39 protein-coding genes, 2 tRNA genes and 1 rRNA gene (1 of these 42 running past the window's edge) are annotated in these 45,726 nt (G+C 65.4%); 18 read left to right on the forward strand and 24 right to left on the reverse strand.

Annotated elements, in window-relative coordinates; all coding sequences use genetic code 11:
• Positions 1–226: the 3' portion of an ABC transporter substrate-binding protein gene (locus CH268_RS14240; RefSeq protein WP_094664715.1), read on the forward strand. Its footprint begins 794 nt before the window's first position; 226 of the gene's 1,020 nt are visible here — the last part of the coding sequence; its start codon lies off the left edge, out of view; the stop codon is at positions 224–226.
• 70 nt (positions 227–296) lie between these two features.
• Here the strand turns inward: CH268_RS14240 and CH268_RS14245 are convergent, their stop codons facing one another.
• The gene (locus CH268_RS14245; RefSeq protein ID WP_032370176.1) at positions 297–767 is read right to left on the reverse strand and encodes a hypothetical protein; all 471 of its coding nucleotides are present in this window, start codon (positions 765–767) and stop codon (positions 297–299) included.
• A gap of 159 nt (positions 768–926) precedes the next feature.
• Complete coding sequence (locus tag CH268_RS14250; protein WP_141215149.1) at positions 927–1,271, reverse strand: SRPBCC family protein; 345 nt, start codon at positions 1,269–1,271, stop codon at positions 927–929.
• A gap of 206 nt (positions 1,272–1,477) precedes the next feature.
• On the opposite strand from CH268_RS14250, the gene CH268_RS14255 reads away from it, so the two are divergent.
• Both CH268_RS14255 and CH268_RS27920 read left to right on the forward strand, forming a co-directional pair.
• Complete coding sequence (locus CH268_RS14255; protein ID WP_094664719.1) at positions 1,478–1,897, forward strand: DUF6461 domain-containing protein; 420 nt, start codon at positions 1,478–1,480, stop codon at positions 1,895–1,897.
• The gene (locus CH268_RS27920; protein WP_176457946.1) at positions 1,890–2,054 is read left to right on the forward strand and encodes a hypothetical protein; all 165 of its coding nucleotides are present in this window, start codon (positions 1,890–1,892) and stop codon (positions 2,052–2,054) included. Before CH268_RS14255 ends, CH268_RS27920 begins: the two co-directional genes overlap by 8 nt.
• A 215-nt stretch (positions 2,055–2,269) precedes the next feature.
• Here CH268_RS27920 and CH268_RS14260 read toward each other — a convergent pair.
• Together CH268_RS14260 and CH268_RS14265 are read right to left on the reverse strand one after the other, a co-directional pair.
• Positions 2,270–2,343, reverse strand: a tRNA-Lys gene (locus CH268_RS14260).
• A 92-nt stretch (positions 2,344–2,435) separates the two neighbouring features.
• Complete coding sequence (locus CH268_RS14265; RefSeq protein WP_027497653.1) at positions 2,436–2,657, reverse strand: DUF3618 domain-containing protein; 222 nt, start codon at positions 2,655–2,657, stop codon at positions 2,436–2,438.
• Positions 2,658–2,735: 78 nt separating this feature from the next.
• Here CH268_RS14265 and bcp point away from each other — a divergent pair, with 78 nt between their 5' ends.
• Entirely contained in the window at positions 2,736–3,209 is a 474-nt protein-coding gene (gene bcp / locus CH268_RS14270; protein WP_094664721.1) for a thioredoxin-dependent thiol peroxidase, read from the forward strand.
• 4 nt (positions 3,210–3,213) lie between these two features.
• On the opposite strand, the gene CH268_RS14275 is transcribed toward bcp, so the two are convergent.
• Both CH268_RS14275 and CH268_RS14280 read right to left on the reverse strand, forming a co-directional pair.
• Positions 3,214–4,578 carry a dipeptidase gene (locus CH268_RS14275; RefSeq protein WP_094664723.1) on the reverse strand — a complete coding sequence of 455 codons (1,365 nt, stop codon included), beginning with the start codon at positions 4,576–4,578 and terminating at the stop codon, positions 3,214–3,216.
• A 74-nt stretch (positions 4,579–4,652) separates the two neighbouring features.
• A complete protein-coding gene (locus tag CH268_RS14280; protein WP_094664725.1) occupies positions 4,653–5,933 on the reverse strand; it encodes a hypothetical protein in 1,281 nt (426 codons plus the stop codon).
• 358 nt (positions 5,934–6,291) lie between these two features.
• Between CH268_RS14280 and CH268_RS14285 the strand changes: the two genes are divergently transcribed.
• Entirely contained in the window at positions 6,292–6,930 is a 639-nt protein-coding gene (locus tag CH268_RS14285; protein WP_080729227.1) for a TetR/AcrR family transcriptional regulator, read from the forward strand.
• A gap of 77 nt (positions 6,931–7,007) precedes the next feature.
• Here CH268_RS14285 and acpS read toward each other — a convergent pair whose 3' ends face one another.
• Positions 7,008–7,400 carry a holo-ACP synthase AcpS gene (gene acpS, locus CH268_RS14290; RefSeq protein WP_008715184.1) on the reverse strand — a complete coding sequence of 131 codons (393 nt, stop codon included), beginning with the start codon at positions 7,398–7,400 and terminating at the stop codon, positions 7,008–7,010.
• On the reverse strand, positions 7,400–16,699 hold the full coding sequence (locus CH268_RS14295) for a type I polyketide synthase (RefSeq protein WP_094664727.1): 9,300 nt from the start codon (positions 16,697–16,699) through the stop codon (positions 7,400–7,402). Before CH268_RS14295 ends, acpS begins: the two co-directional genes overlap by 1 nt.
• Before the next feature lie 433 nt (positions 16,700–17,132).
• Here CH268_RS14295 and CH268_RS14300 point away from each other — a divergent pair, with 433 nt between their 5' ends.
• A complete protein-coding gene (locus CH268_RS14300) occupies positions 17,133–17,864 on the forward strand; it encodes a hypothetical protein (protein WP_141215150.1) in 732 nt (243 codons plus the stop codon).
• A 10-nt stretch (positions 17,865–17,874) separates the two neighbouring features.
• Here CH268_RS14300 and CH268_RS14305 read toward each other — a convergent pair whose 3' ends face one another.
• Positions 17,875–18,636 carry a TetR/AcrR family transcriptional regulator gene (locus tag CH268_RS14305; protein ID WP_094664731.1) on the reverse strand — a complete coding sequence of 254 codons (762 nt, stop codon included), beginning with the start codon at positions 18,634–18,636 and terminating at the stop codon, positions 17,875–17,877.
• 83 nt (positions 18,637–18,719) lie between these two features.
• Here CH268_RS14305 and CH268_RS14310 point away from each other — a divergent pair.
• The 4 genes from CH268_RS14310 (at position 18,720) to CH268_RS14325 (ending at position 20,373) form a co-directional block, all read left to right on the forward strand.
• A tRNA-Leu gene (locus tag CH268_RS14310) sits at positions 18,720–18,801 on the forward strand.
• A gap of 71 nt (positions 18,802–18,872) precedes the next feature.
• A complete protein-coding gene (locus CH268_RS14315) occupies positions 18,873–19,532 on the forward strand; it encodes a maleylpyruvate isomerase family mycothiol-dependent enzyme (RefSeq protein ID WP_094644405.1) in 660 nt (219 codons plus the stop codon).
• A gap of 89 nt (positions 19,533–19,621) precedes the next feature.
• Positions 19,622–20,023, forward strand: coding sequence for a transcriptional regulator (locus CH268_RS14320; RefSeq protein WP_094664789.1), 402 nt, complete (start codon positions 19,622–19,624; stop codon positions 20,021–20,023).
• On the forward strand, positions 20,020–20,373 hold the full coding sequence (locus tag CH268_RS14325; protein WP_094664733.1) for a DUF3817 domain-containing protein: 354 nt from the start codon (positions 20,020–20,022) through the stop codon (positions 20,371–20,373). The genes CH268_RS14320 and CH268_RS14325 overlap by 4 nt, the downstream gene beginning before the upstream one ends.
• A gap of 2 nt (positions 20,374–20,375) precedes the next feature.
• On the opposite strand, the gene CH268_RS14330 is transcribed toward CH268_RS14325, so the two are convergent.
• From CH268_RS14330 to clpS, 8 genes are all read right to left on the reverse strand, one after another.
• Positions 20,376–21,170: an esterase/lipase family protein gene (locus tag CH268_RS14330; protein WP_094664791.1), complete on the reverse strand. Its 795-nt coding sequence runs from the start codon at positions 21,168–21,170 to the stop codon at positions 20,376–20,378.
• Positions 21,171–21,187: 17 nt separating this feature from the next.
• On the reverse strand, positions 21,188–21,802 hold the full coding sequence (gene rdgB, locus CH268_RS14335) for an RdgB/HAM1 family non-canonical purine NTP pyrophosphatase (protein WP_048318533.1): 615 nt from the start codon (positions 21,800–21,802) through the stop codon (positions 21,188–21,190).
• Positions 21,795–22,580: a ribonuclease PH gene (gene rph, locus CH268_RS14340; RefSeq protein WP_027497665.1), complete on the reverse strand. Its 786-nt coding sequence runs from the start codon at positions 22,578–22,580 to the stop codon at positions 21,795–21,797. Before rph ends, rdgB begins: the two co-directional genes overlap by 8 nt.
• 21 nt (positions 22,581–22,601) lie before the next feature.
• On the reverse strand, positions 22,602–23,360 hold the full coding sequence (locus tag CH268_RS14345; protein ID WP_027497666.1) for a cyclic nucleotide-degrading phosphodiesterase: 759 nt from the start codon (positions 23,358–23,360) through the stop codon (positions 22,602–22,604).
• A 112-nt stretch (positions 23,361–23,472) separates the two neighbouring features.
• The gene (locus CH268_RS14350; RefSeq protein WP_288124427.1) at positions 23,473–24,054 is read right to left on the reverse strand and encodes a rhomboid family intramembrane serine protease; all 582 of its coding nucleotides are present in this window, start codon (positions 24,052–24,054) and stop codon (positions 23,473–23,475) included.
• 100 nt (positions 24,055–24,154) lie between these two features.
• A complete protein-coding gene (locus CH268_RS14355) occupies positions 24,155–25,240 on the reverse strand; it encodes a P1 family peptidase (RefSeq protein ID WP_048318531.1) in 1,086 nt (361 codons plus the stop codon).
• 9 nt (positions 25,241–25,249) lie between these two features.
• Positions 25,250–25,819 carry an oxidative stress transcriptional regulator AosR gene (gene aosR, locus CH268_RS14360; RefSeq protein ID WP_094664735.1) on the reverse strand — a complete coding sequence of 190 codons (570 nt, stop codon included), beginning with the start codon at positions 25,817–25,819 and terminating at the stop codon, positions 25,250–25,252.
• Positions 25,820–25,863: 44 nt separating this feature from the next.
• A complete protein-coding gene (clpS, locus tag CH268_RS14365; RefSeq protein ID WP_228139244.1) occupies positions 25,864–26,223 on the reverse strand; it encodes an ATP-dependent Clp protease adapter ClpS in 360 nt (119 codons plus the stop codon).
• 150 nt (positions 26,224–26,373) lie between these two features.
• On the opposite strand from clpS, the gene CH268_RS14370 reads away from it, so the two are divergent.
• Positions 26,374–27,630: a nicotinate phosphoribosyltransferase gene (locus tag CH268_RS14370; RefSeq protein WP_255182400.1), complete on the forward strand. Its 1,257-nt coding sequence runs from the start codon at positions 26,374–26,376 to the stop codon at positions 27,628–27,630.
• Between the two features lie 49 nt (positions 27,631–27,679).
• Positions 27,680–29,728, forward strand: coding sequence for an ATP-dependent DNA helicase (locus tag CH268_RS14375; protein WP_048318529.1), 2,049 nt, complete (start codon positions 27,680–27,682; stop codon positions 29,726–29,728).
• 7 nt (positions 29,729–29,735) lie between these two features.
• Here the strand turns inward: CH268_RS14375 and glgP are convergent, their stop codons facing one another.
• Positions 29,736–32,273, reverse strand: coding sequence for an alpha-glucan family phosphorylase (gene glgP / locus CH268_RS14380; RefSeq protein ID WP_094664739.1), 2,538 nt, complete (start codon positions 32,271–32,273; stop codon positions 29,736–29,738).
• A gap of 204 nt (positions 32,274–32,477) precedes the next feature.
• Here glgP and CH268_RS14385 point away from each other — a divergent pair, with 204 nt between their 5' ends.
• Genes CH268_RS14385 through CH268_RS14395 form a run of 3 tightly spaced genes read left to right on the forward strand, consistent with a single transcriptional unit; the run spans position 32,478 to position 38,146 of the window.
• Positions 32,478–34,484, forward strand: coding sequence for a maltotransferase domain-containing protein (locus CH268_RS14385; protein WP_094664741.1), 2,007 nt, complete (start codon positions 32,478–32,480; stop codon positions 34,482–34,484).
• Positions 34,485–34,495: 11 nt separating this feature from the next.
• Positions 34,496–36,697, forward strand: coding sequence for a 1,4-alpha-glucan branching protein GlgB (gene glgB / locus CH268_RS14390; RefSeq protein WP_032368540.1), 2,202 nt, complete (start codon positions 34,496–34,498; stop codon positions 36,695–36,697).
• Positions 36,698–38,146, forward strand: coding sequence for a metallopeptidase (locus CH268_RS14395; RefSeq protein ID WP_094664743.1), 1,449 nt, complete (start codon positions 36,698–36,700; stop codon positions 38,144–38,146).
• A 5-nt stretch (positions 38,147–38,151) separates the two neighbouring features.
• Here CH268_RS14395 and CH268_RS14400 read toward each other — a convergent pair whose 3' ends face one another.
• From CH268_RS14400 to CH268_RS14410, 3 genes are all read right to left on the reverse strand, one after another.
• Positions 38,152–39,099: a tetratricopeptide repeat protein gene (locus CH268_RS14400; protein ID WP_255182397.1), complete on the reverse strand. Its 948-nt coding sequence runs from the start codon at positions 39,097–39,099 to the stop codon at positions 38,152–38,154.
• Positions 39,100–39,146: 47 nt separating this feature from the next.
• Positions 39,147–39,518: a DUF3817 domain-containing protein gene (locus CH268_RS14405; protein WP_176457953.1), complete on the reverse strand. Its 372-nt coding sequence runs from the start codon at positions 39,516–39,518 to the stop codon at positions 39,147–39,149.
• Between the two features lie 65 nt (positions 39,519–39,583).
• Entirely contained in the window at positions 39,584–40,774 is a 1,191-nt protein-coding gene (locus tag CH268_RS14410) for an acetyl-CoA C-acetyltransferase (protein WP_094664747.1), read from the reverse strand.
• 112 nt (positions 40,775–40,886) lie between these two features.
• Between CH268_RS14410 and mce the strand changes: the two genes are divergently transcribed.
• Both mce and CH268_RS14420 read left to right on the forward strand, forming a co-directional pair.
• Entirely contained in the window at positions 40,887–41,363 is a 477-nt protein-coding gene (gene mce / locus CH268_RS14415) for a methylmalonyl-CoA epimerase (RefSeq protein ID WP_027497680.1), read from the forward strand.
• Between the two features lie 59 nt (positions 41,364–41,422).
• A complete protein-coding gene (locus tag CH268_RS14420) occupies positions 41,423–42,385 on the forward strand; it encodes a hypothetical protein (RefSeq protein ID WP_094664749.1) in 963 nt (320 codons plus the stop codon).
• 28 nt (positions 42,386–42,413) lie between these two features.
• Here CH268_RS14420 and CH268_RS14425 read toward each other — a convergent pair whose 3' ends face one another.
• On the reverse strand, positions 42,414–42,731 hold the full coding sequence (locus CH268_RS14425) for an ATP/GTP-binding protein (protein WP_072692233.1): 318 nt from the start codon (positions 42,729–42,731) through the stop codon (positions 42,414–42,416).
• Positions 42,732–42,772: 41 nt separating this feature from the next.
• On the reverse strand, positions 42,773–43,444 hold the full coding sequence (nucS, locus tag CH268_RS14430) for an endonuclease NucS (RefSeq protein WP_027497682.1): 672 nt from the start codon (positions 43,442–43,444) through the stop codon (positions 42,773–42,775).
• A 42-nt stretch (positions 43,445–43,486) separates the two neighbouring features.
• Here nucS and CH268_RS14435 point away from each other — a divergent pair, with 42 nt between their 5' ends.
• Positions 43,487–45,076 carry an adenylate/guanylate cyclase domain-containing protein gene (locus CH268_RS14435; RefSeq protein WP_094664795.1) on the forward strand — a complete coding sequence of 530 codons (1,590 nt, stop codon included), beginning with the start codon at positions 43,487–43,489 and terminating at the stop codon, positions 45,074–45,076.
• Positions 45,077–45,424: 348 nt separating this feature from the next.
• Here CH268_RS14435 and rrf read toward each other — a convergent pair.
• Positions 45,425–45,541 (reverse strand): 5S ribosomal RNA (gene rrf, locus CH268_RS14440).
• Between the last annotated feature and the right edge of the window lie 185 nt (positions 45,542–45,726).

Below are 45,726 nucleotides of genomic sequence, written 5' to 3' on the forward strand. Positions count from 1 at the left end.
CCAACGCGACCCCGAGTTCATCGTCATCGTCGATTACGGTGCCGGACCGTCGAATTCGGTGGACGCCAAGATCGCGCAACTCCGCGCACAACCCCTGATGTCCGGCACCACCGCTGTACGCGAGAACAACATCATTGCCCTCCCCTACGCAGCGCTCGTCGAAGGACCACGCAACCCCGCCGCCGTCACCACGGTGGCGGACTTCCTCCGATCCAAGGGCCGCTGACCGTCCGCAAGAACGGGGCAGCGACACCTCGGTGGTTGCGGCTTCCGAGGCTCGAATCCAGTGCAGGCGCTCAGTCTTCGATCGTCACGATCGGAGAAGCCTGCTGCACCGTATAAGAGTTCCACGGCAGGGTCGCGAGGACGTCGGGCAGCCCGGGGTAATCGGAGACCCACGCTGTTGTCGGATCGACGCCTTCGGTTACGCACGATGCGAGCGCGACATAGGTGCCGGCCGGGATATCGGTGACGTGTTGGGTGCTGATTCCGATCTGGCCCCCGTCGTCGGTCGAATACAGCGACTGGCCGTTACCGACGACCTCCCACACCGGCGGCAGCACTCCGCCCGGTGCGGGAGCCAACGATGTGCCGCAGGCCAAGTCGCTACCGGAGTTGTTGGTGATCGTGTTGGTCACCGTCGATCCGTCGACCTCGAACGCATACGTCACGTCTGTCGATTGCGCCGCTGATGCCGTCGCTGGAAACGCCGCTAGTGCTGGCGCACAAAGTAGCGCTCCGATCAGAATCCGACTGGTCGATCGCATGGCAATCCTCCTGGTTCGCGTGAACTATGTCAGAGTTGCCAGTCTGCATCAAAAAATACCGATCAGCATCTTTCGAACCGAATGCAGCCGAACGGGGCGAGAAACAGGGTCGAGAACCGTTGTGTCGGTGTAATTTTGCAGATCCCTACCGGCCGTCGCTCAACGCTTCGCTTCGGCGCGCTTCTTGATGTATGCGTTCCGAACGCACAGGACGCGCCGGAGATACAGCTTGCCTGGAATATCCAGGATCGCAGCGCCGAGTCGTCCGCCACGGAATTCGACCGACATGATGTCGACCATCTGCGTCTGACCCCGGCGTGCGAGAAAGATATGCTCGTGGCGCATCGAGGCAAAGGGTCCGGTGACCTGCTCGTCCACGAAATATCTCGCGGGCTCGTACTCGGTGATGCGGCTGGTCAAGGTGAACCACACACCGAGATGCCTGGAGCGAATATGGATTTCATCGCCCAAACGAAGAGCACTCCGCTTCGAATCGACTCGCACGCTCTCTCCGTACGCTCCCTGAGACTCGGCGTGAACGATTGCATCCGACTCCAGATCGAACACGTCAGCGGGGTTCGCCGCGATCGAAGTCGTGAGCCTGATGGTGAACGCCATGAGCACAGCTTTGCAGGAAATCCGTTTCGTCACGTCGGAAGGACCGTCTACGAAGGCTCAAATCGCTGGGTCGACCGTGTGAGGATTGGGCCATGTCTGCAACCTGGGAAGAATTCACGTGGATCCCCGAAGAGTACGAATGGGTCCATACCGGTGTGTCTTTCACCGTCGTCCGTCACGACGATGCGGAAGCGGTACTCGATGCGCTGACCACGTCGAGGACCGGCACCGTGACCGGCCTGGAAGGTGTCAACGCCGATGTCGAGGTCTTCGGCGTTGCACAGGTGGGCGATTGGGTTCTGGCGGTCGCACCGTCGGTGGCGGGGTTGGCCGATGAGCTGATGGCACCGCTGTCGATCGGTGGCGAGGCCCTCACGTTCGCCACTCAGGTCGGCCACAGCAATGTCGCCCAGTGGGTCGACGGTGCTCGAACAGCAATGTTCGATGCGCTCCTGATGGACGGGCCGGGTTTCGATGAACCTGACAGCCCCTGGCGGAGATCGCATGCGTGAAGCTGGCGATGACCCCGACGGCGAGGGTCCGATGCCCGACGGCCTGTTTCACACGCTGGAGGTCTATATAGCGATGATCGTCAAACACACTGGGATCGAACTTACTCAGGAACTGTTGCGCGACGGACAGTTCAAGGTCGGCGACTCCCTCGAATAGTGGAGGGCTCAGCCGAGTACCGCCGGCTGTTGCGAGATGCCGAGCGATGAGCGACTCGAAGGGGTGTGGTGGCCGGCCGAGTTGCTGACTGTTTCTCCCTGCCGCTCGACTGAATCCGAGCACTCAGCGGCGGACACGGTCGAGATGGGTTGACGACGCGGGCTACCGAACAAAAATGCCCGTTCACCAACTTCTGGTGAACGGGCATTTCGATGTGCGCCATCAGGGATTCGAACCCCGGACCCGCTGATTAAGAGTCAGCTGCTCTAACCAACTGAGCTAATGGCGCCGATCCGCACCGCGTGTTCTCTGCGGTGCGGGAGAAACATTAACAGCAGATGCCGCCAGATGTGAAATCGGCTGGTCGGAGCACCTGTTGCGTCAGTTGAAGATCCTGCGAACCACGAGAACTGCTACCACTGCGCCGACTCCGAGCAGAGTGAACTTCACGGCCGGCTCGTTGAGCTTGGCCACCACCGTCTGCTTGGTGTTGGCGACGATGTTCTTGGGGCTGGCACGGACGCTCAGCTCGTCCAGCGTGCTGGCCAGCTGATTGCGAGCGGCCTCGATCTCGCGCTCGATTCGGTCGGTGTCCTTGGCCACGTGTCCTCCAACTTGTCTGCAAATAGTCTTGGTCGTACTCGAGCCTAGAGCACGGCGGTATTTCGATACTCTCGTGCGGTGACCGAATACAGCAAGCTCGAGCCGGGCGACACCGCTCCGGCGTTCACCCTGCCCGATGCCGACGGCAACGACGTCTCCCTCGCCGACTACGCCGGCAAGAAGGTGATCGTGTACTTCTACCCCGCCGCGAGCACCCCGGGCTGCACCAAGCAGGCCTGCGACTTCCGCGACAGCCTCGCCGAGCTCAACGGCGAAGGCCTCGAGGTCATCGGCATCTCCCCCGACAAGCCGGCCAAGCTCGCCAAATTCCGCGACAAGGAGGAGCTGACATTCCCCCTGCTCTCCGACGAGGAGAAGACGACGTTGCAGGCCTGGGGTGCGTTCGGTGAGAAGAAGAACTACGGCAAGGTCTACGAGGGCGTCATTCGTTCGACGTTCCTGGTCGACGAGGAAGGCAAGATCGAGGTGGCGCAGTACAACGTCCGCGCCACCGGCCACGTCGCCAAATTGCGCCGCGACCTATCCGTGTGAGCGACTAGCTGTGCGACCTGGCCAGTCGCTGCAGGAACAATGCCTCGGCGACGGCCATCTTCTCGATTTCCGTCGGGTCCACGCTCTCGTTCGGGGCGTGGATCCGGCATCGGGGCTCTTCGACGCCCATCAGCACGATCTCGGCGTCCGGCAATGCCTCCGCCAACGCGTTGCACAACGGAATGGACCCGCCCTGCCCCGCCGTCCCCATGGGACGTCCGAATGCCTCTTCCAAGGCACCTGACAACGCCGCGTAGCCCGGGCCGTCCGTTCTGGCCCGGAACGGCGAACCGATCGCCTCACGCTCGACGGTGACACGCGCATTCCACGGCGTACGTGCCTCCAGATGCGCCACCAACGCATCCTGCGCCTGCTGCGGATCCATCCCTGGCGGAACTCGCAAATTCAGCCGTGCCGAGGCTCGAGGGGAGATTGCGGCGGCCGAGCCCACGACGGGCGGGCAGTCGATTCCGAGAACGGTCAGAGCCGGCCGTGCCCATACCGCGTCGGCCACGGTGCCCGAACCTGCCAGAGCGACGCCGTCGAGGACTCCGGCATCGGACCTGAACTGCTCGGCGTCGTACGGCACCCCATCCCAGGTCCGCGTGCCATCGAGACCGTCGACGGTAGTGTCCCCGTGCTCGTTACGCAGTGTGGCCAGCACCTGGATCAGCGCGCCGAGCGCATCGGGTGCCGGTCCCCCATACATACCCGAATGCACTTCTCCGGCAAGCGTTTCCACGTGTACGACGACGTTGGCTATCCCACGCAGGGTAGTGGTGACCGTCGGCAGACCCACTGCAGTGTTGCCGGTGTCCCCGATCACCACGACATCGGCAGCGAACAACTCGGGCCGCTCGTCGACGAGTGCTTCGAGCCCGCCCGTGCCCATCTCCTCCGAACCCTCGCAGACGATGCGCACGCCGACGTCGAGCGACTCCCCCACCGCGCGCAGCGCCAGCAGATGCATCAAGACGTTGCCTTTGCAGTCGGCCGCGCCTCGGCCGTACCACCGACCGTCACGCTCGGTCAGCTCGAAAGGCTCACTGTCCCAGTAGCTTCGGTCGCCGGGAGGCTGGACGTCGTAGTGCGAATACAACAGAACAGTCGGAGCCCCCGCCGGTGCCGGCCGAGAACCGACGACAGCCAGTGAGCCGTCGTTGGTCTCGATCAACTGCACGTCGGGAATTCCGGCGTCGACGAACGCCCGCTGCACCCATTGCGCTGCACCGACGCATTCCTCCACCGGGAACTGCCGAGGATCGTGCACAGATCGGAACCGGACCAGTTCTGCCAGCTCCGATTTCGCGCGAGGCATCGACTCCGCGATCGCGGATCGAATGTCGGCGGGGCGTGCATCGGTCGGCATGGTTCCTCCAGACGAGAAATGACAGACGGGCTCTCGCCAGTCTGTCATTTGCTCGCACCTACCGAAGCGACACGTCAGCCTCCGGCCAATTCCTGCGCGATCCACTCACCTGTGTGCTGCCAGTGCCGATCCCAGGCTTCCTGCTCGAGTTGCTCCTGGGATTTGCCCGGCTCGGGAACGACGGTGGGCACAGTCAAGTGCGGCGGATCCACAGTCGCCGCAGCGGGCTTCGGGGTACCTGCAGGCGCAGCGCCCGGCGGCACCCAGGACGGCGGAGTCCCTTGCTGTGGAGTCCACTGCTGCGTCGTCCCGGTCGTCGGTGTGGTCGTCGGCTCGACGGCCGAATCCGCCGTTGGCGGGAGCGTCTTCGGCAGGGCGTCGACCGGCAGCCCAGGCACGAGCGGCGAAACGGTCGTCGGATCGACGTACCGCGTTGCGCCGGCCAAATCGGCACCGCTGTCGCGTCGGTCGACGCTCTGCCCGGCGGTCGCATCCCCATTACTCGGCAGCGTGGCTGCAACGGCGACACCGGCCGAGGCCACCCCGGCGAGCAGCACCGCAGCGAAGATCAGTTTGCGGCCGCCGGTCGCTGAACTCGACCTGCCCGTTGCTGCCACCGGGGACGTGAGCACCACCGAAGGGACCGTCTCCGGCACTGCGGCTTCTTCCGCGTCGTCGGCCCTCTCCGTTTCCACGAGAGCGGCCTGATCCTCGACCGAAACCGACGCGAGCCAGGCCGCCCCGCAGGCGGCGACCCGATCAGCGGCACCCACTCGCACGACGGGCACACCGAGACCGAGGGAGAGAATGTCGATCAAGTCCCGGTTGCTCGATCTGTCTCCGAACAGCGCCACCGCCTGTGGTTTCTTGCCGGATTCGTCGACCACTTCCCAGGCCAGCGGAATCGTGCTGCCGATTCGTTCGGGGGACATCGAGTCCAGGGCAGCATTCTTGGCGGGCGTGAGTGTGGCATCGGCTGCGTCGGCGAGAGAGATGGATACGCCGTGTTCGCCCATGTAATAGAGCAGCACCGTGCTCGCGTCGGCGAGATCCTTCGCACGGGCCAACCAGGACAAGAACGACTGGGATGCAGAGACGAACACCGTCGACTCGTCGGTCACTGCCGTGGCGAGTTCGGCGCGCTCGGACTCGGACCGATGCACGACGGCGACGGCGTCGACCGACACGTTCAGTGTTGCTGCCTCGGCACGCATATCCGAGATCGCGCGCGGTAGAACGGCGGTCACGTCGGGGTCGAGCGAGGTGGTGGAGTGCGCGAGCACCTCCCCCGAGGTCGGCTCGAGCAGGACCGTCTGCATCGAGCCGGATTCGATCGCTGTACCGATTGTTGCCACTGCAGTCTCCCTGTGCTCGGGGTGAGGCTCCCGACCATGAACGTCGTCCCACGGACACGAACGACGACCACCCTGCACGGAAATTGATTCGCTATCCATAACCATACCGGCTGCCCGTTTGGCTGGCTGATATCGGACTTGGGGATTGTCACAGTAAGACGGCCCGACAGCTGTCGACGCACACAGCGGTCCCCCACAAGAACGACCGAATCCGGAGTGGACGATGCGACCCGCACGACAGAAGTGGATACCGTGCACCCGCGACGGATAGCCTGACCGGGTGGAACCCTCTGCTCGTGCCCAGTCCTCGCGCCGTCTCGACGCCGCGCTCGAGTCGACGGCGCAGACTCAGGAGCTGATGCCGAGGCGCCGTCCCACGCAGGAACGCAGCCAACGCAAATTCGACGCGTTGCTCCAGGCGTCGCGTGAACTGCTCAGCGACGTGGGCTTCGAGTCGTTCACCTGTGAAGAAGTCGCGTCACGGGCAGAGCTGCCGATCGGCACGCTGTACCAGTTCTTCGCCAACAAGTACGTCATCGTCTGCGAACTCAATCGTCAGGACCTCGTGGGAGTCCAACAGGAATTGGCAGAGTTCGACGGCGAGGTCCCGTCCCTGGACTGGGTGCGGTTCCTGAACAATTTCGTCGACCACATGGCCGGCATGTGGATGACGGACCCGTCGCGCCGCGAAGTATGGCTCGCGATGCAGTCGACACCGTCCACCCGCGCCACCGGGGTCATTCATGAGCGCGAGTTCGCCGATCAGGTCTCACGCATGCTCGGACCGTTGACGCCGCGCACACCGCGGCATCGTCGCAATCTGATGGCCCAGGTGTTGGTGCACATCGTCTACTCGATGCTGAACTTCTCGGTGCAGGACGGCCAGAGCCACGAAGATGCCGTGGCCGAACTCAAGCGAATCATGATGGCGTATCTGCTCGTCGCAGAAAAAGAGAGCAGGCGCTCGGGTGGGTCGGTCAACACCGACGACGCCTGACCCGCCCGCTTCAGCCACACGAAAGGCCCGCCCGATCTCGTGGATCGGACGGGCCTTTGTCGTCGTTCAGCGCGGAGTTACTCCTCCAGGATCGCCACCGCGGCGGCGATATCGCCGTCGTGCGTCAGCGACAGGTGAATCTTGACCGTCGGCAGAAACTCCTGTGCCATGCCGTGCAGCTTGATGGACGGTCGGCCCCACGCATCGTTGACGACCTCGATCAACGGGTACGGATTGTCGCCGATCTGCGGCGGCCGTGCGAAACGTGATGTCGCCCAAGCTTTCAGAACTGCTTCCTTGGCGGCCCACCGTGCTGCGTAGTGCCGCGTCGGGTCGGAGCTCTTGGTCGCCGCGTGCCGACGTTCACCCGCGGTGAAGCTGTCGCGAATCATCGTCGTGCCGACCTTTTCCATCTGCTCGGCGAAGTCGGACACCGTCACCAGGTCGAAACCCACTCCCAGGATTGCCATCAGATGGCACCCGGCAGACCGGAGGAGTAGACGTCGTCCTCGCCGAGGCGAGCGGACTCGTTGAGCAACACGTTGGCCTCCAGTTCGCGTGACGCCTTGGCCGGCGTCCCGTCATGTCCCAGTCGTCGATCGTCGGGCCGCTCGTAGAGGGAGTCGCCACCCACCATCGCGGAGATCAGCCTGCGCTGACCGGCGATACGACGCTCGTTCGCCTTCGCGATGTACTCCGCACGCCGCTCGGCCGGAACGGCCTCGAGGAATGCCTGCGGGTGCACCAGCGCGATGAGTCCGGACACGTGCCCGAAGCCGAGCGAGGTGAGCAGACCCGCCTTCAGCGGAACCGAGTCACCGAAGCGCAGCGGCTCACGAGCCCACACCAAGTGCTCGAAACCGGTCATCTTGTCGTCGACGCAGTCGAGGCTGCGGTTCGGCGGGATGACGCCGTTGGCCAACACCTGGCACAGGCCGATCAGCTGCCAGGCAGCCGCTCCGCCCTTCGAGTGCCCGGTGAGGGACTTCTGCGAGACAACGAACAGCGGAGCGCCGTCCGAACGACCGATGGCCTTGGCCAGGCGGGTGTGCAACTCGGCCTCGTTGGGGTCGTTGGCTGCAGTCGAGGTGTCGTGCTTGGAGATCACGGCCACGTCGTCTGCGCTGACGCCGAGTGCGTTGAGCGAGAGCGCCAGTGCCGAATCCCTGCCGCCGCGACCGGCGCTGAGTGCGCCGAGTCCCGGAGCCGGGATCGACGTGTGCACTCCGTCGCCGTACGACTGTGCGTAGGCCACCACTCCGAGGACGGGCAGGCCCATCTCGAGTGCCAGATCGCCGCGAGCGAGCAGAATCGTTCCGCCGCCGTGCGATTCGACGAATCCTCCGCGCCTGCGGTCGTTTGCCCGGGAGAAGCGTCGATCGCTGATTCCCTTGGCGGACATCGCTGCCGAGTCCGCGGTGGCCGACATGTCGCCGAAGCCGATGATGCCTTCGGTGCTCAGGTCGTCGAATCCGCCGGCGACTACGAGCTGCGCCTTGCCCAGCTTGATCTTGTCGACGCCCTCCTCGACCGAGACGGCCGCGGTGGCGCAGGCGGCGACGGGGTGAACCATCGCGCCGTAGCTACCGATGTACGACTGAACCACGTGTGCAGCAACGACGTTCGGCAGAGCCTCCTGCAGGATGTCGTTCGCACGAGCATCGCCGAGCAGGGTGTCGATGTACAGCGAGCGCATGGACTCCATGCCGCCCATGCCGGTGCCCTGAGTGTTGGCGACCAGCGTCGGATGCACCCAGCGCATCAGTTCCGACGGGTTGAAGCCCGAGGAGATGAAGGCGTCGACCGTAGTGACGATGTTCCACAGGGCAACACGATCCACCGAACTCGCCATGTCGGGCGAGATGCCCCACTTGGTGGGATCGAATCCGGTCGGAATCTGACCACCCACGGTACGGGTGAGCTTCATCTTGCGCGGAACGCGAATCTCGGTGCCCGCCTTGCGAGTGACCTGCCAGTCGCTCGAATCGGGAACCGGTGTGATCAGCGTGTGCTCGGGATCGGCAGCCGCGAACGACCGTGCGTCGATCTCGGTTCCGACGACGAACGTGAGGTCGTTGTCGAGGAAGATCGAGGTCATCAGCGGAGCGGTGTTACCGACCATTGCGCCGTCGTCGCCGTACGTGCGGATACCGCACTTCTCGACCACGATGTCGTGGTACTTGTCGGCGATGTCCTCCTCGGGAACGAGGTCACCGGACTCGATGTCGTACCAGCCCGGCTTGGGATCGTTCTCCCAGGCAATCAGGCCGGTGTTCCACGCGAGTTCGAGAACGCCTGCGGCAGAGAGCTGCTCGTCGACCTCCATCTCGAAGCGAGTACGCGCCGAACCGTAGGGCCCGAGCTCACCCGCACCGACGATGACGATCAGGTCCTTCGGATCGACATCGAGGGTCGGCCACGCCGGAGCGGTCGTCGGGGCTAGCCGCGGAGGTGCAGGCAGCGCGGCGATGACCGAACTGTCCACGGCCTCTTCGGTTTTCTCGGCCGCAGCAGCGGCAGCGTCGCGAGCAAGCTCGACGAGGTTGAGCTTGGTGTTGGCCAAGCCGCCCGTCAGATCGGCGACGATGGGCTCCTGCGCGGCCCGACGACGTGCGTCGAAGGTGCACAGCCGCAGCAGCTCGGTCGCCATCTCCTCGGTCGACCAGGTACGGACACCTTCGGCTTCGACGGCCTCGACGATGGGATCGTTGCCGCCCATCAGGCCGGTTCCGCGAACCCACCCGATGTGAGCGTGTGCGATGGAGACCCGCTCGGCCCAGTTCTTCTCCGAGCCCCACTTCGCGACGACTGCATCGAGTGCGGCCTTCGACTCGCCGTAGGCACCGTCGCCACCGAACATTCCGCGGTTCGGCGATCCGGGAAGCACCACGTGCAGATGAGTGTCGATGTCGTTGTCGTAGCCGACCTTCGACAGTCCGGTGATCAGACGCTCGACCGACCAGAGCAAAACGCGCATCTCCATTTCGGCGCGAGCTCCGGCGTCGGACATCTCGCCCATGACCCGAGGTGCGGCGAACGGGAACAACATCGTCGGCGTGGTTGCGGCCTTGACCAATGTCTTTGCGCCACCGGCAGTGTCGATGTAGTCGCTGCCGATCCACTCGATGAGTGCATCGACGTCGGTGTACGACGCGATGTTGGCCGGAACCACCCACAGCGACGCTCCGTTGCGTGCGTTGTCGCGGTAGAGCGAGCGGTAGAAGCCCAGGCGCTCGTCGTCGAGCCTGGAGGTGGTGACGAAGACAGTCGCTCCTCCGGCCAACAGCTGAGCGGTCACGGCCGCGGCGATGGATCCCTTGCTGCCACCGGTGACGACTGCGACGTCGTCGGCCCACTGCCCCTTGTCCTCGGATGCGACCGCGATGTCTGCGATGCGTCCGAAGGTCTCGGCGAGCACGGTCTTGTTCTCGTAGTCGGCCTTGGCCTTCCACCACTGTGCTTGAGCTGCAACGGCATTGCCTGCACCGGCGAAGGACTCGACGGCCACGTCACCTGCGGTACCGAGCCACAACCGAGCCAGATCCTCACGGGCGGTGGCCCACCGGTCGTCGATCAGCACTGCGCGCTTGGCGTCGAACGCGGGAGCGACGAGGCGAGGCCAGTCGGAGCCGAGCTCGGCCGAAACCAGCTCCACCAGAGCAGCATCGGGGTTCTCGGCCAGCAGCGCGTTGGGTGCGTCCGCCAGGCCGAGCTGTTCGAGCACCAACCGGGCTGCGGAGGCGAGAACGCCGTCGCGACCGGTGATGTGCTCGGTGAACTCGCCCAGAGCAGCAGCGTCGACGGTTCCGCCGGCCCCGCCACCTGCCTGAGGCATGGACACTGCGATTCCGCGACGAGCGGCAACCGAAGCAACCGCGGCGTCGATGACGTTGTCGACAGCAGTGCCGTCGGCGAGAGCGCCGTCGGCCAGGCCACCGAGTGCACCGCCGCGGACCGAGGCACCGTCACGGGTACCGAGAGCGACCTCGGCGGTGACGTGGTGCGCCCAGCCGTCGCCCAGTTCCCAGGTCTTCTTGACGCGGTCGGCGATGGAGGCCGGGCGTCGTCCCGAGGGGCCGAAGACCTTGCGGAGGTGATCGTTGATGGAGTCGCTGAGCACCGGACCGAAGGGCTTGTACGTACGAGCCAGCTTGTTCACCGTGCCCGAGAGCGCACCCATGTCGGCGTCGGCTGCGCCGTCGATGGCACCGAGCGAGAGCTCGGAGCCGAGGTCGACGAGCAGCTGGTTACGACGTGAGGAGACGCCGTCGCACAGTGCCTCGATGGTGTCGGCGGGCCCGATCTGATCGAGCTGCAGTTTGGTCCACAGTCCGATGAGAATCTTCGTCGCGTCGGCGGCGACGAACGCGATGTCGTCGGGGCGCGGTCCGCCCGACGGTGCAGCTGCCGGAGCGGGTGCTGCAGCCGGAGCAGCTGCGGCTGCCGGAGCAGCGGTTTCGGGAGCGGGTGTTGCCTCGTCCTCGTCGGCCGGAGCCGGGTCGGTATCGGTGCCGTAGACGATCGCGGCTTCGCGTTCGAGGTTGAGCACCTCGACCGGGTGGCCGAAGCGGCCGGGCAGCTTGAGAGTCTGCGACGCGAGGTTGGCCACGGTGGGTGTTGCACCGAGCCCGATCTCGACGAAACGCTCGACGCCCATACCGCCGTCGGACTCGTCTGCGAAGAGCAGATCCTGAGTCTCGATCCACCGGACCGGGCTGGCGAACTGCCATGCCAGCAGCTCGGTCAGAATCACGCGGCACAGATCGCTCGGCCGTGCGGCCCACGAATCGAACTCTGCGAGAACGGTGTTCAGCGGCTCGGACGGTACGAGGTCGGCGATTTCCTGAACGAAGGCCCGGTCGAGCGAGAACGGCTTGGGCACCAGGTTCGGAATGTAGCGACCGACCAGGATCGCGGGATCGAGCTGCTCGGGCAGCAGGGTCTCGAGGCGGCTACGGAAATCGTCGACTCCACCGCGCAGAACCGTCGAGTGGAACGGCACGTCGATGCCCGGAACCATGATGTAGGCGGCCTTGCCGCCGAACTCTGCCCGGCGGATGGCGATCTTCTTCTCGAGCTCACCGAGGCCGGCAACGGTGCCTGCGATGGCGTACTGCGAGCCACGCAAGTTGAGGTTGACGATCTCGAGGAACTCACCGGACTCTTCTGCGACACCGGCGACGAAGCCCTGCACGTCCTCGTCGGCCAGGCCGATCTGGGACGGGCGGATGGCAGCCATACGGTAGTCACTGCGGCCGTTCTCGTCACGGGGAACGAGTGCGTGCATGGCCGAGCCACGCTGGAAGACGACCTCGAGAACGGCCTCGAGCGGGAGCACACCGGCAACGGCTGCCAGAGCGTTGTACTCACCCACCGAGTGGCCGGCGAGAATCGAATTCTCCACGAACGCTCCGGATTCGCGCAGTTCGGCAACCTGTGCGACACCGAGAACGGCCATCGCAACCTGGGTGAACTGCGTCAGGTGCAGCACACCGTCGGGATGCTTGTGCGTGACCCCGCGGGCCTTGAGCGACGTCGGATTGTCGCGCACGACAGCGAGAATGGAGAAGCCGAGCGCGCTGCGGGTGTGCTTGTCGGCTCGCTCCCAGATCTCACGCGCGGCCTTGGAGCGAGCGCGTGCGTCCAGTCCCATACCCGGGCGCTGGATGCCCTGGCCGGGGAACGCGTAGACGGTCTTCGGCGCGGCGGTGCGTGCGGTGGCGACCATGACCAGTTCGCCGCCGACTCGGCAGGACACCTCGACCAGTTCGGCACCCTGGTCGAATCCGGTGCGGTCGACGCGAACGTCGATCTCCGCTCCGGGACGGACCATTCCGAGGAAACGAGCAGTCCAGGCAGTGAGACGACGCGGAGGAGTCTTGGTGTCCTCGTGGTCGACTGCGGTGACGGTCTGCTGCGCCGCAGCCGAGAGCCACATGCCGTGCACGATCGGGCTACCGAGGCCGGCGAGCAACGCCGCGGCATCGGAGGTGTGAATCGGGTTGTGGTCGCCCGAGACCTGCGCGAATGCGGCCATGTTGCGCGGGGCCACGATGGTGGCCTGGCGACGGCGACGGCGCGGGGTGTCCTTGGCATCGGCGCTCAGCGAACCGCCGGCGCGAGCCGGATCCACCAACTCGCCCTTGCCGGTGCGTCCACGAATGGCGAAGCGCTCCACCAGAGTTGCGACGGCCGGGGCGTCGAGACCCTCACCGAGCATGGCACCGATCTCGACGGTGACCTCGACGACGCGACCGAGGTCGGTATCGAGCACCTCTCCTGCTGCGGCCTTGACCACGAGAATCGAAGTGTCGGTGGGCAATTCACCGACGAGGTTGACGCTGTGATCGAGGTGAACCAGGTCGAGCATGCCCTCGATGACGTCGATGCCCTCGGCGTTACGGGTCGCACCGAGGACGGCGAAGACGGCGGGCCAGCAGGCACCGACGAGAACGTCGGGAACAGCTTTTCCGCTGACGGTCAGTGTGTCGGGCAGTCCGGATCCGGTGACGCCGGCGTGGTCGGCGATCAGATCGGGAACCCACGCGATGTTCAGCCGCGCGACGCCGCCTTTGACGGCCGGAAGCTCCTGGCCGGCAGCAACTCCGAGCAGTGCCGACATGGCCTGCTGAGCATCCTGTGCGGTGACGACGGGAGCGCCGCCGTCGATGGTGGAGGCGGGCACCGTCAGACGGATGCGTACTTCCTTGCCCGGGGCGAGCGGGACCAGCAGTTCGACGTGCTCGGTGTCGAGCACGGTCAACGTGGAGCCGGTCTGCGGATGCGAGGCGACCGTATCGGAGTCGACGGTCCAGTCGGCCGGATCTCCCAGGCGTGCAACGGGGTTCTGCGTCATGCGCGAGGCCCAGGTGACGTCGGGAGCTGCCAGCACGATGCCCAGCAGTCCCGGTGCGATCTCGGCGTGGCGTCGGCTGGCGATGGCCGCCGGCTCGACACCCTCGGCGAGAAGCTGGTCCGCGGTGGCCTTCTCGAAGCGGTTCAGCAGTTCGCCCACCGGCTCGTCGACGCGAGTGATACCTGCGACGGCAACGGTTCCGGGGATGATGCAGACCTGATCGGCCGAGTAGCGAGCGTCGTGTGCCTGCCACAGCGAGTCACTGCGCCACCAGCGGCGCACGTCACCGTCGACGACGGGAACGAAGTTGACGGGCTTGCCGGGCATGCGGCACAGCGAGGTGAAGAAGGTGATGTCGGCCGGGTGCAGAATCACGTCACCGGCGTCGGGGAACTGAGCAAGCAGCGACTTCAGTGCTGCGCGGGGACGCTCGAGTACCTCGGCGTCGGCGAACAGGGTGGGGATGGGGCCACGATCGACCGGGTGCAAGCGTGCCTCGGCGCGCTGCAGCATTTCGAGGAAGCGCGTGCGCCAGGTGACGTCGAGCCACACCGATTCACGGGCCTCGGTCACCGCATCGGTGAACTCGCCGCCACAGTCGAATTCGCTGCGTGAGTCCGTTCCGATGGCCAGATCCAGGTAGCGGCTCAGCCACTGCTGGTAGGTCATCTCGGCGACGTCGCCGAAGAACGGCTTGGCGGTGCCGTCGAGTGCGGCGATGATCTCGTCGCGGCGCTCGGCCACGGCGTCGGCGTTGCCGGCGACCTCGTCGAGCAGCCGACCGCAACGCGATGCCGCGTTGTCGATCTCGTGGATGTCGGCACCGAGCTGGCTGCGGCCGGAGGCCATTCCGCCGTTGGCGGTTCCGGCCCCGACCCAGTCGGGAGTTCCCGGCGTGTCGACGAGAAGCTGCTTGACCTCGGGAGCCGTCGTGGCTTCCAGAGTTGCCATCGCAGCGGTACCGACGAGGATGCCGTCGAGAGGCATCTTCGGGTATCCGTGCACGGCAGACCAGGTTCCGGTCAGGTAGTCCGCGGCCCGCTCGGGTGTTCCGATACCGCCGCCGACGCAGATCACCAGGTTGGGGCGCGAGCGGAGCTCGGCATAGGTGGTCAGCAGCAGGTCGTCGAGGTCTTCCCACGAGTGGTGTCCGCCTGCGCGGCCACCCTCGATATGGACGTTGACCTGGTAGGACGGAACCTCGTTGGCGATGCGGATCACGGCGCGAATCTGCGCGACGGTACCCGGCTTGAACGAGACGTAGCTGATGCCGGCCTCGGAGAGCTCCTCTATGAGAGCCACTGCCTCGTCCAGTTCGGGGATGCCTGCTGTGACGACGACGCCGTCGATGGCCGCACCCGCTGCACGGGCACGCTGCACGATGCGGCGACCGCCGAGCTGCAGCTTCCACAGGTACGGGTCGAGGAAGAGCGAGTTGAACTGGATGGCGCGGCCGGGCTCGAGCAACGTGGAGAGCTCGGCGACGCGGTCGGTGAAGATGTCCTCGGTGACCTGTCCGCCACCGGCGAGCTCGGCCCAGTGGCCTGCGTTGGCTGCGGCCGCGACGATCTTCGCGTCGACCGTCGTCGGCGTCATGCCGGCGAGCAGGATCGGCGAACGTCCGGTCATCTTGGTGAAGGACGTCTCGACGACGACGCGGCCGTCGGGGAGCGTCACGGGCTTGGGTGCGAATGCCGACCATGCCGGCTGCACCTCGGGTGCGGCTCCTGGAGTGAGCAGATTTCGGTGGCCGCCGCGCGAGGATGCCGCGATGATGCCGACGCCCTGTCCACGCAGCGCGGGGGTGGTCATGCGGGTGAGGAGGTCACCGGGTCCGAGGTCGAGGATCCAGTCCGCGCCGGCCTCGACGACACCGTCGATGGCGTCGACCCAGTCCACGGAATCGACGAGGATCTTCTGCGCCAGTTCGCGGGCCAGGGCTGCGTCGAGACCGCAACGCTGCGCCCAGGCGTCGACGAGCTCCACGGCGTCGTTCAATGCGGGGTGATGGAAGCCGATCTCGACCGGGAGCTGCTCGAAGACGGGTGCGAACACCGCGCCGCCGCGCTTCTTGGCATCGCGCTCTCGTTCTTCCCGAGCCGCGATCTGCTCGCACTTCTCTTGCACGCGAGCCAACTGAGCCGGCGGGCCGGACAGCACGACGCGGCGACGACCGTTGCGGATGGCCAGAGCAGCGGAGCGTTCGGGTGCTCCCGGTATCTCCAGCTCGTCGACGATCGCCTGCAGACGTTCGGGCTCGACGTTGCCGACCGAGACCATCGGCGCACGGTCACCGGCACCGATGATGCCGCGGCGACGTCCGACGAGTCCGGCAGCCGCACCGACCAACTGCGCAATGGCCAGGAAATTGGCGTCCTGTGCGCCGTCCGCGGCGACGGACTCGGCGGCGATGAGGCCCTGCGAGTGTCCGACCACCTTGACCGGCGGGGTCTGGGCGGGGTCGAGGCCCTGCAGCTTCAGCGCGCGCAACGCGGCGACCTGAGTGAGGAAGACGCCCGGCAGAGACACCGCAGCCGAGGTCAGTGCCGCTTCGGAGGGCCCGTAGGAGCCGGCGGTGTCGTCGTCGGCGAGGTCCTGCTCGAGCATCCAACCGATCGGGTCGAAGCCGACCGAGCGGACGACCAGCAGCTCGTCGGACACGGGCGCGAGCACTGCTGCGGCCTCGTTGACGAGATCGGTCAGTTCGGGCTCGAGTGCGGAATCGCGCGCGAGCTCTTCGAGCGAACTCAGCCAGGGCGCACCCTGACCACCGAACGCCAGGGCGTACGGCTCGCCCGCGGCGAATCGATCTGCCAGAGTCCGAGAGCCGCCACTGCTTCTAGGGGCTTTGCCTGCGTTGCCTGTGCTTCGCGAGCCGCGTCCGTGTGATGGTGTGCTCTCGTTGATCGTCAAGGCTGAAGATTCCTCTCGTGGACGCCTCGGGGGGTCGAGGCGTTCGCTGTGATGACTGCCGTGGTGCGTCGTGGGCAACAGGGCAAAGCGTGAGCCTGTCTTCGTCGACAGGTCTCCTTCGCGCTGCTCCAGGTTGACACAAAATCATGAGGAAATCCTCAGGTTTGCTCGGACGTCCGAGTGCTACCAGCGAGTACGTCCGCGCAAGCGCCTTTACTTTTTGTTTACCCAACTCGCGAGTAACCCGCATCGACCCTGGCGGGAGACTCGGCGGCGACGGCGAAACATGAGGGAACCCTCGCATTTTTCGTTATCTTTTTGTGATGTGATCTCGAGCACTCCTTGAGCGTCCGGTGACCTGTCGGTGGGGTCGTCTAGCTTTCTCCTACGAACCGCATCCGATAGGGCGGTCGACGAACTCCGGGGGGAATTCATGTATTCATCGGTTACGGACACTTGCACGACGGGCGAGCTCGAAGCAATGCTGTCGCGCATCGAATCGTTTGCCTCGCAATCGAATTCGCCGCACTGGACACCGGGGTGGCGCGGCGAATCCGAGGCGGCGCTGCTCGACGCGATCTTCTCCGCGCGCGCTCCTTACGGAGGACCGACCAGTGGGGTGCGAGCGGTCATCGCACGGTGGCGGTCACACCGCGGCGATAACCGACTCGACGACTTGACAACCCTTGCAGAACTGACTTCGGATCCGGATCAGCTCGTGCAGATCCTGTGCAACCGTCAGCTCGTTCCGGGAAACAGCCGAACCAAGGCGGCGGCAGCCGCTGTGGCAGCGCAGACGCTGATCGCGTCGGGGTTGAGCCGTTCGACCGATTTCGAGCAGCACACGACGGAACATTTCGATGCGTTCCGCGCGATCCCTGGCCTCGGCGAGACCACCTGGGAGTGCATGCTCATGCATCTGGGCGTACGCACCGACAAGGCGACCGCACATCTGACCGCGTTCGTTGCCGACGCTCTCGAACCACTCCATCGAGACCTCGCCGCCGACATCGCCGAGGAGCGCTCCCCCGTGATTCTCGACGCCGTAGCGGACGCACTCCACGTCGATCTCGCCTCGCTCGAGCACGCGCTCTGGCGTTACCAGCACAAGCTGCGCAGACCGCCGCAGCGTCATTCCGAGGCTGAGCTCCGATCGGCGGGCTGACTCTGGGAGATCACAACCTCTGCGAGATCATCACCTCGACGCCATCGAGGATGCACTCCACACCGAAACGATAGGCATGCACGGGGTCGCTGGCGGCGTCGTACGACGTCGCCGCGGCCGTCCCGATGCGGGACGACACCGGAAAACGCTCGCGCGTCATCACCCGCTCGATGACGGGTGCAGTGGCTGCCCACCACTGAGCGTCGGACATTCCCGACTGCTTCTTCACCCGATCGACAGCGGCCGAGGCCCTCGCGGTCCCCGCCACGTGAGTGAGAACCAGTGTCAACACCGAATCGATCTCGACGTCACCGAGCCCGGTACCGACGAGGGTGCGCAGCTCTGCCTCGTACTTGTCGTTGGTGTGCGGACCGAGCACCGGACGCGCACCGACGGCGTCGAGCAGCCACGAATGTCGTTGATAGAGTTGCCAATTGCGCTCGGCAACGAATCGCAACGCGGGCCGCCACCCTCCGGAAACCGATGCCGGCTCGTCGACGTGTGCGTACAGATCTGCCAGAGACCGATCGATCATCAGGTCCGTCAACTCTTGACGCCCCGGCACGTGGGTGTACAGCGACATCGCACCGACCCCCAGATGCTCGGCCACATTGCGCATCGACACCGACTCCAACCCGTTCGCATCGGCCATCTCGATTGCCGCGTCGACGATCGCGTCGACGCTCAGGCCGGTTCGGCTAGGTTTCGCGTCGACCCGCCACAGCAGTTCGAGGATGCGCGCCGGATCGAACGAGTTCTCCTTCTTCACCACCCGGCGAGCCTAATCGGACGTCGACGTGGCTCGAAGAACCGCGTCGCACGCACAGCAGCATCGGTTGTAGACTTCACCGGCACGCGCGAGTGGCGGAATTGGCAGACGCGCTGGATTTAGGTTCCAGTGTCTCAGGACGTGGGGGTTCAAGTCCCCCCTCGCGCACAACGGTCGTTCGACCCGGCTTTTCTCGAGACTCCCAGGTCTACAGGTTCCAACGTGTGAAGGTGGCTCGCATGTCCAGCGATCTCGATGACGACGCGATCTTCGCCGAAACTTCCGACGAACGACGCTCTCTCGCACGCACTTTCGACACCCTGACACCCGAACAGTGGGACACCCCATCGCTGTGCGACGCCTGGACGGTCCGCGACGTCGCCGCCCATCTCGTGGTGCCCCTGATCGTCCCGCTCTGGCAGTTCGGACTCGCCATGGTGCGCACTCGAGGGAACTTCGACCGGGCCAATCAGATGATGACCCAGCGAACGAAGCGCAAGCACGGCGACGAGTTACCCGCGCTCCTGACAGCTCACGCAGACAAGAAGTTCACCCCGCCGGGCCACGGTCCGCTGGCCCCGTTGTCCGACGTCATCGTGCACGGGCTCGATGTGTGCAGGCCGCTGGGAATCGAGCACCACGTTCCCGAGCATCGCATGGTTACGATGCTCGACTTCCTGGTGCCGGAAAGCGGTGCGGCACCGTTCAAAGGACCCGATCTTCGACTGCAGTGGCGCGCAACCGATCTGGACTGGAGTCGGGGCGAGGGCCCTGTCGTCGAAGGATCGGCGGGCACCCTGGCGTTGGTGCTGACGGGGCGCAGCAGCGCTCTCGCCGACATCACCGGCCCGGGGGCCGAGCAACTTGCCGAAGCACGGGCGAACCGTCGTCGGTCGTAAGTCGCACCCGGCTCGTCCATGGTGAGAATCACCGGCCGACCACCCGATGTGACTACCTTCGGTAGTAGTCGCTCCGGTACCGTCGAGTGGTGACCTCATCCCGCCCGAAGCGTCGACCCGCGCTCATTGCGCTGGTGATCGTGTCCGCGGCGGTGTGTCTCGGTCTCGGCTGGTGGCAGTGGGAACGCTTCGAGGCGGTCGGCGGTAACGGCCAGAACCTCGGCTACGCGTTCCAGTGGCCCTTGTTCGCGGCGTTCGTCGTCTACGCCTACCGCAAGTTCGTCCGCCTCGAAGACGAGGACCAGGACCAGCCCGACGCCGGGCAGCCCGACGGACCGACCGAGGTCCCTCTCGATCTGCTCCCCCAGCGCCGCGCGGCAGACCCCGACGTCGGCGATCTGGACGACCCCGAGGCCAGGCAACTTTTGGAGTACAACAGCTACCTCGCGGAGCTGAACGAATCCCGCGGGACCGACAGGAGCACCACGTGAGTTCGGCACCGGACAAGACCAAGGCGTCCACCAACAAGACTCGGAAGATCGCGTCGGCGCTGCTGCGCTATCGCGTGCTCGCCTACGTCACCGGTATCTGGTTGCTCGTCCTCGTGACCGAAATGGTCGCGAAGTACATTTTCAAGGTCGAGAATGTGCCCAACTGGATTGCGGTAGTGCACGGTTGGGTCTACCTCGTATACCTGATCCTGACGATCGACCTTGCGATCAAGGTGCGGTGGCCGGCCGGTCGGACCATCGGCACCCTGCTCGCCGGAACTGTTCCGTTCCTGTCGTTCTACGTCGAACACAAGCGCACCGAGCAGGTCAAGGCCGACTTCGGCGTCTGACGTCAGCAGGTGATCGGCTGTGCGTTCTCCGGATCCAGCGCGTTTTCCACCAGCCGCTGCGCCAGCGGATCGTACGAGATTCCTGTGTGTTCGACGACATTGCCGGGGCATACGTCCTGCAGCACCACGTTCGTATTTCCCGCTCCGGTAAGGAGCGACGCCGTGTACGGAACGACAACCTGGTCGTATCGGGTCACGATCGTCGTGTAATCGATCCCCGCGACCGTGTCGCTGCCCTCGTTCAACCGCTCGAGCAGGTCGTCCTGCACCGGCGGACCGGCGGTCGGATAGTTCGGCGGAGACAGCGCCACTATGCGCGAGACGGTGCGATCACCGCCGAGAAAGCGGGCGTAGTAGCGCGGCACCGTGCCGCCCTTCGAGTGGCCCACGATTGACACCTTCTGCGCACCCGTCGCCGCGAGCACGGAATCGACGAACGTGGACAATTCCGCGGCACTCTCGGGAATCGTTCCCAGCGCTCCCAACGCAGGCACCGGCCCGGTGTTGCCGTAGTCGAGTGCGAACACGCAGTATCCGGCGTCGACCAGGGCCGGTGACAGCGACGACCAGTTCGCGTAGGAGTTCTCCAAAAAACCGTGCACCAAGATGACCGGTTCGGGATGTCGAGCGCTGGGAACGCACGAGTAATCGTTCGCGCCCGCCGGCGTCGCACCGGGATGAGCCACCGAGTAGACCAAGGCCTCGGCGAACGATCCCGCGACCGGCGCTGCCGAAGCAGGGGTGCCGAGCAGGCACAGGGCAGCGGCAGCGAGCACGACCGTGGTTCTCGTCAACATTGCCCGCGCCGCCACGACTATCGCCCCGTCAACGCTTCGAGAGCAGGAACCAGCTTGCGCAGCGCGCGGCCGCGATGAGAGGCCGCGTCCTTTTCGTCCGGAGCCAACTGCGCGGCACTGCGGCCGTCCCCCTCCGGCACGAAGATCGGATCGTATCCGAAACCGTTGTCGCCCAACGGCTCTCGCGCAACAACGCCGCGCCACTCACCTCGAACGACGGTCTCGGCTCCGCCCGGGACCGCCAACGCACACGCCGATACGAAAGCAGCCCCGCGCCGTTCGTCGGGGGTATCGCTCAGCTGCGCCAGCACGAGCGCCGTGTTGGCCTCGTCCTGCCCGTGAGTTCCGGACCAGCGCGCGGAGAGCACCCCGGGCATTCCGTTCAATGCGTCGATTTCGATCCCGGAATCATCGGCGACGCAGGGCAATCCGGTTGCCGCCGCACCGTCGCGCGCTTTGGCCGCCGCGTTGTCCTCGAACGTCGCTCCGGTTTCGGGTGCCTCGGGAAACGGCGGCACCTCGTCGAGACCGACCAACTCGATACCCACGAGGCCGGCGGCGTCGAGTACCCGTCGCAGTTCTCGCAGCTTCTTCGCGTTACGACTGGCTACCAGCAGCTTGGTGTCAGGCACCGAACTTCTTCTTCGTTTCTGCGGTGGCAGGCTCGGGCAGATCCCCCGGGTACGGCAACGCCAGCGCCTCCCTCTGCACCTCGAACAGCTTGTCGATGCCGACGAACGCAGAATCGAGGAGCTTGTCGAGGGTAGTGCGCGGGAAGGTCGCGCCTTCGCCGGTTCCCTGAATCTCGACCAGAGTTCCGGTGTCGGTCGCAACGACGTTCATGTCGACCTCGGCTCGCGAATCCTCTTCGTACGGAAGGTCGAGACGCACCCGGCCGTCGACGACGCCGACACTGACCGCGGCGATCATGCACGAGATCGGCTGCGGGTCGGCCAGGCGTCCAGCTGCTCGTAGGTAGGTGACGGCGTCGCTGAGAGCCACGAACGCCCCGGTCACGGCAGCAGTACGGGTGCCGCCGTCGGCCTGCAACACGTCGCAGTCGAGGGCGATCGTGTTCTCGCCGATCGCTGCCAGATCGATGCACGCGCGCAGTGAGCGTCCGACCAGTCGGGAGATCTCCTGAGTGCGTCCGCCGACCTTGCCCTTGACGGACTCGCGTCCGTTGCGCGTGTGGGTAGCAGCGGGAAGCATTGCGTACTCGGCGGTGAGCCAGCCCAGGCCGGATCCCTTCCGCCAGCGCGGTACGCCCTCCTCGACGCTGGCCGTGCACATCACCCTGGTGTTGCCGAATTCGACCAGCACCGACCCTGCCGGGTGAGTGGTGAATCCGCGGGTGATCTTGATGGTGCGGAGCTCGTCGTCCGCTCTGCCGTCTTCTCGTCTGGACACGACTCGAAGCCTAGCGCGTCGTCATACGGTGAAGGCGTCCCCTGGCTCGACGGCATGCACCGGTCCGCTGAACTCTGCCTTCGCCTCGGCTATGACATCCTCGCGAGACGTCCAGGGCGGAATGTGGGTGAGCAGCAGCTCCCCCACTCCGGCTTCCCGAGCGATGCGACCGGCCTCGATACCGGACAGGTGGACGCCCTCGGGCCGATCCGGGCTGTCGGTCCACGACGCCTCGCAGAGAAAGACATCGGCACCCTGAGCCAGATCCTGCACCGCCTGGCACATACCGGTGTCGCCGCTGTACGCGAATGTCTTTCCGCCGCCGGTGGTGACCCGCATGCCGTACGACTCCGGGGGATGGAACACCTGCCGGGTCAGAATCGACAGCTGTCCGAATTCGATGGTCCGGCCGTCCACCCAGCGGCGTAGATCGATGGTGTCGGACATGTCGTCGATCTGACCGCCGCACTCGGCCGACGCCACTCCGAGCCGAAACGCAGTGTCCTTCGGTCCGTAGACGATCGCGCGCCCTTCCGGCGGGTTCGGATGGTAGCGACGCCACACGAGCAGACCGGGAACATCGAGGCAGTGATCGGCGTGCAGATGCGAAAGCAGAACGCTCACGTCACCCGGATCGACATAACGCTGCAACGCCCCGAGGACGCCGGGCCCGAAATCGAGAACGACCGGCGCGGTCTCCTCTTCTTCCAGGAGGTAACCCGACGCGGGTGAATCGGGTCCGGACACACTGCCCGAACATCCCAGGACGGTAATTCGCATGTAAGCCATGCTGCCACGCCGAGCGCGTCACTCGAAACGTTCGGGCAGTATTGACCGCGCGAGTCGGCGAATTTCACGCCCGAACACAGCTGTGCTCGCGGTTACCTACCGCCTACGGAGTGGGACGATCGAGTGCTCTGGCGCGCGCTCTGTCGGCCCGGGCGTCGGCGGACAGCAGCCGAGCTGCGACGACCCCACCCACTGCGCCGAACAGATGGCCCTGCCAGGAGATGTTCGGATCGCTCGGCAGCACGCCCCACAGCGCGCTGCCGTACAGCACGAACACCACGACCCCGATCGCGAGCTGGCCGAGTTGTCGAGTGAAGAATCCACGAACGAGCAGGTACGTGATGAAGCCGAAGATCAGAATCGACGCGCCGATCGTGTTGCTGTAGGTGCCGGCCGTGAGCCAGGTACCGACGCCGCCGATCACCCAGACGATCCCGGTGGCAGCCAGACCACGCGCGATGCCCGAGAGCAACACCAGGAAACCGAGCACGATCAGGGGAACCGTGTTGGCGATCAGGTGCTGCCAGTCGTCGTGCAGCACGGGCGCGAACAGGATGCCCCACAAGCCGTCGGCGGAACGAGGCTCGATACCGTTCTGCTCGAGCCGTGAACCGCTCGCGACGTCGATGATCTCGATGATCCACAGCAGCGCCACGAATCCTCCGACGAAGACGGCTGCCTGCATCCACGCGGGCCGCACTCGCTCACCGGGAAGCTTGCCGGTCTCACTCATGATCGCCTCCAACCTCGGTCTCTCCACGGTACCGGTAGCGGCTACCTGCCGGTCAGAGACGCGACGCCGTGAATGCGGAGGGGAAGATCTGACGATAGGTGGGGATGCCGGCCACCGACGTGGCGTCGAGCAGGGCCCGGACGATGGCTCGCTCGACGACGATCGCCGCGGCTTCGGTGACCGCCGCCAACACCGGTAGTTCCGGGGAGAATGCTGCGGGCACAGAGGACTCGGCGGTGACGGCCCTGGTGCCCGTGGACACGGCGAAGACGGTGTCGCCGTCGAGTGGCGAGTGCGCAGGTCTGATGGCCCGCGCGAGTCCGTCGTGACCCGCGACGGCTATTCGCTTGCACGACGCCGACGACAGCGGCGCATCCGTCGCAACCACGCCGATCGTGGTGTTCAGAGCAGTGGCCTTGGGTTCGAGCGCCGCCGCGGTCCGCACCTCGTCGACGTCGGGATTGCGCATGCCGAAGTCCGCGGGCCCCAGTGTGCCGGTGCCCCACAACAACCCGGTGCGCGGATCGAACACCGCGCCCACAGGGTTGACGACCATCAGAGCTGCGACCGTCACTCCGTCGGCCGGACCGCCCTCGATCACCGTGCTCGCGGTGCCCACCCCACCTTTGAGCACGCCGGCGCGAGCACCGACTCCCGCCCCGACCGATCCCGTCGCGAACTCGGTCGCTGCCGTGGCCGCAGCACGGTAGCCGAACTCCGCGGTGGGGCGCGCGGCCCAGTCGCCGACCGGAAGGTCGAAGATCACCGCAGCCGGCACGATCGGCACGACGTGAGCCGGACTGCCCATCGGGATGCCTTGTTCGTGCTCTTCGAGCCACCGCATGACGCCGTCGGCGGCCGCAAGCCCGTACGCACTGCCCGCGGTCAACAGGATCGCGTCGACCTGCTGAACGGAATGGCTCGGATCGAGCAGATCGGTCTCGCGCGTTCCCGGTCCGCCGCCTCGCACGTCGACGGCCGCCGTCGCCCCACCGAGGAAGCGCACCACAGTGCAGCCGGTGGCCGAACCGGACCCCATCGCGGCGTCGTCGTCGAGTTCGTGATGATGGCCGACCAACAGACCTGCCACATCGGTCAAGCAGTCCCGGGGGCCGGGTTTCGAGAAGGCTGCGGTCACGTCGGCACCCTAGGGAACGAGGACCTGGACGAGGGAATCCTGCATCCAGGTCAACCAGTGGTACACGTCCAGATGGGGAGCACGAGGATCGCCCTCGTCGAGTACGTCAGGAGTGTCCGCACTGATACCCAGTGTGGTCCCGAGCGCCAGCCTCACGTCGTTGAGACCCGTCAACCACGCGTCGGCCTGTTCCTGGGTGAGCACGATCTTTCCGCCGGAATCGGGCAGGGTTGCGAGGATCACTGCCCCGGCAGCCAACTTCTCGTCGATGATCTCGGGCTCGTGCAACCCGCGGAGGGCACCGTTCAGATCGGCCGGATCCTGATCGTCGTGTTCGGGATCGGCGCGGTGGAAGTCCGGCAGCAACCGGGCCAGCGCTGCATCGTCCGGCGGGCTGTTGTGGCCGGTACGCAGCCCGGTCAGCGTAGCGAGCTCGTCGGTGGGTGCCGCGGCGGAACGATCGCGTAGCAGGCCGAGAACGGATGCGACCAGGGACTTGAGCACCGCCGCCTCACGAGCGTCGATCTCGGACTTGATCTTGACCCCGGACAACGAATTCCGTCTCGTCCACGTGCGCACTGTCGGTGGTGTCCTTCTCTGACGTAGAGGTGGCGAACTGCTGACTACTTGTCCTGCTGCATGGTGGCCCACAGGCCCGCCGCGTGCAGCCTTTTGACGTCGTTCTCCATCGCATCGCGCTCGCCGCTCGACACGACCGCCTTGCCCTCGGAGTGCACCTGCATCATCAACTCGGTGGCCTTGGCCTTGCTGTAGCCGAAGAGCTTCTGGAACACGTAGGTGACGTAGTGCATCAAGTTGACCGGGTCGTCCCACACGATGGTGACCCACGGAGTGTCGTGCGCTTCGTCGGCAGCAACGGCCTCGGTTTCGGCCGGCACCGCCTGCGGCGACGCCGCCGCGACTTCGAGTGCCGAGAAGCCGTCCACGGGCAGAAGCGATCCATCCACCGTCAACCAAGGCATGGCAACAGGGTACGGCGTGTCGGGCCGACCCCACACGTTCGCCCCTGCGCTCGTAGTGTGATCGAGGTGAGCAATGACGCGACCACCGATCACACGCTTTCCAGCGACGGAGCCAGCACTGCACTGCTGACCGACCAGTACGAGTACACGATGCTGTCCGCGGCCCTGGCCAGCGGCTATGCAGACAGACCGTGCAGTTTCGAGGTCTTCGCCCGCAGGCTTCCCGGCGGCCGCCGATACGGCGTCGTGGCCGGCACCGAGCGCATTCTCGACGCCGTCGATCGCTTCCGATTCGGCCCGGACGAGCTGCGTGTCGTGTCGAAGTTTCTCGACGCCGACACCGTCGAGTGGCTGAGCAACTACCGCTTCACCGGCGACATCGACGGCTACCGCGAGGGCGAGCTGTACTTTCCCGGCTCCCCCGTCCTGACGGTCCGCGGCACGTTCGCCGAGTGCGTGGTCCTGGAAACCGTGGTGCTGTCGATTCTCAATCACGACAGCGCAATCGCCTCTGCGGCAGCGCGCATGGTCGCCTCCGCCGAGGCCAGGCCGATCATCGAAATGGGATCGCGGCGCACCCACGAGGAGGCGGCGGTCGCGGCATCGCGCGCGGCCTACTTGGCCGGCTTCACCGCGACCTCCAACCTCGAAGCAGTCCGACGCCACGGCGTCCCCGGAGCAGGCACGTCGGCCCACTCGTTCACGCTGCTGCACACCACCGCCGACGGCCCCGACGAGAAGGCCGCTTTTGCCGCTCAGGTCCGAGCGCTCGGGGTGGGAACGACACTGCTGGTCGATACCTACGACATCAAGCAGGGCGTGGCCAACGCGATCGAGGTGGCCGGTCCGGAGCTCGGTGGTGTCCGCATCGACTCCGGCGACCTCGGTGTCCTCGCCCGTCAGGTCCGCGCCCAATTGAACGCCCTCGGTGCGCCGAACACGCGGATCGTCGTCTCCGGAGACCTCGACGAGTACGCGATCGCCGCGCTGCGCGCCGAACCCGTCGATTCGTACGGCGTCGGCACGTCGCTGGTCACCGGTTCGGGCGCGCCGACGGCAGGAATGGTCTACAAGCTGGTCACCGTGGACGGCATACCCGTCGCCAAGCGCAGCAGTCACAAGGAATCGCGCGGGGGTACCAAGGCAGCGCTGCGGACCGCGCGTGGGACCGGTACGGCTGTCGAGGAAATAGTGCACCCGTTCGACGCCGCCCCGACGGTCGAAGACGGTCTGACGGTGGAGACGTTGACCACGCCGCTGATGCGTGGCGGCCGGCGCGTCGCCGATCTACCGACTCTCGCCGAAGCCCGGGACCTCCTCGCGCGACGCCTGGTCAGCCTGCCGTGGGAGGGGCTCGCCCTGTCCCAGGGCGAACCGGCGATACCGACCCGGTTCGCCCTGGGCTAGGGCGGTGTCGGTGCCGAACCCGGTGGGCGATCGGCAGTAGTCTGCTTCGGTGCCGTCGAAGACCGAGTTGCCCACCGTTCCCGCTCTCCTGCAGGTTGCGGTGCACTCGCTCGGTGGCAAGGAACGCAGCAATCAGCTGACGATGGCCTCTGCCGTGGCGCATTCGATCGACACCGGTGAACATCTCGCGGTGCAGGCGGGCACGGGCACCGGCAAGTCCCTCGCGTATCTCGTGCCCAGCATCAGGCATGCGGTCGAATCGGGGAAGACCGTCATCGTCTCGACGGCCACGATCGCGCTGCAGCGACAGTTGGTCGACCGCGACCTTCCACGTCTGTCCGACGCACTGACCGAAGCTGTGGGTCGGCGTCCGAAGTTCGCGATCCTCAAGGGCCGCAACAATTATTTGTGCATGAACAAGATTCACACCGGTGCCGCACAGGAAACACCGGACGCGGAGTTGTTCGACCCGTTCGCCGTCTCGCGGATGGGCCGCGAAGTGGTCCGGCTGACCAAGTGGTCCTCGGAGACCGAAACGGGCGATCGCGACGACGTGGTGCCCGGCGTGAGCGACCAGGCGTGGCGTCAGGTCAGCGTCACCGCTCGCGAGTGCCTCGGAAAATCGCGGTGCCCCGTCGGCGAGGACTGCTTCGCCGAGCGCGCCCGCACCGAGGCCGCACAGGTCGACGTGGTCGTGACCAACCACGCGCTGCTCGCCATCGACGCGATCACCGGAATTCAGATCCTGCCCGAGCACGACGTCGTGGTCGTCGACGAGGCCCACGAATTGGTCGACCGAGTGACCGGCGTTGCCACAGAGGAGCTTTCGGCCGCCACCGTCACCGCGGCCGCACGCCGTAGCGCCAAGCTCATCGAAGAAGAGACCGTCGATCAGCTCGAAGGAGCTGCCGAGAACTGGGCCGCGATTCTGGACGAACTACCGCCCGGTCGATGGCAGTCCCTTCCCGACGGCGTCGGACCGGCCCTGGCGTCCGTCCGCGACGCCGCCTGGGCCGTGCGCACCGCGATCGGCCCGAACAAACAGGGCATGGCGGGCAGTGATCCCGAGGCCGCCGCGGCCCGCAGCGCAGCACTCGTGGCAGTCGACGAGGTGCACGACAGCGCCGTACGAGTGCTCACTGCCTTCGACGAGCCCGACCCGGCCAAGCGCAAGGACGTCGTCTGGCACGCCGTCGACGATTTCCGAGGAAACGTCAAACGCACCGTTCGCATTGCTCCGCTCTCGGTGGGCGGGCTGCTGCGGGCACGGTTGTTCGCCGAATCCACCGTGGTGCTGACCTCGGCGACGCTCACCGTCGGCGGATCCTTCGACGGCCTGGCCGTCAACTGGGGCCTGCCCGCAGAGAAGCCCTCCCGCAGTGACACAGCCATGGCGTCGGGAGTGGAACCACCCTCGGACAACGGATCCATTCGCTGGAATTCGTTGGACGTGGGCTCGCCGTTCGATCACGCTCGCGCCGGCATCATGTACATCGCCAAACATCTGTCTCCGCCCGGACGCGACGGCCTGTCCAAGTCCTCGCTTGACGAGATCGAATCGCTCGTCGAGGCAGCCGGTGGTCGGACGCTCGGGCTGTTCTCGTCGATGCGCGCCGCCAAGGCCGCGGCAGAGGAGATGCGCGAACGACTCGACACCCCGATCCTGTGTCAGGGTGACGATTCCACCGGCGCACTGGTGCAGAAGTTCGCCGACGACGAGGCCACTTCACTGTTCGGGACGCTGTCGCTGTGGCAGGGCGTCGACGTGCCCGGTCCGTCGCTGAGCCTGGTGATCCTGGACCGCATTCCGTTCCCCCGGCCCGACGATCCGCTACTGGTGGCTCGGCAGCAGGCCGTCGAATCACGTGGCGGCAACGGCTTTCTCGCCGTCGCCGCCAACCACGCTGCCCTGCTACTGGCGCAGGGCGTCGGTCGACTGCTCCGTAGCGTCGACGACAAAGGTGTTGTCGCCGTGCTCGATTCGCGCCTGGCGACCGCCCGGTACGGCGGCTATCTGCGCGCGTCCTTACCGCCGTTCTGGGAGACCTCCGACCCGGAGGTGGTCCGCAAGGCGCTCACCCGCCTGGCCGGAAAGTAGCTGCTCCCTACGGCGTCGACACCAGACCGAGCTCGGCATCAGAGGCAAGCCCGTGGTGCCGCGGCAACACCCGCACCGTGTAGCCCACCGCTCCACTGTGCGGCAGTCGCGTCTCGCCCGCATACACGTGCTCGCCGCCCTCACTGCCCACGTGCGACATCTCGGTGGTGCGAATGTCGCTGAGGTCCTCGCCCTCGTCGACGCGTCCCACCACGGCCTGCACCACGACGGCACCCGGTTCCATACCGCCGAGGTCGACGATGGCGCGCAGCGACAGTTCGGCACCGATGACGGGGGTGTCCGGCAACCCCTCGCTGTCGACTCGGGTGACCTTCACGTTGCGCCACGCCTGCTCGACGCGGCCGCGATACGACGCGACGTCCTTCGCGCCGTGGTAGCCATCGGCCGACACCGCGCGTGCGGAGTGCGCAGCGGGCGCGTAGTAGCCGAGCGTGTAGTCCTGAACCATGCGCGATGCCAACACTTTCGGTCCCAGCTGTTCCAGTGTGTGCCGCACCATCTCGATCCAGCGAGCCGGCACACCGTCCTCCCCGCGATCGTAGAATTTCGGCAGCACCGCCTGCTCGAGCAATTCGTAGAGGGCAGCGGCTTCCAGATCGTCGCGGCGATTGTCGTCGGTGATGCCGTCGGCCGTCGGGATCGCCCACCCGTTTTCGCCGTCGTACATCTCGTCCCACCATCCGTCGCGAATCGACAGGTTGAGGCCGCCGTTGAGCGCCGACTTCATTCCGGACGTACCGCAGGCCTCGAGGGGTCGCAACGGATTGTTCAGCCACACATCGCATCCCCAGTACAGAAAGCGCGCCATGGACATGTCGTAGTCGGGTAGGAACACGATGCGGTGTCGCACATCGGCCTCGTCGGCGAACTTGACGATCTGCTGAATGAGCGCCTTTCCTCCGTCGTCGGCCGGGTGCGATTTTCCGGCTACCACCAGCTGAACCGGGCGGACGGGATCGAGCAACATCGCCCGCAATCGCTCGGGTTCGCGCAGCATGAGCGTCAGACGCTTGTACGTCGGTACGCGTCGAGCAAAGCCGACGGTCAACACGTCGGGGTCGAAAACATTTGCAGTCCAACTTATCTCGGCCTCGGTCGACCCTCGCTCCAGTGCCGAACGCCGCACCCTTCGGCGCACCTCGTCCACCAACTGCGCGCGCAACGCGTTTCGAGTGGACCACACCTGCTCCGAGGACAACGGCCCACCTGTCTCGGCCTCCCCCTCGGCCCATTCCCGCGCCGCCCACGTCGGCGCGTGGACACCGTTCGTCACCGATCCGATCGGCACCTCCGACGCGTCGAATCCTTGCCACAGGCCATTGAACATCTCGCGGCTGACGATCCCGTGCAGCTTCGACACTCCGTTGGCGCGCTGGCCCAAGCGAAGACCCATGTGCGCCATGTTGAACACCGACGGATCACTCTCGCCGCCCAGCGCCAGAATTCGGCTCATCGGCAATCCCGGCAACAGGGCCGAGTCCGGTGCACCGTCGCTACCGCCGAAATAGTGCCGCACCAGATCGGCGGGGAACCTGTCGATGCCGGCAGGCACCGGGGTGTGGGTGGTGAACACCGTGCCCGCCCGGACGGCGGCCAACGCCGAATCGAAATCCAACCCGCTACCGGTGACGAGTTCACGGATGCGTTCGACCCCGAGGAAGCCGGCGTGGCCCTCGTTCATGTGGAACACCTCGGGATCGGGCAGACCGTGCGCGCGCGTGTAGGCCCTGATCGCGCGTACTCCGCCGATACCGGCGAGGATCTCCTGCTTGATGCGGTGGTCCTGATCGCCTCCGTACAGGCGGTCGGTGACTCCTCTGAGCTCGGGATCGTTGTCGGCGATGTCGGAATCGAGCAGCAGCAGCGGAACGCGTCCCACCTGAGCGATCCACACGCGGGCCCGCAGCACGCGCGACCCCGGCATCGACACGTGTATCAACACCGGTGAGTCGTTGTCGTCGGTGAGCAGTCGTAGCGGCAGACCGTGCGGGTCCAGGGACGGGTAACGCTCGGCCTGCCAGCCGTCGGCCGTCAGCGATTGCCGGAAGTACCCCGAGCGGTAGAGCAGTCCGACGCCGATCAGCGGTAGACCGAGATCCGACGCCGCCTTGAGGTGGTCGCCGGCCAGAATGCCGAGCCCACCCGAGTAGTTCGGCAGCACCTCGGTGACTCCGAACTCCATCGAGAAATAACCGATGCCCGACGGCAGAGCTCGCCCCTCGCCGAGCTCGTTCTGGTACCAGAGGGGTCGGGCGAGGTAGTCGTGTAGATCCGCCTCGGCGGCGTCCAGTTCGGCCAGGAACGATGCGTCTTCGGCGAGTTTTTCGAGCCGGCCGGGTGCGACGGCACCGAGCACGGCCACCGGATCGCGTTCGAGTTCGGTCCACAGCAGAGGATCGATGTGCTCGAAGAGATCCTGCGTGGCCGAATGCCACGACCACCTGAGGTTTGTCGACAGCTCGGCGAGGGCATTCAGACGGGCGGGAAGGTGGGCTCGGACGGTGAATCGACGCAAGGCTTTCACAGAGCCGAACCCTACCCACGGATACCTGTGTCGATGGGGCGCTCGGCGAAAATTTCCTCGTGCGCCCGTCGCGGTCAGTATGCGTCGGCGCACGCGCCATCTGCGCTGCTGCACTACGGTTGACGAGTAGAAGCACACCAAATATCGGTTCGATCAGAGGTTGCGCCCGCGCAGCCATACCTCTAACGAAGAATGGAGTGTGAAGTGACAGGTCGACTTGGTATCGACAATGTCCTTCCAGATACGACGACCGGGAAATACCCCGCGAAAGCGGTGGTGGGCGAGACGTTTCCAGTTTCCGCCGACGTCTGGCGCGAGGGTCACGACGCAGTGGCCGCGACGCTGTCGGTGCGTGGACCGGGAGGCAAGCTCGAACGCATCCCGATGACGCCCGGCCACGAGCCGGACACGTTCGACGCGGTGTTCGTCCCATCCCGGCCCGGCTACTGGATCTGCCGCATCGAGGCGTGGAGCGATCCGATCAGCACCTGGCGCCACGCCGTCGAGGCGAAGCTCGGAGTGGGCCAGAGCGCCCACGAACTCGCCAATGACCTCGAGATCGGGGCGCGCCTGTTCCTCCGCGCTGCCACCGGCGTTCCTGCGGAGAGCAGGCAGCTGCTCGCCGACGTCGCCGCCGGCCTGCGCGACACCGACCGCCCGCTGCCCGCGCGCGTGTCTTCGGCGTTCGCATCGTCGGTCACCGAACTGCTGTTCCAGCACCCGCTGCGCGAGCTGGTGACCAGATCGCGGGCAGTGAACGTGTGGGTCGACCGAAACCTGGCCCTCAACGGTGCCTGGTACGAGTTCTTCCCGCGCTCCACGGGCGGGTGGAACGAGGACGGATCACCGCGGCACGGCACGTTCGCGACATCCATCGAGCAGTTGCCGCGCATCGCGCGCATGGGCTTCGACATCGTCTACCTGCCTCCGATCCACCCGATCGGCACGATCAACCGCAAGGGCCCGAACAACACGTTGACTCCGGGCCCCGAGGACGTCGGTTCGCCGTGGGCGATCGGATCCAAGGGCGGCGGGCACGACGCGATCCATCCCGAGCTGGGGACCGAGGACGATTTCCGTGCGTTCGTCGACGCCTCGCGAGAGCACGGGCTCGAAGTGGCGCTCGACCTCGCCCTGCAGGCCGCTCCGGATCATCCATGGGCCGCAACACATTCCGAGTGGTTCACGGTGTTGCCGGACGGCACGATCGCCTACGCCGAGAATCCGCCGAAAAAGTACCAGGACATCTACCCGATCAACTTCGACAACGACCGTCGTGGCATTTACGAGGAAGTGCTACGCGTGGTCCGATACTGGATCTCGTTGGGTGTCAAGATCTTCCGAGTCGACAATCCACACACCAAGCCACCGGACTTCTGGGAGTGGCTCATCGCCGAGGTCAAGAAGACCGATCCGGACGTGCTGTTCCTGGCCGAGGCGTTCACCCGGCCGGTGCGCATGTACGGTCTCGCGCAACGTGGGTTCACTCAGTCGTACACGTACTTCACGTGGCGTACCGCGAAGTGGGAGCTGACCGAGTTCGCCGAGGAGCATGCCCGACGCGCCGACGACGCGCGGCCGAACCTGTTCGTCAACACCCCGGACATCCTGCACGAGAGCCTGCAACACGGAGGACCCGGAATGTTCGCTCTGCGAGCAGCTCTGGCCGCCACCCTGGCTCCGACGTGGGGCGTGTACTCCGGGTACGAACTGTACGAACATCAGGCCGTGCGCGAGGGCAGCGAAGAGTATCTGGACTCCGAGAAGTACCAGTTGCGACCGCGCGACTTCGAGGGTGCGCTCGCCCGCGGTGAATCGCTGGAGCCGTGGATCACCACCCTCAATTCCATCCGCCGTGCGCATCCGGCCCTGCAACAACTGCGCAACATCCATTTCCACACGATCGACAACGAAGCGCTGATCGGATACTCCAAGTTCGATCCGCAGACCGGCGACTCGGTGTTGGTGGTCATCAACCTCAACCCGTTCGGAGCCGAGGAGGGCACCGTCCATCTGGACATGCCCGCGCTCGGTCACGACTGGCAGGACACCCTGACGATCAAGGACGAGGTGAGCGGCATCCATTACGACTGGGGCCACACCAACTTCGTCCGACTCGAGCCCTGGACCTCGGTGGCGCACATATTCACGCTCCCCCACATTCCCTATCCGGCACGAATCGAACTGGCCTACCGCGGCAACCGAAAGTGAGTGGATTCAACGTGACCAAGAATCCGACGACGCCCGAAGACACCGTCGCAGCCCCGTCCGACAACGACCTCGATCTCCTCGCCGCTGGTCGGCACTACAACCCGCACTCCGTGCTCGGCGCGCACCCCGTGCCGGGCGGAACAGCGATTCGTGCGCTGAAGCCCGACGCGGAGAAAGTGATCGCGCGCGTCGGAGGCGTCGACCACGAGTTGACCCACGTCGCCCACGGCCTCTTCTCTGCGCTGGTGCCGGTCGAGGACCTGATCGATTACCGGCTCGTGGTCACCTGGCCAGGTGGGCACGTGTCCGAATCTGCCGACGGGTACCGGTTCCTACCGACCCTCGGTGAACTCGACCTGCACCTGTTCGGCGAAGGTCGCCACGAGCGTCTGTGGGACATCCTCGGAGCGCACCAGCAGTCGTACGCCACTCCCGATGGTCCCGTCACCGGCACCTCGTTCGCGGTGTGGGCCCCTGCCGCCCAGGGCGTCACGCTGGTGGGCGACTTCGACGGGTGGACCGGCCGTAGTTGGCCGATGCGCGTCCTCGGCTCCACCGGAGTCTGGGAGCTGTTCGTCCCGAACATCGAGCCCGGTGCCCTGTACAAGTTCCGCGTCCACGGCTCCGACGGTTCGGTGAAGGACAAGGCCGACCCGATGGCCTTTGCCACCGAGGTTCCGCCGTCCACCGCGTCGGTCGTGACCGCGTCGACGTACACCTGGAACGACGAGAAGTGGCTCGACACCCGAGCCGGCATCGAACCCACGCAGGCTCCGATGAGCGTCTACGAGATCCATCTGGCGTCGTGGCGACCGGGCCTGGGTTACCGGGAGCTGGCCGAGCAACTGGCCGAGTACATCATCGAGACCGGCTTCACGCACGTGGAGTTGCTCCCCGTCGCCGAGCACCCCTTCGGCGGATCCTGGGGCTACCAGGTGACGTCCTACTACGCACCGACGTCCAGGTTCGGCAGTCCGGACGACTTCCGGTTCTTCGTCGATCACCTGCACAGCGCCGGCATCGGCGTCATCGTCGACTGGGTCCCCGCCCACTTCCCCAAGGACGAATGGGCCCTCGCCCGCTTCGACGGTGGGCCGCTCTACGAGCACGGAGACCCGCAGCGAGGCGAACAACTCGACTGGGGCACACTGGTTTTCGACTTCGGCCGACGCGAGGTCCGCAACTTCCTGGTCGCGAACGCGCTCTACTGGATCGACGAATTCCACATCGACGGACTGCGCGTCGACGCCGTCGCCTCGATGCTGTACCTGGACTACTCGCGTCCCGAGGGCGGCTGGTCGCCCAACATCTACGGTGGCCGGGAAAACCTGGAAGCGGTGTCCTTCCTGCAGGAGATGAACGCCACGGTGCACAAGAAGCACCGCGGAGTCGTCACCGTCGCCGAGGAGTCGACCGCCTGGCCGGGCGTCACTCGCCCGACGAACGTCGGCGGGCTCGGGTTCAACATGAAGTGGAACATGGGGTGGATGCACGACACCCTCGGCTTCGTCGGGCGCGATCCCATCCACCGCAGCTACCACCACCACGAGATCACGTTCTCACTCGTCTACGCGTGGAGCGAGAACTACCTGCTGCCCATCAGCCACGACGAGGTGGTGCACGGCAAGGGCACGCTGTGGACCCGCATGCCCGGGGACGACTACGCCAAGGCCGCAGGTCTGCGCGGAATGCTCGCCTACATGTGGGCACATCCGGGCAAGCAGTTGCTGTTCATGGGCCAGGAGTTCGGTCAGACTCGCGAATGGTCCGAGGAGCGAGGCCTGGACTGGTACCAGATCGACGAGGAGCCGTTGCACCGAGGCGTGAAATCGCTTGTCGCAGATCTGAACTCGACGTACCGGTCGCATCCGGCACTGTGGACGCTGGACACCTCGCCCAGTGGCTACTCGTGGATCGACGCCAACGACACCGAGAACAACGTGCTCAGCTTTCTGAGGTACGGCTCCGACGGTTCGGTTGTCGCGTGTATTTTCAACTTCTCCGGTTCCGAGCACGGCAGCTATCGTGTGGGACTACCGGAACCAGGCCGTTGGATCGAGATCCTCAACACCGATGCAACGGAGTACGGCGGCTCCGGAATGGGCAACCTGGGTGAAGTGACGGCAACATCGCACTCGTGGCACGGTCGACCGGCATCAGGCCAGGTTGCACTTCCCGCCAACGGGGCGATCTGGATCAAATTGGAGCAGTAGATGACCGGCGGCCGCAGACCACGACTTCTGGCTGCGGCCGCCACTGCAGGGTTACTACTGTTGACATCGTGCGCCGCCACCGTCGGCGGTAATGCAGTGTCGATTTACGAGAATCCGTTCACGGTCGCCGGCCTTCCGGTCACCAGCGGACCGAGCGGACCGCGTCCGGGAGTACCGGATTCGACCATCGCCGTCGAGAACGCCGAAGGCACCGACTCGGACATCCTGGCTACCAACGCGATCGACGACATCCAGCAGTTCTGGGCCGAGCAGTATCCGGCCCTGTTCAGGGGCTCGTTCACGCCGGTCTCGACATTGACCTCGTGGGATGCGTCGGAGGACGAGGGATCCGGCATCCGGTTCTGTGGAGACAGAACCGGTGGAGTCCCCAATGCCGCGTACTGCACCCGCGACGACTCGATCGGGTGGGACCGCACCATTCTGCTTCCGGCGTTGGTCGACGCGTTCGGGCCGATGTCGGTGGTCATGGTGATCGCGCACGAATACGGCCACGCGATCCAGCATCAGTCGGGACTCGTCGGCGACGACACCCCGACCATCGTGGCCGAGCAGCAAGCCGACTGTTTCGCCGGCGCATTCATCCGCCATGTCGCAGAGGGCGATTCGCAGCACTTCACCATCAACACCTCGGATGGGCTCAACGGTGTTCTCGCTGCGACTGTCGCGGTGCGCGACGTGGACCCCAACGATCCCGAATCGGTACACGGGTCTGCATTCGAGCGAGTGACTGCCGTGCAGATCGGGTTCACCGACGGTGCAGCTGCCTGCACACGCATCGACGAGGCCGAAATCGATTCACGCCGAGCGTCGTTGCCGCAGAAGTTCGACAGCGCCGACGATTCCGGTGAGCTACCGGTCACCGAGGACTCCCTGGGCGCATTCACGCGATCGTTCGAGACGGCGCTTCCCGTCGCAGATCCGCCGACCGTCGACTACTCGGGATCGGACACCGGGTGCACGGACGCCGAGGCGACCTCTCCGGTGTCGTACTGCCCGTCGAGCAACACCATCGGTGTCGATGTGGAGGACCTGGCCCAGCGCGGACAACCCGAGACACCTCAGCGCGGAGACATCCTGCCGCTCAACGTATCCGGTGACTACAGCGCGTACGTACTGTTCGCGTCTCGCTACACCCTCGCAGTACAGAAGGAAGCGGGCCAGACGCTCGACGACCCGCAGACCGCACTTCGATCCGCATGCCTGTCCGGCGTCATCACCGCAGCGTTGAGCGCCGAATCCAACGAGGCCGCTCTCGAAATCCGGCTCTCTCCCGGCGATCTCGACGAGGCCGTCTCCGGTTTACTCAGCGACGGATTGGCCGCCAGCGACGTCAACGGAACGACGCTGCCGTCCGGATTCTCCCGAGTCGACGCGTTCCGCTCGGGAGTTCTCGGCGGCAAGCCCCTGTGCGATTCGCGTTACAGCTGAGGGATTCAGTACAGAGCGGACGCGAGTTTACGACGTGCCGAGACCACCAGAGGATCGGCGGCGTCGAACAACTCGAACAGCTCCAGTAGGCGGGTACGCAGGGCCGTGCGGTCGTCGCCCGCACTGATCTTGATTCCGTCGATGAGCCGTGCGAAAGCCTGTTCCGGCTGCTGCCCGGCCATTTCCGCGTCGGCCGCATCGATGCGGGCCTGGACATTATTGGGATCGGCGTCGGCCACCTCGACGGCATCGGGTGCAACGTTCTGCACCCGAGCCAGGAACTTGACCTGACGCAGCGCGGCGACGGCGTCGGTGTTCTTCGGCTCGGCGTCGATGATGGCCTGATACGCCGCCGCTGCCTTGTCGAAGTCCCCCTCGTCGATCGCCTCTTCCGCAGCGACGATGCGCAGATCCTCGACCTCGGGTTCCGGCTCGGCGGCGGGAGCCGACCCGGGTGGACCGGACAGCTTTCCGGCGGTTGCCTGCTCGACGGCCTGCAGCCACTGGCGCAGCTGTTCGTCGGACTGCGTGCCCTGGAAATCGGCGAGCGGCTGCCCACCCGCGACGGCAACCACCGTGGGAATGGCCTGCACGCCGAATGCCTGCGCGATCTGCGGATTGGAGTCGACATCGACGCGGGCATGAATCCACGTGCCGCCGGCCTCGACGGCAAGTTGCCCGAGCTGACGCGTCAACGCCTGGGACTGCGGCGATCGTGCCGATCCCAGGTCGACGATGACCGGTACCTGCATCGATCGCTGCAGAACCTCGGCTTCGAAGTTGGCCGTGGTCACGTCGACGATCGGAGCCAACCCTCCCGCATCGCCACTGGCTTCGGCCGCGGGAGCAGGTGCCGGACGGTCCTTGAGAACGGACAGGTCGACGGCTCCGGCAATGGATGCGGGGACGGCGGCCGACGGGCGGACGGGAGGACGGGAACCGGGTCGAGTCACGCCCTACAGTTTGTCACTAACGCGATGCGTCATCCACTGGCGGGCGGTCAGGACAGAACCTTCGCGTCGGCTGCGGGTCGGCCACTGCTCAGCTCGGCAAGGCGTCCGGTACGCACGGCCCAGATCTCGAAGACCACGGTTCCGAACGGCGGAAATGCCGCGACCAGCGCCAGCAGCGTGGCCTTGACGTCCCACTTCAGCTTGACGGCCGTCAGAACGGCAACGGCAAGGTACACGATGAACACCGCACCGTGGATGGGCCCGAAGATCTTCACGCCGATCTCGTTGCCGTCGGCCGGCAGGTACTTGAACGCCATGCCGACCAGTAGTCCGAGCCAGGTGAACGCTTCGAGCACGGCAATGAAACGGAAGCGTTTGGCCGTGCTGCTCAGGTCGAAGAAATTCGTCATGCCCGCTATTGTGCCCGGTTTGCTACGACAGAACGTAGTGGCTCTGGTCTCATCGGACCAGAGCCACTACCGACTCAGCTTTTCGGGACTCGAACGATGAGCGCGTCGCCCTGTCCGCCGCCGCCGCACAATGCTGCGGCGCCCACTCCGCCACCGCGTCGCTGCAGCTCGAGAGCCAGGTGCAGTGCGATGCGAGCGCCCGACATTCCGAGGGGATGACCGATCGAAATCGCCCCGCCGTTGACGTTGACGATCTCCGGGTCGATGCCGAGCTCACGCGTCGACGCGATTCCGACCGCTGCGAACGCCTCGTTGATCTCGACGACGTCGAGGTCCTTCGGGTCGATGCCTTCCTTCGCGCAGGCCTTGGCGATGGCGCGAGCGGGCTGCGACTGCAGGGTGGAGTCGGGGCCGGCCACCACACCGTGCGCGCCGATCTCGGCGAGCCAGGTCAATCCGAGCGACTCGGCCTTGTCCTTGCTCATCACGACGACGGCGGCGGCACCGTCGGAAATCTGCGACGCGGATCCGGCAGTGACCGTGCCCGCCTTGTCGAACGCGGGGCGAAGCTTGCCGAGGGAATCCACCGTGGTGTCGGCCCGGATTCCTTCGTCGGCAGTGAACTGGATGGGCTCACCCTTGCGCTGCGGAATCGACACGGGCACTACCTCGTTGTCGAAGACCCCGTTCTTCCACGCCGCGGCAGCCCTCTGATGCGATCCGGCCGCAAAGGTGTCCTGCTCCTCACGGCTGATCGCCTCCGAGCTCTGATTGCGCTGCTCGGTGAGCGCACCCATGGCCTGATCGGTGAAGATGTCGTACAAGCCGTCGTATGCGAGGTGGTCGCGCATGGTGACATCACCGTACTTGAATCCCGCCCGCGACTTCTCCAGCATGTGCGGTGCCTGGGTCATCGATTCCTGGCCGCCGGCGACGACGATCTCGAACTCCCCCGCGCGAATGAGCTGGTCGGCCAGCGCGATCGCGTCGACGCCCGAGAGGCACACCTTGTTGATCGTCAGGGCCGGAACGGTCATCGGGATACCTGCAGCGACGGCGGCCTGTCGGGCCGGGATCTGCCCGGCACCCGCAGTGAGGACCTGGCCCATGATGACGTAGTCGACCTGATCCGGAGCGACGCCGGCCTTCTCGAGTGCGCCCTTGATGGCAATTCCGCCGAGGTCGGAACCCGAGAAGTCCTTGAGCGCACCCGAGAAGCGCCCGACGGGCGTACGAGCACCGGCGACGATGACTGTTGTGGTCACGATTTCCTCCGAAAGTGTGAAGACGGCCTTGTGGAGATCAACGCTCGCCAGGCTCCCTACCGATACCAGCCTGGCGGAACACCGTGACGCAGCTGACGCTAACGTCTTGTCCATGACCTCCAGCACGCAGTCTTACACGGGCGCCCCACTCCGCTCCGACCTGGTGACGGCTATCGACCACGTCGGTGTCGCGGTACCCGATCTCGATGCCGCAATCGCCTGGTACACCGACCACCTGGGGATGGTTGCGGTGCACGAGGAAGTCAACGAAGAACAGGGAGTGCGCGAGGCGATGCTCTCGTTCCCCGGGGCAGGCGAAAAGTCGGCAGCACTGCAGTTGCTCGCGCCCATCGACGAATCCTCGACCATCGCGAAGTTCATCGACCGAAACGGCCCCGGACTCCAACAGTTGGCGTATCGGGTCACCGACATCGAGGAGATCTCCTCCGAGTTGCGCGCCCGCGGCGTTCGGTTGCTCTACGACGCCCCTCGCCGCGGTACGGCCGATTCCCGTATCAACTTCGTCCACCCCAAGGACGCAGGCGGAGTACTGATCGAACTGGTCGAACCGAACCACAACGCGCACTGACCGAACTCGGTGATTACGCCGTATGGCTCTCCACTTGACTCACCGGTAAATTGACGGCCATGGCCATCGATCATGAACGCACTTCCACGGTGCAACTTCCCTTTTCCATCGTTCGGAAGGGGTTCGATCGCGACGAAGTCACCAACTACTTCGAGCGATTCGACGCCGAATTACGGCTGACGACGGCCGACCGTGATGCCGCCGCGGCACAGGCGCGTGATCTGGCCAAGCAACTCGACGACGCTCGCGACGAGATCGACGAACTGCGCAAGGACATCGACCGTCTCTCGGTGCCGCCGACCACCGCGGAAGGCATGAGCGATCGCATCTCCCGCATGTTGCGACTGGCGTCCGACGAGGCCTCCGAGGTTCGCGCGAAGGCGCACGCGGAGTCCGAGGAGATGATCTCGGTTGCGCAGCAGGAGAGCACTCGCCTGCGAAGCCGTCACGAGTCGTTGGTCGCAGAACTCGAGGAGCGCCGCACGGCACTCGAAACCGAGCACGAGCAGACCATGGCTCAGGCACGCACCGAGGCTGCGCGCGTCGTCGAGGCCGCACAGGCAGAGCGCGACAAGCTGGCTGCCGAGTCCGAGGCCAAGCGCGCCGAAGTTCAGGAAGACTTCGAGATCACGATGGCCGAGCGCCGCACCAAGGTGCTCACCGCGCTCGAAGAACTGGAAGCGTCGAGCAAGGCCGATGCTGCTCGCCGTATCGAAGAGGCGACGACCGAGGCCGCACGCCGGTTGCAGTCCGCGAGCGAGCAGGCCGAGCGGCGTATCGCGCACTCGAAGGAATTGGCCGAGGAGCTGCGCGTGCTGCGAAGTCGCGTCCTCGCTCAGCTACTGGGTATCCGGGGCCAGCTCGATTCGGTACCGGCCATGCTGGCCTCGGTCAACCGCGAAAGCGAGTTGCTGGACAACCCCGACCCGACGGCCATCCTCAAGAAAGAAGAAGAGAAGGCTGCGGCGAAGGCCGAGAAGGACAACGACGAAGAGAAGGAATCCGCCGACTCGGCGTTCTGACTTCGCAGCACACGCTCGGCCTCCCCCGCTAGGACCATCTACGGGTGAGGCCTCGCGTGTTTCTGCCGCTCCAACACCCGGTGTGCCAATGTCTGCGGTTGTCGGCTCCCCCGAAGTCGTCCGACGGCCACGCCACGATGTGGGCGACCCCTGGCCGTACCTCGTGATCGCAGCCTGGGCAACGGTAGGTCTTGACGGCCTTGGCACCGGGAATCATCCGCGTCGTGTACGTGTCCCCGTCAGGACCCACCTCGACGCGATTGCCGCCCAGGACGGAATCGGTAGCCGGGCCGAGACTGCTCGGACCACTCCGACTCGCTTTGCGGGGCTGATTGCGACGAGGCACGCATCCAGTGTAGAGAATCGCGCCGCTTCGACAGACAGACGTCAGAAGAGCCGGAACTCGGTGCTGTCGGTGCCGCGGAGAACGTCGTAGTCGAGTGTCAGACAACGTATACCGCGATCGGTGGCCAGAGTCTTCGCCTGCGGCTTGATGACCTGTGCGGCGAACACACCGCTGACCGGTGCCAGCAACGGGTCACGATTGAGCAGTTCGAGGTACCGAGTCAACTGCTCCACACCGTCGATTTCACCGCGACGCTTGATCTCGACGGCGACAGTGCCACCATCTGCGTTGCGGCACAACAGATCCACCGGCCCGATTGCCGTCATGTATTCACGCCGCACCAGGGTGTACCCCTCACCGAGGGTGTTGACGTGTTCTGCGAGCAACTCCTGCAGATGAGCCTCGACACCGTCTTTGACCAACCCTGGATCGATCCCCAATTCATGACTGGAATCGAGTTCGACGTCGTCGATCGTGATGCGGAGTTCTTCGCCCGCCTTGTTGGTGACGACCCATTTGATGGTTTCGTCCTCGGTGGTCTCGACCATCCAACAGGGCGGAGACATCCAGTTGAGGGGCTTGTACGCCCTGTCGTCCGCGTGCACACTGACCGATCCGTCGGACTTGACGAGCAGCAGGCGTCGAGCGGAAGGGAGATGTGCGGTGAGGCGGCCGATGTAGTCCACTTGGCAACGAGCAATAACTAAACGCACTCGACCACCATAAGGCAGCACGGCCGTTACTCTGTGACCACCATGCCCCAATTCAGACGATCTGCCGCTCCGCTGGGTTCCCGGCTCCTTGGAGACACCACCGAATCGCCACGCCGACGCCGGATCCGAATCCAGCTGTTGCTGACGGTGTTCCTGGTCCTGTCCAACCTGATCGGTGCGGTGATCGTCGGCGTTCTGATCAGTGTGGTCGTTCCAGGCCCGGACGTTCTGGACATGAAGTACTACTGGTGGGTCAACTTCATCGTCGTCCCGGTGTACGTCTTTCTGGCATTCCTGGTCGGTGTCGTCTGGGGCACCACACGCGCGCTCAGCAGTCTGCGGTGGGGCATAGAGGATCGCGAACCCACCCGATCCGAGCAGGTCGCGACGCTGGCTATGCCCTGGCGCCTGACGCGCATGCAGGTTGCGCTGTGGACCGGTGGACTCATTCTGCTCACCACGATCGACGGCATCATCGACCCTCAGGCAATACCGAAGGTGGCGTTCACCATCGCCGCGGGCGGCACGGTCGTGTGCGCCTTCAGCTACCTGCTCAGTGAGTTCGCTCTGCGCCCCATCGCGGCTCGCGCCCTGCAAGCGGGCGACCCACGGCGCATCCGGATCGCCGGTGTCATGGGGCGTTCCATCCTGTCGTGGTTGCTGGGAACCGGCGTTCCGGTCTCCGGCCTGATGATGATCGCGGTGTTCCGCTTCCTTCGACCCGAGACCAGTGCAAACCAGCTCGCTGTGTCCATCCTCGCGCTCGGCGGCATCACCATCGTCTTCGGATTCGCCCTGACCGTCCTGGGCGGTTTCGCGACCACCTCCCCCATCAACAATGTGCGGGCGGGCATGGCCGAAGTCGAGAAGGGCAACATGGATGTCCGACTCGCGGTGTACGACGGCACCGAGCTCGGCGAACTGCAGAGCGGTTTCAACCGCATGGCCGACGGTGTGCGCGATCGAGAGAAGATCCGCGACCTGTTCGGTCGACACGTCGGACACGAGGTAGCCGAGAAGGCACTGCAGTCCGAGAGTGAACTGGGCGGCCAAGAGCGCGACATTGCCGTGTTTTTCATCGACCTGGTGGGCTCGACCGAACTGGCCGCATCACGACCACCGACCGAGGTGGTTGACCTGCTCAACCGCTTCTTCGCCGTCGTCGTCGACGAGGTGGACGAACACGGCGGCTTCATCAACAAATTCGAGGGCGACGCGGCGCTCGCCATCTTCGGAGCACCGAACGACATTCCGGATCACTGCGGATCAGCACTCTCGGCCGCACGTGCCATTGCCCGCCGATTGCTGGTCGAAGTTCCCGAGTGCAGCGCAGCCGTCGGCGTTGCTGCCGGCCGAGCCGTTGCCGGCAATGTGGGAGCAAAGTCGCGATTCGAGTACACCGTCATCGGCGATCCGGTCAACGAGGCTGCGCGATTATCGGAACTGGCCAAGAGCGCTCCCGGTGCGATACTCGCTTCCAAGACAGCGGTAGACGGTGCTGCCAAGAACGAAGCGGACCGCTGGGAATTCGGTGATCGAGTAACCCTTCGCGGACGATCCGCAGAGACTGTTCTGGCGAACCCCAGGGACGTGAAGGTCTCTGCAGACGAGGCCGAATCCGTTCACGCCTGATCCACCCGATCACTGGGCTCAGTACGTGTAGTGCACTGTGCCCCTGCCGTTTTCATCACTGACGACTCGGCCGTCCTGTCCTCGGTTCCCCTCGCGAATGCGCGCGCGTTTGTCAGGTGCGTGCAGTGTGGTGTCGCTGTTCTGCTCGCGTGTGGCGAGTGCGCTCGCGTTCGCGGCCCTGGGGCGAGGGGACGGGGGGTCCGTATGGCGAGTGATGGGACTGGGGGGTGCACGTGTGGATGCCTGCGCGTTCAGCAGCGCGAGCGGTGAATACTGTTGTGTTGGTGTTGGTTTCGAATGCAAACAACCCCCGACCGTGATGGTCGGGGGTTGTTTGGTTCACGTTGTGTTCGGCGGTGTCCTACTCTCCCACACCCTGTCGAGTGCAGTACCATCGGCGCTGGAGGGCTTAGCTTCCGGGTTCGGAATGGGACCGGGCGTTTCCCCTCCGCTATGGCCGCCGTAACTCTGCGAAACAGTGTCACGAGCGGTCTCAGTCGGAGAACACATCCCCCACATACTGTCGGGAGTTGGTGTTTCGTTCTTGGACCTGTATTCGGTTGTGTTATCAAACAACTCGTGTGTTGTTTCAGATATTGCACAGTGGACGCGTAGCTTCTTTGTGGTAAGTCCTCGGCCTATTAGTACCA

Source organism: Rhodococcus sp. 06-1460-1B, from assembly GCF_002258475.1.
GTDB classification, from domain to species: Bacteria; Actinomycetota; Actinomycetes; order Mycobacteriales; family Mycobacteriaceae; genus Rhodococcoides; species Rhodococcoides fascians.

Excerpts from the sequence above, each read along its gene's own strand:
- CH268_RS14245 (WP_032370176.1), bottom strand. The coding sequence starts at position 767 with ATGCGATCGACCAGTCGGATTCTGATCGGAGCGCTACTTTGTGCGCCA.
- CH268_RS14255 (WP_094664719.1), top strand. The coding sequence starts at position 1,478 with ATGTCTGCAACCTGGGAAGAATTCACGTGGATCCCCGAAGAGTACGAA.
- CH268_RS27920 (WP_176457946.1), top strand. The coding sequence starts at position 1,890 with ATGCGTGAAGCTGGCGATGACCCCGACGGCGAGGGTCCGATGCCCGAC.
- CH268_RS14275 (WP_094664723.1), bottom strand. The coding sequence starts at position 4,578 with ATGCCGACCGATGCACGCCCCGCCGACATTCGATCCGCGATCGCGGAG.
- CH268_RS14285 (WP_080729227.1), top strand. The coding sequence starts at position 6,292 with ATGCCGAGGCGCCGTCCCACGCAGGAACGCAGCCAACGCAAATTCGAC.
- acpS (WP_008715184.1), bottom strand. The coding sequence starts at position 7,400 with ATGGCAATCCTGGGAGTGGGTTTCGACCTGGTGACGGTGTCCGACTTC.
- CH268_RS14300 (WP_141215150.1), top strand. The coding sequence starts at position 17,133 with ATGTATTCATCGGTTACGGACACTTGCACGACGGGCGAGCTCGAAGCA.
- CH268_RS14315 (WP_094644405.1), top strand. The coding sequence starts at position 18,873 with ATGTCCAGCGATCTCGATGACGACGCGATCTTCGCCGAAACTTCCGAC.
- CH268_RS14330 (WP_094664791.1), bottom strand. The coding sequence starts at position 21,170 with ATGTTGACGAGAACCACGGTCGTGCTCGCTGCCGCTGCCCTGTGCCTG.
- CH268_RS14345 (WP_027497666.1), bottom strand. The coding sequence starts at position 23,360 with ATGCGAATTACCGTCCTGGGATGTTCGGGCAGTGTGTCCGGACCCGAT.
- CH268_RS14350 (WP_288124427.1), bottom strand. The coding sequence starts at position 24,054 with ATGCAGGCAGCCGTCTTCGTCGGAGGATTCGTGGCGCTGCTGTGGATC.
- clpS (WP_228139244.1), bottom strand. The coding sequence starts at position 26,223 with ATGCCTTGGTTGACGGTGGATGGATCGCTTCTGCCCGTGGACGGCTTC.
- CH268_RS14370 (WP_255182400.1), top strand. The coding sequence starts at position 26,374 with ATGCTGTCCGCGGCCCTGGCCAGCGGCTATGCAGACAGACCGTGCAGT.
- CH268_RS14395 (WP_094664743.1), top strand. The coding sequence starts at position 36,698 with ATGACCGGCGGCCGCAGACCACGACTTCTGGCTGCGGCCGCCACTGCA.
- mce (WP_027497680.1), top strand. The coding sequence starts at position 40,887 with ATGACCTCCAGCACGCAGTCTTACACGGGCGCCCCACTCCGCTCCGAC.
- CH268_RS14420 (WP_094664749.1), top strand. The coding sequence starts at position 41,423 with ATGGCCATCGATCATGAACGCACTTCCACGGTGCAACTTCCCTTTTCC.
- CH268_RS14435 (WP_094664795.1), top strand. The coding sequence starts at position 43,487 with ATGCCCCAATTCAGACGATCTGCCGCTCCGCTGGGTTCCCGGCTCCTT.